This window comes from bacterium, assembly GCA_029210965.1.
Classification (GTDB): domain Bacteria; phylum BMS3Abin14; class BMS3Abin14; order BMS3Abin14; family BMS3Abin14; genus JALHUC01.
On the sequence record JARGFZ010000001.1, the window covers coordinates 230686 to 288356 of the forward strand.

The window sequence follows — 57671 nt, forward strand, 5'->3', positions numbered from 1 at the left end:
GATATGGACCCGGACGGGTTGATGGAAGTTGTGAGCCGCCGCCGCATAACCATGTGCGGTATCATACCGACGGTAGTCATGCTTTACGCTGCCATCGCCCTGGGCGCCACGAAGGCACGGCTTGTCAGGTACGCCACCTCGGGAGAGGTAAGCGGGGACTACGAAAAAGTCGTGGGATACGCCGGGATCATAGTTAACTAGCACACAGGACGCAGGACGCAGCACGCAGCACACAGCGAACCAAACAGATCTCAAGAGTTTGACCTGCTGTATAAAAACTGTTAATCCCTCCAAACGATGTTTATTGATAAAGAAGGTTTACTGCGTACTGCGTTCAGCGTACTGCGTGCTAAATAAAGAGGATTACCCATGCCCACCCCCATTCGCGTTCGTTTCGCTCCCTCCCCCACCGGCTATCTGCATATCGGCGGTGTCCGGACAGCTCTTTACAACTGGATCTTCGCACGCCAGCAAGGGGGCCAGATGATCCTCAGGGTTGAGGATACAGACCTTGAACGTTCCACCGACGAAGCCATCGGATGGATATTGAACGGCCTTACCTGGCTTGGTTTGGACTGGGACGAGGGGCCCTTCAGGCAAACAGAGCGCTTTGATCTTTACAACGAACATATAGACCGACTGATGGTTGAAGGTAAGGCCTACAGGTGCTATTGCAAAGCCGAGGAGCTGGAGGTCAGCCGCAAAGAGGCCATGCTCAAGGGAACAGCAGCAAAATACAACGGCAAGTGCAGAGACCTCAGGGAAGGTGAAAGAAGTGGGGAACACACGATACGCTTCAGGGCCCCCCAGGAGGGACAGATATTCGTAGACGACATGATCCGCGGGATGGTCATGTTCGAAGAGGACCAGATGGATGACCTCATCATCCGCCGGACCGACGGAAGCCCTACCTACAACCTTACCGTTGTCGTGGATGACGCTCTCATGGGCATCACTCATGTCATCCGGGGCGAGGACCACCTTTCCAACACACCACGCCAGATCCAGATGTACCAGGCCCTGGGATATGAGATCCCAAAGTTCGGTCACATGTCCCTTATCCTTGGCCCGGACAGGGAGAAGCTGAGCAAACGCCACGGCGCCGCTGCTGTGGACGAGTTCAAAGCGTTGGGGTACCTGCCAGAGGCCCTTTTAAATTATCTCATCCGTCTCGGCTGGTCCCACGAGGAACAGGAGATCTTCAGTGTGGAGGAGATCCTTAAGCTGTGGTCGCTGGACGACCAGGGCAAATCCCCCTCCGTCTTTGACCACGACAAACTTCAATGGCTCAACGGCCAGTGGATGAAGATCGTGCCTCCGGAAGAGATCGCCCAGCGCCTGGTGCCGTTCCTTGAAAGGGATGGTCTTATCGAGGAGGCCCCCGCCATAGAATGGCTCACTAAAGTCGTTCTCACTCTCAGGGAGAGGGCAGTGACCCTGGTGGAGATGGCTCAGAAAGCTGACTTCTATTTCCGAGAGCTTACCTACGAACCGGAATCCGCAGAAAAATTCCTCACCCCCGAGATCAACCACCTCATGGGAAAGGCAGGCGCCCTCATAAGCACCATCGAGCCCTTCGACCATGAAACCCTCCACACAGAGATCCGTGCGTGGCTGGAGGAGGAGGGGCAGAAATTAAAAACCCTCGCCCAGCCCCTTCGCATCGCGCTGACCTACAGGAAGGACAGCCCGGGGCTGTTTGAAGTCATGGAAGTGCTGGGAAGGGAACAGACCGTTGAAAGGATAAAAAAAGCGCAGGAGTGGATCTCGACAAAGTCGTAAGAGCAGGAGCCAGTATCCAGGAGCCGGGAGCCAGGAGGAAAACTTTAATCAGGGAGAAAGCACAGTTATTATTTAAGCGACAAGAGCTGAACCGCGCCCTACCCCCTTTTCAGGATTTCCTCTGCGCACAGGCCGCCTGCCCTGAGTCCCGCCCACGGCGGGATCGAAGGGCGTACTCTGCGTTAAGCCAGACCTTAAAGTTTACTTCGCAACTATCATCACGATAAAAATAATGACAAAGGACGCGAACAGTATTGTCTGAATGGGCGCGAGGATCTTCTGCATAACAGTGATCCTTTTGATGTATTCGTCTTCAAGAATGGGATGATCGCCGTACTTGACGAAGCCACGGATCATTCTGGTGGTTTTGAAGCCTAAAATGTACCCCGGCTTGCCCAGGCTATCCCACGCGGGTGTATACCTGTGCTTGAGGTGCATAATAAACATGGCATCGGCTACCATCAGCGGGATGGTGAGGGCTATAAAAAGAAGAAAGTTAAAGAAAAGATATTTTTCGTACATGGCTTAGTTCCAATCTCAGATCTCAAATCTCAGATCTCAAAGGGTTACCCTGTATAGGTTAGATTTTCCGTTTTTAGAGGAAACGTGTTTTCCCCAGTCTTTTGATTTCCTCTGGGTCCTTCGCGGAAAGTTAGCTTTAGATCTTCTTCTGCGTTCTACGTTCTGTGTGCTGCGTTCTATTAGCTCTTCGCTACAATCTTCTTCCAGGAATCCCGTAGCGGAACAATTCTATTAAAGACCGGTTTATCCGTCGTGTGGTCCATGGAGTCAGCGATGAAGTAACCGGTGCGCTCGAACTGGAACCGGTCACCGGGCATGGCCTGAACCAGACTGGGTTCCACCCGGGCGCTGACCACATCCATGGAGTGGGGGTTCAGATGCTCGATGAAATCCACATCCTTGTCGGCATCGGGGTTGGCCTCGGTGAAAAGCCTGTCATAGAGCCGGACCTCGGCCGGGAGAGCGTGGTCCGCCGACACCCAGTGGATAGTTCCCTTGACCCTGCGGCCGTCGGGAGCATCCCCGCCCTTCGTTTCAGGATCGTAGGTGCAGTGCACCTCCACTACCTCACCATCTTCATTCTTGACCACGTCCACACAGGTGACGAAGTAGGCCCAACGAAGGCGGACCTCCCTGCCGGGAGCCAGCCGGAAGAACTTCTTCGGCGGGTCCTCCATGAAATCGGCACGCTCGATGTAAAGCTCCCTGCCGAAGGGTACCTTGCGGGCCCCCATTTTCGGTGGATCATCGGGAAAGTAGGGGGCCTCAAAACTCTCAACTTCACCCTCAGGATAGTTGACGATGACCATTTTGACAGGATCGAGGACCCCCATCACCCTGGGGGTTTTGGTATTCAGGTCATCACGGATACTGTGCTCAAAAAGGGCCATATCCACGACGCTGTTGGCCTTGGCTACCCCGATGCGATCACAGAAGTCCTTTATGGCTTCCGGGGTTACCCCCCTGCGGCGAAGGCCGGCGATGGTGGGTAAACGGGGATCGTCCCATCCAGAGACATGACCGCCATCAACAAGTTCCACCAGCTTGCGTTTGCTCATCACCGTATAATTCAGGTTCAGCCTGGCGAATTCTATCTGCCGCGGCCTGGCCGGCGCAGGTACGTTGTCGATGATCCAGTCGTAAAGTTCCCGATTGTTCTCGAACTCTAGCGTACAAAGCGAGTGGGTGATGTTCTCCATGGCGTCAGACAGGCAGTGCGCAAAATCGTACATGGGGTAGATGCACCAGTGGCTGCCCGTTCGATAGTGAGGGGCATGACGAATACGGTACAAGAGAGGATCACGCATTTTCATATTGGAAGCTGCCATGTCGATCTTGGCCCGCAGGACATGCTCACCATCGGCAAATTCACCTGCCCGCATGCGCCCCAATAGATCCAGGTTCTCCTCCACGGGCCGGTCTCTGTAGGGGCTAGCGGTACCAGCCTTGGTAACTGTGCCGCGGTATTTACGGATCTCGTCATCGGAGAGGCTGCACACGTAGGCCTTGCCGTCCTTGATGAGATGCACGGCAAAAGCGTACAACTCCTCAAAGTAGTCCGACGCGTGAAACAGGTAATCGCCCCAGTCGTAACCGAGCCACTTGACGTCCTGCTTGATGGATTCAACGTACTCCGTGTCCTCAGTTTCGGGGTTGCTGTCGTCGAAACGCAGATGGCAGCGCCCCCCTGGAACCTCGCTGGCAACGCCAAAGTTCAGGGTGATACTCTTGGCGTGACCGATGTGAAGATAGCCGTTGGGCTCCGGCGGGAACCGTGTCACCACGGTGCTGTGCTTGCCCGAAGCCAGGTCATCGGCGATGATCTGCCGGATGAAGTCTGTTCCTGTGGTTTTTTCGTCACTGCTCAATGAAAGCTCCTCAATGATTCAAAATTCATCCGGTTTCGCTAACCCCATACGACCAGCTTTTAAATTACTCCGTCAATTCATACATCAGGAGGGCGGAGGGGGCAAGGGTATAAGCAGTGCTAATGGATAGGAGATAAGAGATGAGGGTATAGAAACAGGTGCTGTTTTAACATTCAACGGCGTCAGAGCGCGATCGTATCCCGATATTTGACATCCCGGAGGGATAGCCCGCAGTGTAGGCATTTCGATGAGAAAGTATTCAATAATACTCTTTGAAAAAAGTAATTTCCACACCTTGGGCATTTACTATTAAAGAACTTAAATATTGAAGTAAATCTCCCTTGTAGGAACGAGGTGCCAAAACAAGGATTATTAATCCGAATGGCACCCACAACAGAAATATCCCCCAAAAACGCTTGCGACGTTTACGGATGACTTTGAGTTGAGTCACTATCTTCTGGTCGTATGTTTCCCAAGGTTCGACCATGATTTGGTTTTAACCCTGATCCCAGTTTTTCTTTGCGTCTTCGTGGTTTTGCGGGAGGTTGCCTTTACCGCTTTTACAGAAATTATTCTTCCCCCCAGGTTAACGCAGTTTAACGATTTTCTCAGTGACCTCTGTGAGCTCAGTGGTGAAAAACATCGCCTTTGTAATAACCGTTCACTCCCCAAGCTTAAAGGTTTCCTCCGCCTGTCTCCGTGCCTCCGTGGTGAAAAACACCGCATTTAAGGGAATCTACTCTTCCCCCTGAATTTAGTTTTACCCTGCGTACCCTGCGGTAAATCAGGTTTTATCCCTTTTCACAGGAACCGGGATCTATCCCTTTCATCCCCTTTATCCCTGTTAAAGAGAAAGTGCACAGGTGCACTTGTGCACTAGTGCACTATTATTACTTCGTGCTGTGTGCTTCGTGCTGTGTGCTTCGTGCTGCGTTCTATCCTTCGAGGCCGGCTAATCGGGCGAGAAGGAGAGCCGTCAGCTCTATCCTCTCGAACACCGTCTCCGTCACGGCATATTCCTTGTCCGAGTGGTCCATGTCCCCGGCAGGGCCGAGACCGTCCACAACGGGCACACCCATCTCCGACAGGAAGTTCCCGTCCGAAGCCCCTCCCCGGTGCTCCGTTTCCACCTTCCGGCCCAGCAGTTTTGCCGACTCCTGGAGGGCTGCGACAAGCTCATCGGTACCGGGCACCGGCACCATGCATGGCCTCCTGTGATGGACCTCGAAAGAGGCCCCGCACCCGGGGGTCGTCACGCTGGCAGCAAGTTCCTGGATCTTGCTCACAACCTCAGTTTCCACCTCCGGCTGACGGAATCGGAACTCGAAGGTCGCCTGGGCCAGGTCGGAGACGATGTTGTTGGCGATCCCGCCGCTGATGACCCCCACGTTTATGGAGATCCCCCTGCTCAGGTCGTTGAGCGCCTCCAGGGCGAGAACGAGACGGGCAAGCTCTACAATGGCGCTGGCCTTGGGGCCTTCCTTGACCCCGGCATGTCGGGCCTGACCGGTGGCCGTCAGTTTGTACCTCACGACCCCCCTGCGGCCGACCACGACCTGGTTGTCCTGTCCCCCGGCCTCGAAGAGCAGGGCGCCGCTAGCTCCATCACCAAGCTCCCGTACCAAATTCTGGGAACGTGGCGAACCCACCTCCTCATCTCCGTTGAAAAGGCACCTAAGCGGCACTTTTTCCAGCAGGCCCAGCTTTTCCAGGACACGGAGGGCCTCGATGATCACTACGACCCCGCCCTTCATGTCGATGGTCCCGGGACCGTGGACCCGGTCACCGCGCTCTTCGAAATAATGGAAGGGGGAGTCTACCGGGAACACCGTGTCCAGGTGTCCCACCAGTAGAAGGTGACCGTGGCCGGGGGCGCCGCCTGTAAAAATATGGTGGTTCACACCGGTTTCATCGGTGTGAACACGATATTTTAAAAGGGATGGCATTCGGGAGACAACCAGTTCCCCGACCTTGTTAATGCCTGCCGTGTTGGCGGAATGGCTGTTTATCAGTACCATCTCCCTGAACAGCCCCATTATCTCACCTCGCCGGCCTTCGACGGACTCCCTGATCCTCTCCACTAGAGAGCCTGACATGTCTGTTTCCTTTCGCAGTAAGATTGGTCTGGACGAGCGTTCTTTCAGCCTGGGATCACCAGATCACACCATTTTCAGCCTCTGCCTCGTCGTCGTACTCCAGGACGTGCCCGCCCCAGGTCCTGATCAGCGCCTTGCCGTGGACTCCGGGCTGAAGGAGGTACTGGGGATACATGGGGGTCTTGCCCCTCCCTTCAGGCGCAGTGAGGATGAAGGTCGGTACCGCCATGCCGGAGGTATATCCGCGCATGTGCTCCATGATTTCTATACCTTCCGCAATGGGAGGGCGGAAATGGCGGATTCCCTCAACCTTTTTGCAGTTGAATATGTAATAAGGGACCACCTTTATGCGAAGAAGCTCCTGCATGAGCTTTTTCATAACGTGCTTGTTGTCGTTAACCCCTCTGAGCAGAACGGTCTGATCCCTGACGATGACACCGGACCGGGTAAGCCTGTTTACGGCTTCCCTTGCCTCTGATGTCACCTCTTTGGGGTGGTTGAACTGGGTGCTGAGGTAGATCGGGTCATGTTTTTCGAGCATTTTGCACAACTCAGGCGTGATCCTCTGGGGTACGACACAAGGCATGCGCGTACCAAGCCGCTTGATCTCAACGTGGGGTATTTTGTCCAGTTCGGTGAGGATATAGTCCAGCTTGTCATCCGAAAGAGCCAGGGCATCGCCACCGGTCAGAAGAACATCCCTTATCTCGGGATTCTGACGCACGTAATCCAGAGCCTTATCCAGCATATCCCTGGGATAGGTGACGTCGGAGGACTCTATATCCTTGCGTCTCAGGCAATGACGGCAGAACATGGCGCACGCGTTGGTAACGTTGATGATCAGCCTGTCGGGGTAGAGCCTGGAGATGAGGGGGGCCGGGCTGTTGTACTTGATGATCATGGGGTCACTGACCTCAGACGCGTCCAGATGCTCCTTTATGCTGGGGACCCCCTGAACCCTGACAGGGCACTTCCTGTCCTCGGGGTCCATGAGGCTCGCATAGTAGGGTGAGATGGCCCACCGATACTGTCTGCCTGTCTTGACGATCTCTGCCCTTTCCTCATCCGAAATATCAAGGATCTGCCCCAGGACATCAACATCTGAGATGCGGTTTTGAAGCTGCCATTTGTAACTGTTCCAGTCCTCCCGCGTTCCACCGAGCACCTCCAGAATACGCTCCCTGCGGGCCCGGAAACGGTCCCCAAGAGCCAGGCCCACCGGAATCTTGTCTTTTAATCTAAAGTATTCCTCGTCAAGGGATCTGACCTCCGCGGACCTTTCAAGGGCAATGGATCGGTCTTCGTCAGACACCTGCATAGTGGTGAGAAGCGCTTCATCGCCAGGACACTCCTCCAGTGTCTTCTTTCCCTTCTGCTTCACTTCGGATTCCTCCTTAAGACCTTTTCGGTCGTGGTCCAATTGTGTCCACTAGATGGATATGGAAAAAGTCCACCCAACGGTCGCGTCTGCGGCGTGAGCGCCATTTAGAAACCTCGAAGAGACTTTTTAGGAGGTTTTCTTATTTGATACTTGTGTGCACTCGCTGTGCACCTGCCTTGATTCCTTTTCTGACATCATCAGGGGTCGGCCCTGCCGCCACTACCCGGGCCACGAAACCCCCTGCCGTAATGTGCGTGTGCGGTCCTACATGATCCAGAACAATATGTCCTCCCCTCCCCGCCATGGCTTCTTTGAAAAGGTCTTCCTCATCCATTGAGAGGGGCACGTATTTTCTCACCATGCAATCATCCACGGTTTTGTAGTTGTAGGTTCCCCAGCAAAGGGAGCCGTTGGTCGAATTCATCTCTTCAAGACCATCTGGCAGATGACCCTCCAGAACAGCCATCATCTCCAGTTCAGGCAATGTCGGTCTTCCAGGAAGGTGGTGGATCATGGCAAGTGTCGTCTCCATTGTGGTTCCCTGTTTCCTCGCGTTCACCTCGATGAAATAGATCTCACCCTTTTCATCAACGATGTAATCGCAGCCGAATACGCCCCTGTACCCCTGGCTCCCCATATAGCTCCCCACTATCGAGGTGATCTCCTTAAGCTTTAAGACCTTGTCTTCCTCAAGGATAGTGGGAAAAGTAGAACCCATGAAACGCGTTCCCTGGATGTTCTGATCGGCTACAGAGGCTAAATAGACGTCACCCTCACCGGCAACGACACCCAGAACGGTAGGATCGTACCGGTGTTCGATATATTCGGTTACCAGAAGACTGTCGGAAACACCTTTGAATCGGGATGCTATCTCTTCTCCTGTGGAGGCCACAAGGGAGTTGGAACCGCCCGCGCTGTAAGCTGCGGATACAAACGCCTTTCGTCCGCGGGAAAAGATCCCCTCGGCATATTTCAAAGCCTCACTTAAACCGGAACATGCCGAACCTTCCGGTACAGGCAGATTCAAATGAACGGCCATTTCATACTGACGCAGCTTATTGTTCATGGACACGGCAATTTGAGGATCAGGACCGATCACCTTTATCCGGTCGTCTGCAGCAAGGGTAAGTCCCGGGGAAGATTCAAAAACGTTAAGTATCAATTCACCCTGTATATCCAGGATCTGATCGACCATGGCCTTGACAACCTCATCAGCGCTCACGGTAGCGGCAAACTGTGAGGGAGCCATCCGTGAGTTTGTCCTTCCCGGGGTATCCGGACCGGCATTGTCTGAACCGGGACCGACGACCAGGAAGATGTCTTCCGGGTAATAGGCGAGGACATCCGGTACAATGTGGATACATTCAGCTGGTTTTCCGTAGCGCCTCGAAAGGGGGTCGACCAGAAAACGGCTTAACCCGGCAGCCTTGATCTCTCCTACATAGAGAAACCAGGCCCTCTCAGTATCTACACCGATTTCAAAGTTGCTCGTTTTACTCATACATTACCTGGTTACAGCAGTAAGAGGAGGCACAAGGAGCATGGGAACCCGGGACCTTTTCAGCACCTTCTTTGCAACACTGCCCATGAATGTATACTGGGTCAGCCCCTTGGAATGGGTCCCCATTACGATCATATCCACACCAAGCTCGTCGGCCATGTGAAGGATCTCCAGTTCCGGATCCCCTTCATAAACGTGGATATTCCGGATCCTGTCCACAGATTCGTCAAGGTGTTCCTTGATGATCCTCTCCTTTAGTTCTTCGATATCTTTTTTTATGGCCACAACGGTTTCATCCTTGTGCTCTTTCACAAGCTGGCTGAACTTTTCCTCCCCCATGAAAGAGACAATGGGCATGGCCATTGTGGCATCGTAGGCTGGAATGACGTGCAGGACGTGTACCTTGGCACCATGGACGCCAGCCTCCTGGAGGGCGTGGAGCATCACCCACTCCGCGCTGGGTCCCATGGCGATACAGCACAGGATTATATTTATATCCGGGGACATGAACCTGCCTCCTTTTCTAAATTATCTCACCAATTGTTCTTCCAAAGATTCAAGTTAGTACCATCCGGCTCTCGTGCTTTCTCCGGCGGACCTGATTGAAGAAGATGAGGGCGAAGATGACCAACCCGACGGCATACATGATGTATTTATTCTCGACCCCGATGAACTGGGCTGAATAACCGGGCTGCATCATAATGAAAGCGATGAGGATAAAGAAGGGGACCTCGTACCAGGCGTTCCGGTGCGTGAACCATCCCTGGGTCGCGGACGCAAAGGCAAAGTTACCCACACAGGCCATGGTAAAGATAAGGATGGCCAGACCCCAGCTGTTGATGTTGTGCAGGATCAGATCGTGGTTGAAAATAAACATGACCGCGATCAAAGCCGTCCGGATATCGTAGAGGAAACCCTGGATCCCTGTTGGTATGGGAGGTGATTTGGCAATGGCCGCCGCGGCATAGGCGGCAAGCCCGACAGGCGGTGTGTCATCAGCCAGGATCCCGAAATAGAAACAGAACAGGTGGGCCGCCATGATTGGAACGATGAACCCGTTGGCTCCACCCACCTCCACGATAATAGGTGCGGTGAGTGCCGCCATGACAATGTAGGTGGCTGTAGTGGGCAGGCCCATCCCAAGGATGAGACTGGCCAGAGCGGTAATGAACACAAGGGCGAAGATATTGCCCCCGGACAGGAACTCCACCACCTCGGTGATGATCCCGCCGATCCCCATGGTCACAACACCGACGATGATCCCCGCGGCTGCGGTGGCAATGGCAACGGTCACCATGTTGCGGCCGCCGGCCGCCATGGACTTGACGATGGTTGTCAGACTATGGATAAACCCTGGCGCTATCGGTTCCTTGTTAAGGTACCTCTTGATCGGTTCCTGGAAGAGCATTACAAAGAACATGGCGACAATTGCCCTGAAGGCAGCCAGTTCAGGGGAGTGCCTGGGAACCACCAGTTCGTACACAAGGACCCCAATGGGGATCAGGTAGTGGAGCCCGCCTCGAAGTGTCCTCAAAAAATTGGGTATCTCCTCCTTTGTCAGCCCCCTCAAACCCGCCTTGGACGCCTCCACGTGGACAATAAAAAACAGGGTTGCGTAGGAAACGAAGGCAGGGATGGCCGCAGCTTTGATGACATCCAGGTAAGATACGTTCAGGTATTCGGCGATAATAAAGGCGGCCGCTCCCATGATGGGAGGTGCGATCTGGCCGTCGGTGCTGGCGGCCACCTCGATGGCCGCGGCTTTTATCGGTGAATACCCCACTTTTTTCATAAGGGGGATGGTGAAGGTCCCTGTGGTGACGATGTTGGCAATGGATGACCCTGAAACCATCCCGGTGAGCCCGGAACCTACAACTGCAGCCTTGGCAGGCCCTCCCTTGAACCTTCCCAGCATGCTCAGTGCAATATTGATGAAAAATCGTCCTCCTCCAGCCCTCTCCAGCATGGTCCCGAACAGGACAAAGAGAAAGACGATCGTCGCAGACACATCCAGGGGTATCCCGTAGATCCCCTCTGTCTGCATGGTCATTTTACCGATATATTTCTGCAAGGACGCGCTCTTGAAAGCCATGAATTCAGGCATTTGCTCCGCGTATAAAACGTAGAGGGTAAAAGCTGTGGCGATCACCGTCAGACCGGGACCGACAACCCGTCGCGCCGCCTCCAGGAGGACGAGGACCAGGACGATCCCCACGATCACGTCCCGCATACTGGGCGCTCCCTGACGGCTGGCAATGCCCTCGTAATCGAGAAATATGTACAGTGAGGAGTAACATCCGATTATGGCGAGGATGTAATCAAAAATCGGTATCCTCGTCCTGGTGGACAGGAAGGACCAGAAGCCTGTGCGAGGTTTCTTGAGGGTCGGGTAGCTGGTGAAGGCAATGAGCATGGCGAACCCGAGATGGACGGCCCTGATGATCACTGTATCGAGGAGCCACACGCTTGCAATGGACAGCTGAAACAAGCACCATACGACGGCGATGCCGGGTATTATCCATTTGTCCCACCCGACAAGGTGGCGGTAGCCGGCCTCCTCCTCCTCGGCGATCCTCTTGGCTTCCTCAACACCTGCTTCAAAATCATCGTCCTCGAAGCTTCCGGAATCGGACTGGCCATGATTTTCTTCTTTGGGCCCCCGGCCCTCACGGTGATCATCCATGGACATATGGTCTCTCCCTTGCTCCTCATCTTTTTCCAGGACTGACAACCTCGCATTGACCCGGTTGCATCCTGTTCTCATCCACTGGATATGATTTCTGTCCCGGTCAAGCTCTTGAGCTTGACCGGGACAGAAGCTGAAACTATTTCATCATGCCTGCTTCTTTGTAATACTTCATGGCTCCCGGGTGCAGAGGAGCGGAAAGGCCCTCGAGCATGTTCTCTTTGGTCAGAACTGAGTAGGCCGGGTGCAGACCCTTGAGTTCGTCGAAGTTCTCGAAGATCTCCTTGACCACGCCGTACACGTACTTATCCTTGACCTTTCTGGAGGTCACGAAAGTAGCCTTGACACCAAAGCTGGCTACGTCGGACTTGTTGTCAGCGCCAGGGTAGTTACCCATTACCGGAACCACGCTGGGCGCATAGTATGAGAACTTCTCGTAGAAGGAAGCGGGAAGCTTGATCTCGATGAACTTGACCTTCCTTGTGCCGCTGGTGGCCTCCTTGAAGGCGCCCGATGGGTGACCCACAGTGTAAAAGAAAGCATCGAGGCGGCCGTCCTGCAGCATGCCCGGAGCCTCTGCGGCCTTCAGGCTCTCAGCCTGGATGTCCTTCTCGTAATCGATACCGAGGGCGGCGAGGGCATCGATAGAATTCTGCCTCTGCCCGGAACCGGGGTTACCGATGTTGACCCTCTTGCCCTTCAGGTCCATGAAGGAGTTGATGCCCGCGTCCGCGGCAGCGACCAGGGTGACGCTCTCAGGATGTACCGCGAAAAGGGCCCTGAGGTCCTTCTGGGGGTTTCCGGCCCACTCGGAATCGGGGCTGCCGTTGAACGCCTGGTACTGTCTGTCCGACTGGACAACACCGAACTCAAGGTCCCCTTCCATAATGGCGTTGATGTTGAACACCGATCCGCCGGTAGATTCAACGGTCAGGCGCATGTTATACACATCCCTTTTCTTGTTTACGATCCTGGCAATGGCCCCGCCTGTGGGATAGTAAACACCGGTAACGCCACCCGTGCCGATAGTGAGATACTTGGGAGCAGCTGCAGCTGGAACAGGAGTGATCCCCGTCACCGCCAGGGCTACAGCAGCCAGGGCCACAACAAAAATAGTTGCTTTTCTCATGCCTTCCTCCTTATTTGAAAAGTTTGACCTCCTGATTAATGGACTTTTTCAAATCCATCAACTTTAATTTCTGACAATTAAACCTTGCCTTTCACCCCCTTCCCAGTGGTGGTTTTTGTTTCATATAATTATTAATACTCCCTTCTTGATGAAATTTTTCGGTTTGGTCAATCCCTCCAGTACACCCCTTCCCGTTCCCATACACTCTCCATTTCGCTGAGAATTTGCAGTGTATCGGCCCTGCTCTGAAAAGCCAGGGCAGTCACCAGCGCATTGACAAGGCTGAGGGCGGAGGTAAAGGATTCGATATATGATTCGATTTCGTAGGGAACGTAAAGGCTGAAATGGGCGGACCTGTTGAGAGGAGACAGTTCACCATCTGTAATTGCAAGCACTCTGGCCCCCTGATCTCTGGCGTAGTCCATTACCTGAACAGTTAACCTGGTATATCGTGGAAAAGCCATCCCGATAAAAACATCCTTGGGGCCCAGATCTCTCAACTGATCCCACATCTCTCCGGTACCCGGTACGAGGAGTATAACTTCCCTGCCCAGAAACCTTAAGGCGCTGGCCATGAAATTACCCAGACAGTGGGTGGAGCGCAGGGCAATGATAAAAATCCTCTTTGCCGAAGCCATCTCTTCCACAAACATTCCAAAGATCTCCGGATCGGTCTCCTCCAGGGTAGTCCTGAGGTTGTTCAGATCCTTAGACAGCACGGAAGCAAGAACATCGCCCACCAATTCCGCACGCTCCACCGTCTCCCCCAGGCGGTCCACGGTAGTGATTTTGGGCTGGATATACTCTCTCAACCTTCTTTTCAGATGTGGAAAGCCTGAATAACCCAGGGCCTGGGCAAGGCGTACGATTGATGTATCGCTGATATTGAGCTTCCGGGCCAGATCGGTAGCCGTGAGAAAAACTGCCTTCTCCGGCTGTTTGAGAATAAAATCCAGCACCTTCCGCTGTGTCGGCGTCAGTTCGGGAGGTCTCCCCCTGACGATCTGATCGATTTTCAACATCATCCACCCCGCATTTGCAGAATAACCTGCATAATAGCAAGCTATGGCAAGATTTTCAACAGGGGGATAAAAAAATCAGGGGCTCAGGTGAGCCCCTGATCGGTACCATCTTTTTAGGGGGATTCCTCTTCCAGCATTTTCTTTAACTTTTCGGCCAAACCACGTACATCGGCCTCGATCCTGTTAGTCAGCTCTTCCAGGACATTATCGATCTCGCCGCCCTTTTTCCTGAACTGGATCATGAACTGCTCAACCTCATCCAGATAAGCGGTTAAAGATTCCACCTTCTCCGCCAGGTCACCCACTGCCCATTTGGAATCAGCAAAGTCCTTGCGGAGGGTATCGATCTCTGCCTGAAGGGCCTGGAGCTTATCACTCTTTTCGGACACTGCCTTCTTGTCCTGCTTCACCTGGGCATTTTCCAGCGTAGCGAGCCTGGACGCGTTGTCATCAATGCGGCGATTCACCGAATCCATGTCAACCGATGTAGCACACCCGACTGTGAAAGCCAGCAGAGCAATAAAGCCCAGGTGAGGAAAGAAGTTCCTCATTTCCGGCAGCCTTTACTGGAGGCGGAAATGGGCTCGCCTGTTCTGTTTCCAGGCACCCTCGTTGTGCCCCGAAGCGAAGGGCTTTTCCTCACCGTAACTGATCGTCTTGATTTTGGCAGCTGAGATACCAAGCGAAACGAGGTAGTTCTTGACCGAGTTGGCACGGCGCTCACCCAACCCCAGGTTGTACTCGTTGGTGCCTCTCTCGTCACAATGTCCCTCGACAACGATCCTGACTCCCGATGCCGCCTTGAGGAGCTTGGCGTTATTGGCCAACCTGTCTCTGGACTCGGCAGTCAGGTCCGACTTGTCGTAGTCGAAGAACACATCACCCAGATCCGAAACGTTAAAGGCTGCTGGTGCAGGTGCAGGTGCCGGGGCAGGTGCAGGAGCGGGCGCAGGAGCAGGAGCAGGTTTATACTCCTCTACCGGTGCGGGTGCGGGTGCAGGCTCAGGCATAGGCGCCGGTGCCGGTGCCACTGCCTGATCCATGGGACCCGGCTCTGCCGGCTTCTTGGAGCAGTTTACCAAAACGAAACTAAACAGGAGCACTACTGCCAACGTAACGAGAACACTCTTCCTTCTTAAAATCACTATCCACCTCCTGGAAACTGTTTTCAATTATGAAACCTTAACACCCGTCTCATATAGGACGGTAACTGATTTCACCAAAGTTCTGATTAATACCCCACCACCTTAAGGATATTTCAAATTTATACAGCATTATTACGTTCATTGTAAAGGGAGCAGTTGTCAGTTTTTGATTATTGGTCTTTAATTCTTAATGCTCATTTCCCTGGTCTGGGCCTGCTGAAGGCTCAATTCTCCCTTCACTTATTGGACCAGGCCGGCTGATTTTTGTCCCCTGTCCCAGACGTGATGCGCCATTCCCTGCGTCCGTCCTTATCGACTATATATATCTGATAGGTTCCGGTTCTGTTGGAGGAAAAGCAGACATAACGTCCATCGGAACTCCACGAAGGATCCTCGTTGTTGCCCGCCTCACCTACCAGTTGCCTTGATTCATAGGTCTCCGGGTTGATTATGGCAATACCGAACTCCCCCCCAATCCTGTTGGTATAGGCAATGAAATCCCCGGCAGGCGACCAGGCGGGTGATGTGTTGTAGCTGCCCTCGAGAGTAACCCTGCTCACCCCGGAGCCATCAACGTTCATTATAAAGATCTGGGGTGTGCCGTACCGGTCTGATACGAAGGCTATCCTTTTCCCATCCGGCGACCAGGTCGGTGAGGCTTCAACGCTCTTGAGCCATGTGATCCGGGAGAGGTTTTTACCCTGATCATCTGTAATGTAAATATCGGAATTCCCATCCACGTTCTTCATGAACGCCAACTGTCGACCATCGGGAGAAAATTCGGCACCAACATCAACACCCATGCCGCCCGTGAGTTTGTCTTCACCACCCCGAAGCCTGAGAGAGTAAAGGTTTGGTTCTCCATGCTTATAGGAAGTATAGATCAACCCGTTGCCGTCGGGCCACCACTCCGGCGAAAGGTTGATAGCTCCGTTCCTCGTAAGCCTCTTGACCTGGGCTCCATCATAGTCCATGGAGTAAATCTCTTTGCTTTTACCGTTAGCCTGAACAAAAATCATTCGTGTCAGGAATAGCCCCTCCTCACCGGTAACCTGTCTCATTATTTCGTTGGAGAACATATGGGTCATGTTTCGGAGCTGAGCGGGACTCCCCTTCCACCTCTTGGCTGTGACCTCTTTTCTCTGAAAGACATCGAAAAGGTGAAACTCCAGCTCAACATCTCCGTCCGGACGGAGTAAATAACCGACCTTGACGAGTGCTTCAGCGTTAATGAGTTCCCAATCATCGAAAAGGAAGGTATCGGCGGTAATGCCAGCCGTTCCCAGATCTTCCATGTAGAGCACCGGGTCGAGGACCCTGAAAACCCCGGAGAAATCAAGATCCCCGGCTATAACTTCACGCACCTCTCTTGCAATGAGGGGAATAGGCTCTGACCCCTCCATGGGGACGGGAGATTGCACGGCAACGGGGAGACGACGGGCTTCCGGTGCGTTGATATCAAGATATATTTTTGCCTGAACATACCCCGGCAAAAATATATGTAAAAGTACAGGGAAGAGTAATACCAGGAACATTAACCTGGGAAAAAGCCTTTTCATGAGCTGTGTCATCATCTATCAAGTCCTTGCGGAATGAAGTTAATCCCCACCTCCAGCGGCTTGTCGCTCAGTTCCTCCGGCAGGGGCGGCAGGGGGCTGGCCTTTCTGATAGCACGCAGAGCTGACTGGTCGTAGTAATCGTTGCCAGACCTTTTCTCGATCCAGGACTGTTCTATCACCCCGTTCGGCGCGATCCTTATCCCGACTACCGTAAGCAGGCTGGCCTCGGAAGTTTCACCTTGGGGGACCCATGAGGACCTGATCTGGGCCCATATGCGATTATAGTAAGCCCTGAACTTTATGTTTGAAGGTATGTCGTTCCCTCCTGTGGGAGCGTTTGCCACAGGCGGGCCAACGGCACCTGTTTCATCAGGTTGGGTTCGATCTTCCGTGGTGATATCTTTCTCACTCGAAAACGACTCATAGAGACGCCTGGTCTCCATTTCCAGCTCCTCGATCTTTTTGCGCCGCGCAAGACGGGCTGTTTCGTCGCCGCCTGATGTCTTCATCTCTTCCATGGTTTCCAAAGGCGGAGGAGGGGCAGCAGACTTGGCAGCCTTGTCCTGAACTTCCGGTTCGAGCTGCTCCTTGACCTGTTTGGGGACCGGTTTCACTGCCGGGGCCGGCTTTGCGGCGGGTGCCGGTTTCGGCGAGGGCAGGGAAACCAGATCCACGGAGTAGGAGGGCGCATAGGTCGTACCTGACATACGAAAAAAAGTCATGCTTCCGGCAGCTACCAGAATGACGACATGGATTCCAATGGAAACGAAGAAGGAACGCTTGAAGGCTCTTTCCCTGAAGTGATGATCTTGACCTGATGGGAGTGTGAATGTGGACAATTTTACGGCCGCCCTGCCTGACCAAGATCCGGTTCTGTGACCAGACCGATCCTTTCCACACCTGCACCCTTCAGAACCGACATGACAGCCACAATGGTTCCGTAAGGGATCCGGGAGTCCCCCCTCAGGTAAACAGGTCGGCCTCCGAGCTCCGACAGGACTACGGGGGCCCTTCTGCGAAACTCGGAAAGGGTGAAGCTATGGCGCTCAAGGTGGATTCCCCCACTCCTGTCAATACTGATGGTTACAGCACGCTCACCCTGGTTCAGTGGAGCCATACCCGCAGTGGGGAGTTGTACATCGACACCTGATTTAAGCATGGGCGCAGTCACCATGAAAACGATCAGCAGCACCAGCATCACATCCACGAGGGGCGTGACGTTGATATCAGACATTATCCGCCTGTTAAAACCGCCCGGAAGTGCCATCAGTCATTTCTCCTGAAGTGGCGATCAATAATGTTCAGAAATTCTGCTGTAAAGGTCCTCATGTCGTTATCAAGAATCCGTATTTTCTGAATGAAGAAGTTATAACCCACGACAGCCGGGATCGCTGCGGCAAGGCCCGCAGCTGTGGCCACCAGAGCTTCGGAAATACCTGGAGCTACAGAGATCAGGCTGGCGCTACCGGCCAGGCCGATACTACGGAATGCGTTCATGATGCCCCAAACCGTGCCAAACAACCCTATAAAGGGCGCAGTACTACCCGTGGTGGCAAGAAAGGGCAGGGCCTTTTCCAGACGTGTGAGCTCCGTCTCGGCAGCTTTGGACAGGGCCCGGCTTATGTTTTCGAAGCCGGCAACCTCCTTGATAAGCCCCGCGGGCTCCACCGGGAAGTTCTGGGGCTGCTGCTGCCTGGAGCGGGAAACTCTTACCAGCTCGATATAGCCGGCCCTGAAAATGGACGCTACCGGAGAGAAGGTCATGTTCTCGGTGCCCTCATGGATAAGGCTGAGCCGCTGCTGATTCAGGAAAAGGTTGTGGAATCGGTGATTCTCACGCTCTGCCTGCCTGAACATCCTCCATTTATAGAAAATAATGGCCCAGGTCATTACCGACATGAACAGAAGGGTGATCAGGACCAACTGTACGACAAATCCTGCCCGGGCTATCATGGAGAACACCCCTAGCTCCACTTCGCTGCCTATTTGTCCGGTCGCGATCCGGGCAATGATCATATCTAAAAAAGTCAATTGAACCTCCTGTGCCTATGTACCAGGCTGAAACCTATTCTATTCCCTTTGAGTCCTATTTTCGCACGATAATGGACTAAAAAAAAGTAACAGGGAATAGGGTGTTAGGGGATATTTCTTTTTTCCCCTGTCTCTTAGCACTTATCTCCTATCCCTTGTATTTCCTCCAGCACCACCCGTGCCGGGGCGCCGTCACATCCGCCTATCTTCAGCGGCAGGGCCATCATGTTGTATGACCCGGCGGGTACTTCCCTGAGATCCACACCCTCAATAATGACTATTCCCTCACCAAGGAGAGCCTGGTGAACGGCCTCTCCGCTGCCGTAGGCGGCAATGGAAAGATAATCGATACCTACAAGTCGTACGCCTGAATCTATGATGTGCTTTGCACCTTCAGCGGTAATAAATGAATAGTTTGTTTTGAACTGTTTCAGCCCCTGAAGTTTTCCGTTATCCGTTTTGAGCAAAAGTCGCTGGGTATCCGAAGGGATACCGGCAGCCATAAGTTCATCAGCACCTATCTCCCGGACTCCCGGAAGGTGCACAACAGTTGCCAGGCCGATGAGGATGTCAAGGGGCACCGAATCGATACCGCTCCCCTCCTGGATAAAGTGTACAGGTGCATCGACGTGAGTCCCCGTATGAGCACTCATGTTTAGCCGGGACAGGTTGAGCCGTTCACCGTTCTCCATGGAACGAACTTTTTCGACTCTCACCGGACCGTCACTGGGCCACGAGATCATCCCGTTGCCAATTGTCATGGAAATATCGTAGAACCGTTTTTTCGCCAAAACAAACCTCCCTGATACTCCGCACAGGATACAGAATAAGAGGCCAGCTGTCAGTAGTCAGCACGTAAAGCGCGGGCCGAAGCCCGCGCAATTTTGAGATCTGAGATCTGAGATTTGAGATTGCACTTACCGTTTCACAGCCATGAAAATTGTTCTTCCACCCCTGTTCACCAGGATCGCGACAGGGTCTTTGTCCTTCGCCTTCTCCAGGACATGAGAAAGCACCTCCAACCCTTTTATAACTTTGCGATCCACCTCCAGGATGACGTCCCCTCTTCTCAGGCCGGCCTCCGCGGCCGGACTTCCAGGCTCCACCGAGGTAATGAGAACGCCATCAGTGGCGTCAAGACCCAGCTGCTCGGCAAGGTCGGGAGTCAGGTCCTGAGCGGTGAACCCCAGTTCTTCCTTCATCTCCTTGCTCTCCTCAGACAGACCGGAAGCAACTTCCTCATCGGTCATCTCCTCAAGGGCAACTTCGAAGGTTTTTTCCTTGCCTTCTCTCAGAACAACGACTTTCACTTCAGTACCCACCGTAAGGAAAGCAACCATCGTGGGCAGTTCGTGCTGACTAACAACCTTTCGACCATTAAACCGCACGATCACATCCCCTCGCTGAATACCCGCTTTTTCAGCTGGTCCACCCTTGACCACATCGCCCACAAGAGCCCCTTCACGCGACTTAAGCTCAAGGGATTTCTGGATCTCAGGGGTGATCTCCTGAATAAGAACACCCAGCCAGGCCCTGGTCACCGATCCCTTCTCCTCCAACTGAGACACAATGGATTTGGCCAGGTTAATGGGAATAGCGAACCCGATGCCCTGGTTTCCTCCGCTACGTGAATAAATGGCACTGTTGATTCCAACAACATTGCCTGCTGTATCAAAAAGGGGCCCGCCGCTGTTGCCGGGGTTGATGGCCGCATCGGTCTGGATGAAGTCGTCATAGGCGCCTGCACCCAGTTCCCGGCCCTTGGCGCTTATGATGCCGGCCGTAACGGTGTGGCCCAGGCCATAGGGGTTGCCGATGGCAAGAACCCAGTCGCCCACACGAGCTTTATCGGAATCACCCAACCTGCAGGTAGGCAAACCGTTTTTCGGCTCGATCTTGATGAGGGCAAGATCTGTCTTCTCGTCAGTGCCCAGAACCTTGGCTGGATAATCGTCTCCCTCTTCCAGGGTGACGATCACTTCGTCTGTCTCAGCCACAACGTGGTTATTGGTGATAATGTAACCTTCACTGTTGATGATAAAGCCCGAGCCAAGGCTACGCGTTTTAAAGGGCCGTTGCGGCCTGTCCCCGAAAAAACGCTTGAAGAATTCATCACCGAAAAAATCCCGGAAGGGATTTTCCTCCCCGCCGAAGGGCTGCTGGGCTTCTCCCTCCTTGACAACAGTGGCAGTACTGATGTTGACAACTGCCGGTGAAAACTCCTCAGCCAGATCAGCGAAGGAACCTGGCTGGCCGACTGGTGCTTTGCTGGTACCATCCGTCCAGAGAGCCTCTGTTCTGGCCTCTGTGGAAGGTGTCAGGGAAAGGTTTGATGCCACGATGAGCCCGATCACGAGGAAACTGACCGCAACGACTCCGAATGCTACTGGCCGAAACATGTTCTTCATCTTTCCAACCTCCTGCTCTCCCCATAAATTTCTGTAAGTACTACCTCTTACAGAAATTTATCTGAAACAAGCTTCGCTTGTCCCTTAACTGTTGTAAAAGTAAATATACCTGAAGCTGAAGGCCGACCTGGATCTTATGTCAATACTCCGTTACTCCGATACTCCGACACCCCGTTACTTGAAATTACCCGGTCCTTTTCATCTCCCTCAGGCGCTCGACACGCTTTTCCACCGGTGGATGTGTTGAAAAAAGGTTCAACATGCTTCGGCCAGTGAAGGGCCTTACGATAAACATGTGTGATGTCGCCTGGCTGGCAGCCATGGGAACCCTTTTCGAGGCCAATGCGAGTTTCTCCAGCGCTGACGCAAGGCTGTCGGGGTTTCCCGCTATTCTCGCCCCCGTTTGATCTGCCTGATATTCCCTGGACCGCGACACCGCCATCTGTATGATTATAGCGGCGATGGGGGCGAGGATGGCCATTAGCAGGGCGCCCAGGGGATTGTTGTCATTATCCCTGCCTCCTCCGAAGATAAAGGCCCACTTTGCCATGCTGGCCAGCATCATGATAGCCCCGGCCAATGTGGCGGCGATGGAGGAGATAAGGATATCCCGGTGACCGATGTGGGCCAGCTCGTGGCCGATCACACCGGACAGTTCCTCCGGAGTGAGAAGACTGCGGATACCATCGGTCACCGCCACAACGGCATTCTCGGGGTTTCTGCCCGTAGCGAAAGCGTTGGGGGCAGCCTGTGGTATCCGGCAGACCTTCGGCATGGGAAGACCGGCCCTCGTTGCCAGGTTCCTGACGATGGAGTACAGCTCCGGATCGTCCGACTCATTGATCGGCTTCGCACGGTAAAGAGCCAGGACGATCCTGTCGCTGAACCAGTAGGACCCAAAGTTCATCACAATGGCGAACCCGAAAGCGATGATCATCCCTGTGCGGCCCCCGAAAACCTGTCCGAACAGGAGCAGAATCCCCGTCAAGGCCCCCAGAAGGAATGTAGTCTTCAAAACGTTGTTCATGGTTGATCGATCTCCTTTAAAATTAATCTCAAATCTCAGATCTCAGATCTCAAAAGGTTTAGCTGACAGCTGTTAGTCGGCAAACCAGTTCCGCGTTGGTTATTCAGCTCTTTCCCCGTTTCTCCCCCTTCCCCACTCTCCCCCTCAGCCGGGAAGCAGGAAGAACGGTTCAATCATTTCGGCGCTTCCCTGTCTTTCCTCTCCCAATGGAGAGAAATGCCTCCCCCGCTCCCAGGGCCATGGGGTAATCTTCCTCGCCCAGCATCTCCCGAAGGTCCCTGGAGATCTGAAGGCGTATAAACTCAAGGATGTCATCAACCTCTTTGCGCATCTGGATCATTTTACCGCGCATCTCAAGGATGACATCAATTCCGGCAAGGTTTATGTTCAAATCACGCTGGAGCCGAAGGATCATTTCAACCCGGTCCAGCTGGTCGGAAGGCAGCGCTTTCTCATCTCGCAGTGCCGCCAGGGTGATGAGGCCCTCCTCCTCCATGGCCTCAAGTTCGACGGGCTGAATGCCCAGTCTGCGGCAGATCTGAGCGATATCCATTACATCGTTATCGCCACGCATAATTTACCATAATCCTTCCCGCGGGTCCATATCAAGAGCCTCATCCAGTTCTCTGATAAGATCGCCTGCTTTACCTTTGGGGGCCTTGGGTACCCTGATCTTGATCACGGCGTACAGGTGACCGCGTCCCTTGCCCTTGACCTTTGGGAACCCCTTATCCTTAAGCCTGAGTTTCTGTCCTCCCTGAGTTCCGGGCGGTATGGTGAGGGTCGTTGTTGCGCCCCCTGGAAGCGGTATCTGGACTTTGGCGCCCATGGCTGCTTCCCCATAAGAGAGGGGTAGATCAAAGGAGATATCTGCCCCATCCCTTTTAAAAATGCTGTTTGAACCCACCTCTACCATTATGAACAGGTCCCCCGACGATCCGCCCATCGCCCCGGCGTTTCCCTTTCCCGCCACACGTACTTTAGATCCCGTGTCCACGCCGGCCGGAATCTTGACGGTTAACCGTTCTTTTTTCTGAACACCGCCCTGCCCGCTGCACTGTGAGCAAGGCTTGCTGATGATGTTTCCAGCTCCGTTGCATTGAGGGCAAGCGTGGGCAAAATGGAAGGCACCCTGGGCCACCTTCTCCTGGCCGGTGCCGTGGCATCGGGGACAGGCAGCAGTGCCGCTGCCGGGCTCAGCCCCGTTCCCGCCACAACGGTCACACGCTGCGGTATGACCAAACATGACAGGGATCTCGGCTCCCTTGTAGGCATCTTCGAAAGAGATCTGTAATCGATAACTCAGATCCTCTCCCCGAGATGGCCCCCGTCGCCGGCTCCTGCCGCCGAACAGATCTCCAAACAGGTCTTCGTAAGTAAACCCGCCAATGTCGAACCCGCCTGTTCGGAACCCCCCTAGATCAAAATCAGAGACATCGAAACCGGCCCCTTGCCGTCCACCGTGGCCAAACTGATCATATTCGGACTTCTTTTTCTCATCGGAAAGAACCGAATAGGCCTCACTGATCTCCTTGAAGCGGTTCTCCGCCTCCTTATCCCCCGGGTTGACATCTGGATGATGCTTGCGGGCGAGCTTTCTGTAGGCCTTCTTTATGTCGTCGGCAGAGGCGCCTCGAGGGACGCCAAGCTCTTCGTAGTAATCTTTCTTGTTGGCCACTATTGATAGAAGGATGGAGGATGAAGGATGGAGGATGAAGGGTATTAACCTCTCAGGCTCCATCCTGAATAGTTTTCAACAGTTGCCTTCTTCCTCCTTCTTCCTTCCTCCTTTCTCCTTCGGGAAAATTGAAATATTCCCATTTTAATTATTCCGTAATTTCAATTTTCCTTGCCTTCGATTCCTCGACTTTAGGCAGAACGACCTCAAGAACCCCGCCCATGTAGGCGGCGGTGATCATGTCAGTCCGAATGGAAACACCCAGAACAAAGGACCTCCGGAACCGTCCATACGCTCTTTCTATTCGATGACAGTGTTCCCGGGACACGTCCTTTTCAAAGGGCCGTTCACCTTTGAGAGTCAGGACATCATCCTTGACCTCCACTGTGAACTGGTCCCGGCTCATTCCCGGCGCCTCCACGTTGACCAATATGGCATCGGTGGTCTCGTATATATCCACTGCCGGTGTCCAGCCCGCGGCTTCCATCTCCTCATCAGTTCCCTCACTGTGAGCGCTGCTGTCAAATATGCGGTTCATCCGGTCCTGGAGCGCCATCAACTCCCTGAAGGGCGATCTTGTAGTGGCTGCCATAATCATTTCTCCCAAGCCTTTGTTATTTCTGTAATTATTCGAATTCACTCGAAATTTGAATATAAGTTTAACACAGGGAAATTTAACCTGCGAGGGGTGGATGTCAAGACCCTGCTTACCTATGGTCCGCAGAGTAAGGAAAGGGCAAACGACGCTTTTCCCTTTCCGGGGAGCAAAAAGCCGATTACGGACTTTTTGCGACCCTGTCAAGTTTGGAGTTAACTCCAAACTCTAAACCCAAAGTGTCGAACTCGGGGCGCGCAGCGCTGAGAGGGAAGAGCCGATGCATCTGCCTTTTTCTGTCATTCCGGATTCCGGATTCCGGATCCAGCATTGAATAACGCAGGGTGCCCTATCTTTTCATGTAATTCTGAATCCTCAATCCTTAATCCGGAATTTGTTTTATTTTAAAATATTCCCGACAATTTCAGTTGACATTGTAAAATGAAGTGATTATATTTCGCCTTGAAGTATAAAATACAAAAACTGACAAACCGGAAAAATATGATTAGAAAAACCCTCCACATACTTGTCATCGTAATACTGGCCCTGAACCTTATGGGTGCCTGGGCTTTCGCTTCGGCCTTTGACTGCGGCATGGAGTGCTGTAAGCCGGGCGAATGGGCGGGCACAACCTCCTTCGAGGCCCCATCCTGCTGCGGGTTGGATGACGTCACATGTAGTTTCGAGACCGGCCAGTACCAGGAGTTATTCGAAACAGCTATCTGCTGTCACAATACAACCAGTTCTGTTGATAATACTTCTTATGAGCTTCTGACATCAGATGCTCCCAACGTACACACGCACACACGCACGTACGCATATACGTTACTTAAAGAACCACCTCCCCAAAGCACACCGCTCTACCTTTCCAACACATCATTCCTTTGTTGAGAATCCCATAGGGCGCAGGTCTCAGGGCGCAGGGCGCTGTATGTTTAATTTCGTCCAGATCCTGGGACCACGTCTTCCAGCAACACCCGTTAGCCCCACATTACGCAGGTAAATCCAGTGACCTTGCCAATCGCGAGTCGCTAATTATGGTAAGAATTTTGAGATCTGAGATCTGAGATTCGAATTAAAAGGAGAACTACCATGGCTAAAAAAACTAAAAAGAAGAACACAGACAACCCAACGTCCCGTGAGTTTAAGAAAGCCGCTGTTCTCGGAACGGGTAAAAAAAGCAAGGCACCCCTCATTATCACATTGTTTGCAGCGGCCATACTGGCAGGAGGCGCTTTATATTTCCTGGGCCCGGAGAAGGAGGCCGGTCCGGTGGCCGCCACCGCAGCGGCAGTGAAAAATGACGCCACCGAGTTTGTTTACAACGTCAGCGACTACAGCGATGGCAAGGCCAGATACTATTCCTATAAAACGCCCCAGGGCCTTGCCATCCGCTACTTCCTCCTGAAAAGTTCAGACGGTGTCATCCGGGCTGCCTTCGATGCCTGCGACACCTGCTGGGCAGCCGGTAAAGGCTATCGCCAGGAAGGCGACTTCATGGTGTGTAACAACTGCGGACTGAGGTTCTCCTCGGTGAAGATCAACGAAATCAAGGGTGGATGCAATCCGGCCCCCCTGACTCGCGAAACCCGCGGCGACAAGATCATCGTAAAGGTCAAGGACATCATCGACCAGGGTTCCTTTTACTTTGACTTCAACAGGAGCTAATTCATGACACTTAAAGATATCGCTCTTCTTAACCTCAGAAGGAGGAAGGCCAAGGCGGCCTTTCTCCTGGCCGGCCTCCTCATCGGAGTCACAACTGTGGTGGCCCTTATGAGCCTTGTTGAGACGATGAAAGAGGACATCACCAACAAACTCGACAAGTTCGGCGCAAACATCCTCATTGTTCCCAGGACCGAGAACCTGTCTCTCACTTACGGGGGACTGTCCCTGGGGGGCGTATCTTTTGAGATGGAAGAGATCCACCAATCTCAGCTGGAGAAGATCAGCACCATCCGTAACTCCGCAAATGTTGCCGCTGTGGGACCGGTCGCCCTTGGAGTCGTTCAGATAGGCGATAAAAAGGTCCTCCTGTCCGGTGTTGATTTCGAGGCCACCAAAATTCTTAAACCATGGTGGAAGATCCAGGGCAGTGAACCGGTGGGAAACCAGGTGGTTTTTGGTTCAGAAGCCGCCCTGAACCTCGGCCTCGGTGTGGGAGACAGCTTCACCGCCTCGAACCGGGACCTCACCGTCACTGGCATCATCGCGGCAACCGGCTCCCAGGATGATCAGATCATCTTCACCCCCCTGGCCACAGCCCAGAGCATGCTCGGTATGGAAGGACGTGTGTCCATGGCGGAAGTTGCAGCACTATGCAAGGACTGTCCCATCGAGGAAATGGTCAGCCAGATCTCCGAGGTGGTCCCTGGTGGGAAAGTCATGGGTATCCAGTCGGTGGTCAAGGGCCGCATGGAGACACTGGCCCACTTCCAGAGACTCACCCTCAGCGTTTCGGCTGTGGTGGTGCTGGTAGGAAGTCTCGTGGTCCTGGTCACCATGATGGGCAGTGTCCGTGAGAGGACCCGCGAGATCGGCATATTCAGGGCCATCGGCTTTCGCCGCAGCCACATCATCCGTATCGTCCTGCTTGAAGCGGCTATCGTATCTGCACTTGCCGGCCTGCTTGGCTATTTCGGAGGTATTGGCACCACCATCGCCGCCCTGCCTTTCTTTACGGAAAGTGCGGACATTGCCGTGCATTTCGACCCGATCCTCGCCGGAGGAGCCATCATCATGTCTGTGCTGCTCGGCCTTCTGGCCAGCACCTATCCGGCTCTGCTGGCGGCCAAACTCGATCCCAACGACGCCCTGAGAGCGCTATAAGGAGGCCATCATGAGCTATATAAATGCAGAAAACCTTATAAAGCACTACGGAACCGGAGACGCTCTCGTACAGGCCGTACGCGGAATCAGCTTCAAGATCGAAGAGGGCGAGTTCGTAGCCGTCATGGGTGAGTCGGGATCCGGCAAATCGACCCTTCTGGCTATGATGGGAGCCCTCAACACACCCACAGAAGGCCGTTTTCTCGTGGATGACATCGACATTTACACCCTGAGCCGGGACCAAAGGGCGGACTTCAGAAGGGAGTTTCTGGGTTTTGTTTTCCAGAGCTTTAACCTGATCCCTTACCTCACACTGGCCGAGAACGTCATGCTCCCCCTCGTCACGATCAAGGCCAGGAACAGCGCCAAAAGAGCCATGGCCGAAGAAGCCCTCCACCGGGTCGGCCTCGGGGACAAGGTTGACAGGCTGCCCAGCCAGATCTCGGGAGGCGAGCAGGAGCGAGTTGCGGTAGCCAGAGCCATTGTGAACAATCCGCCAATCCTTCTGGCTGATGAGCCCACAGGAAACCTGGATTCGAAAACCAGTGGTGACATCATGGGCCTTCTGAAACAGCTTAATGCCGAAGGAATGACTATCATCATGGTAACTCACAGTGAAGAATCGGCCAGGAGTGCCCGGCGGATCCTGAAAATAGAGGATGGACTTCTCACCGAGGAGGAAAGGCTCATCGGAAAGGCTGCCTCAGTTCGGTCTGGAAATGAGTGCGTGCCCGTTGACAAGTCAGCCTGAATGGTCTAATTTCTCTTGTCCTGCTTGGGGAGTCGTCTAATGGTAGGACAGCGGATTCTGGTTCCGTATGTGAGGGTTCAACTCCTTCCTCCCCAGCCAGTACCATCGGCCCCATCGTCTAACGGTTAGGACGCTAGCCTCTCACGTTGGTAGTCCGGGTTCGAATCCCGGTGGGGTCACCACCTACAAAAAAATACCCCGGCTTTAACGCCGGGGTATTTTTTTGTAGCTAGAATTTCAGGTGCGGGAGTTCCCTGGACATTTCCAGGAACCTTTTTGCATTTTTTTTGATCAGCTCTAGTAATTCTTGAGCAAAATCCATCTCGCTACCACTCTCAATATCATCCATCGGTAAAGCATCTAGATTTCCTGGAACAGCTGTGCACAAATTTTCTAAGCTGGTTGCCACCTGCCGCTGCGGAAGCTTACACTCGATACAAAACTCGGCTAATTGGTATGGGAGAATTTCCTCAATAACAAACTCATCACCTATGGCCATCGCAAGGTCAAAGTCGAATTCATCGCCGTAAACATCGATATTCAGCAAATCATAACTCGGCGCCACATCGATCCCGGATCTACTGACAAAGAACGAGATGTTCTTGCCGTGGGCATCGCTGTTGCCGATCAATAGCTGGAACAGAGTCCAGTTGAGCAGGTCTCTTTTAGCCATAGCCGGAACGCGGCAGTTTTTACTGGATTCAAACAGCCTCGGGAGGCTGGCACCGGTTCTGATTCGCGCCCCTTCACCAGATTTACCGTAAGGGCGTTCGTATTTATAAGTAGGGGGCATATCAAGCATCTGGCATCCATCTATCAGATGCAATCTTTCGACTTTGCCATTTTTCCAAAGCCGATCGAAACGATCTACCATTAAAACCGGTTCACCCAATCGCTTCAAAGAAACCTTCGCAACCGGGAGTTTTACTGATCGAGCTAACTCCATACAGATGAACTCATTGACCATCATGTGCATATCAGGCCGCTTACCGAATTTCAGAATATGAGTTGAAGCCAATTCACCTTCGCCGAACCCCATAACCCCGTCAGGCCTGATCATGACAGGGAGCTTTTCCTGGACACCCGCTACTGACAGGCGTGTCTTACCGTCCCACCTGGCAATGGAAACCTGCTGGCGCTGTGCGATGCGTTCTGTCAACTCCTCAGTGCTGACCTCTCTGAAATCGGTCTCCCTCGGTCCCTGATTAGCGGTTTCATATTGAAAAGTTAGAGCACCTGTCGTCTCGGTACCGATCAAGGCAATCAAACCAAAGATGTTGTTTTTCGAGATCTGATTGTCCACCGACAGTTCTTCGAGCCACTTGCCCTCCGGAAGGAGGTTTGAAAGGAACCGCTTTACTCGTTCAGACTCACACTCACCTATCCGCAGGTGTGGAGATATCGCGTAGCCCTGGCTTTGAATCCATGATGGTACATACTCCAAACCATACCTGTCTTCCTTGCCTTCAAGGGTAAGTGTCCCAAGTAGTTCGCGATTCAAAAATACAGTAAGTGCCTCTGCCATCAACCCTCCCACGATTCCACTATGAGCTTTATACCGAGCATGCGGCATACGGTTAAAATGCTGGAAAGATTAACGTCCCCCTTTGCGGTTTCAATCCTGGTAAGGGTGTCAACTGCTACTCCGCAAAAGGCAGCTGCTTCATGCATACCCATACCTGATTGAGTCCTGCGAGCGCGGACAAACTTCCCCAGAGTTTCAGCATCGAGCGGGCCGACCTGAACAGGGGTTGGTATTGGTTTGATGTTTTTAGCCATTCCAGTCTCCCCCATAAATACTGCTTAAGCAGTATTTATGCCACAAGAAAGCCGTAGTCAAGTTAAATACTGCCAAGCCAGTATTATTTCTGACAGGTACTAGCCCGCATAATTCATGATGTTTATCGTGCCATTCCCATTTATCCATATTTGCCACACAGTTAGCTCACATCTCATCACCATCATGAATAATGCGGGCTAGTAGTTGTGTCCAGTGGTGAAAAGCATCGCTTTTATGGCAACCGCGCCTTGACCCAGCCTGAAGCCTTCCACAATGAAGATAGACGTTCGCAAGTAAAGGCGAGATACTGCCGCCTTGCGGAGTGCCTTCATCCATACGAGAAACCGACAAAGTCCGTCTCGTAAATACAGTTCAGAATGCCAACCACCGCGCGCTGAACGATCCTGTCTTCCAGCACGGGGATGCCTATTGGCCGCTGACGTCCGTCACCCTTGGGTATATGCACCCGTAAGACGGGCTTTGCGCGATGTGAACCGCAGCCCCTTATCATCGGAGGCCGCCTGCCGTATACGTTCCCGCGCGTTTTGCAGGTTAGAGGTTCGGCTGCAGGTACCTGCCCTTGGCTGTGTTTGCGGTTTCTTGCTGTGTGCCCGTTTAGGACCGTCCATACCATCCCCTTACCCGACTTTGTGTCCGGTACCTGTTCGCGAAAACGTATTCCCTTTGGCCAGCCCCCTTCCCTCCACCCACTCCGCGGATCACGGCGCACCGCAACCCTTGTTCGCAAGCTTCACTGGCGCCCTTACGGACGCCAGCGCATGACTCGGGGAACGATGTGGGTCGCTAGCCCTTCATCGTATGAGACTTACACTCACTACCTTTCGCCGGTCTCCTGGCGCACTGGATTCCGGGTCAAGAGCATTCACCCCCACATCTGTCCTCCCCCTCCTTCGACAGGCTCAGGACCCCGAGCAAAGTCGAGGGGCTCGAGGGGGAGGAAGAATAAGGAACAGTGACTATTTGTCGGCCCGGAATGACGGAGATGGAGGTTTCTTCTGCGTTCTGCGTGCTGAATTTTGGATCCCCCATCATTTGAATCCTTCATCAGAGGCTAGTATTGACAGGAGGCTAGCCTTAACCTAAACTCTGACAACACCAAAACCCATTAAAATAAAGGAATACCAACTAGTGACAGAATACGATCAACCAGAAAAAAACACCCCCTCCCCCACTCTCCCTCTCGCCCCATCCTATGGCTTTGAAAGTCTTGATCTCCCTGAAGAGGTTATGGCCGGTATCAGAGATGCCGGCTTTGTTGAGATGACCCCTGTCCAGAGCAGGTCCCTTCCCCTGGCCCTGGAGGGCAAGGATGTCTGCGCTCAGGCCCAGACCGGTACAGGGAAAACAGCCGCATTCCTCATCAGCGTTTTCACCAGCATATTGAGGGCCGACCATTCGCCGAAACGCAAGAACCCCCTGGCACTGGTTCTGGCCCCAACCAGGGAACTGGCCCTGCAGATATACCGTGAAGGTGAACTGCTCGGAAAACACACCGGGCTTCGCCTGGCCGCTATTTACGGCGGGGAGGGGTTTAACAGACAGGAAGAGGCATTGAAAAAAGGCACCGATGTGATTATCGGGACCCCGGGACGTCTCATCGATTTCATGCGCCGCAACATCCTCAACCTGGGACAGATCCAGTTCCTGGTCATCGACGAAGCTGACCGGATGCTCGACCTGGGCTTCTGGGATGAGCTGAAAGCTATTTTCCGCCGCCTGCCACCTTCTGAAAAAAGACAGTCCCTGCTTTTCTCAGCCACCCTTGATCGCAGGACCCGCTCCATAGCCAGAGAGTTCATGAACAGGCCCAAAGATGTGGAGATCCGCCCGGACAAACTGACCGCCGAGGGGATCGACCAGATGGTCTACCATGTGGACAGAGAGATGAAGTTCCCGCTCCTCCTCGGGATCCTGGATAAAGAAGAGGTACCCAAGGGGCTCATATTCACCAACATGAAGATCACCGCCAGTTGGCTCGTCCACAAACTGAAAGAGCACGGTATCACGGATATCGGCCTGCTGACAGGGGACCTCCGGCAGTCAGCTCGGAACCGCGTCCTGGAGCGTTTTAAACTTGGGAAACTGCCCCTGCTCATCGCTTCTGATGTGGCTTCCAGAGGCCTTCACATTGATGATGTCACTCACATAATCAACTACGACGTCCCCCAGGATCCAGAGGACTATGTTCATCGCATCGGCCGTACCGCGCGGGCGGGCAAGAGGGGCAAGGCGTACACCCTGGCCTGCGACCAGTACGTGTACACTCTCCCCGCCATCGAGGAGCTCTTGTCCGACAAGATCCCTTCCCAGATACCTTACGATGAGGATTTCGGTGAGGACAAGACGCCTGAATTCACCATCCGGAAGATGATGGCCCTCGAGAGGGAGGAAAAACGCCGGCGGGCCCCAAAAAGCCAGCCACCCAGACCCCGCCCAAGCTCAAGCCCCAGGGGCAAACGGCAGACCCAGATCTCCAAAAGCGGGAGGCCAAGGCGATAATATCGATCTCAGATCTCAGATCTCAGATCTCAAAAAAGATCTGCTTCACGCCCCCAAGTCATGTCATAGGCGTGAAACGTTATCACTGATCCATATATTCTGGGTTCTGGGTTCAACATCCTGCGCCCTGCTTTTCCATTTTTAAAATTCATGTACAATAGTCCAATGAAATCACTTTCCCTGAAAACCCTTTTCCTGTCCCTGATAACCGTCTACCTCCTGCTGGCGGCTGGATGTGCTGGAACCTACACCCCTGCCCCTCCCCTGTGGGACTCATCCCTTTACAATACGGTCGCCGTCCTGCCGGTGAGGATGACCATCGCCACAGGGAGACCACCCTTCACCTCCGAAGATACGGAACTTTCCGGAACCATGGGCGGCAAAATGCAGGAGGCCCTGTCCATAGTCGTGCGCTATCGGGGCTATGAAGTCCTGTCACCGGATGACCTTAGCGAAAGGTTGATGAAAGAGGACGACCTTGCCGATGCCTTTGTCAGCCTGGCCGCGTCCCAGGGTCTTATGGGACCGGATCGAACCGCCTCACCTGAGGAAGGGATGGAAGGAGCCGCTCTTATCGCTGAAAAACTGGGAGCGGACCTCCTGGTGATCGCTTACGGGCAGGGTGAATACCACAGCGGCGGGGAGAACCTGGTCCAGACCCTTGTCACCGGTTTTCTATCTAAAGGAAAACAGCAGTACAACGCTCCCCCCTCCTTCCTGGAGGCCAATATCCTCTTCGTAGACCCTGCGATGGGACGCCGTATCGCACGCTTCCCAGGGTCAAGAATGGCCTACGAGAGTGAGATCATTCCATTGTCGAAGGCGTTGGACAGGGTGTTGAGGAGAGTACCTGTAAAGCAGAATCCAGAACGCAGAATGCAGAACGCAGAAGAACTGCCGAAACCGTAGGAAGCGGTTCCAGGTTCCGGGTTCCGGGTCACAGATTCCGAGATTATTAAGAATTACCAACCAAATAAAGAGCCGATCCTGGTTTTTACGGGATCGGCTCTTTGTATAAGATCTTATTCTGCGTCCTGCGTTCTGCGTTCTGTTTCCTACTGGTTCCCGGCTCCTGGCTCCAGGCTCCGCCTTTTCATCTCTATTATCTCTTGCATTTCCTCCAGATTCCTCGACATCTCCCACCAGCCGTTCTTAAACGTGGCGTAGTCAGGAGCGCCCGTCATGGCGGAAGAGTATTTAATGGAGTTGGCGTAAAAAAGCCACTGCAGTGACCACCGCTTTTCGATGGCCTCGTCAAAGGGGTTGCTCTCGTCTGCCACTCCGGCATCCCACGCCGACTGCATCACCTGGGTGGCCGTGAGGATCATTCTGTCCACCTCCTCGATGGTCTGGTCCATTTTGGCGAAGTGACCCGTGAACCAATCGGTGCTGTGGCAGCCGCCGCATACCGCAGTCATGCTTGCCTTGCGTGTTTCCTGGGCAGCCTCATCGATAAGGTATTCGGTCGCCGGATCCCCTGCGAAGGTGGTGGGCAAAGGAAGGCCGTCGGCGTTCCGGATTATTGTCACGTCACCTTTGCGCGGCTGGGGATGGCTGTATATAAGGCTGAACAGACGCACCCAGAGCCGGCTTCCAAAATCGTGGGTCCTTTCGGCAAGGACCTCACCGTCCGGGTTCGTTATGAGGCTGTTGTGGCACACCGAACAGGTGGGCGCCGTAAAATCTTCCCCCAGTACCCAGGGCACATTATCAAAATTCCATTCCTGCTTCTTCGAAAGGTAGATGTTTCCGTGTTTGCTTTCCTTGTATACGTTCCAGGCAGGGGTGTCCGGCTCCACATGGCATTGAGCACAGGTGTAGGGTTTACGAGCGATCTCGATAGAGAAGGAGTGGCGTGGGTGGCAGGCCGTGCAGGAACCGAAGCTGCCGTCAGGGTTGATCCGCCCCACTCCTTCATTGGGCCAACCGGCAAGATCCGGAACCTGGATCTCTCCGAGGAGATCTGTGTCGATGGTCTTCATGCCCCTGACCTCGATCCTCGTACCGTGGCACCCGAGGCAGGTCTCGTGAAGAGCGTTGGTGCTGGCGACGGCCGTCTTGAATTCGCCGTCCACCCACGTCTTGTGTCCGAGAATGGAGTCTGCCAGCGTCATGTAAAGAGGGTTGTCAATAAGGTTCCCGTGGGCCATGGCCTTTTTGGACCCGCTGTACTGCTGGACCTCCACAGTGTGGCATGTGGAACAGTCCACGGGTGATACCACCACGTTGATGGTATAGCCATTATGCTCGAAACTGTCGGCGTGACTGCCGGTGTTCTGCCCGTGGCATTCGAAGCAACCCACCGCCACCTTGGAAAGAGCCTCAGGGATCGAATCGGATGATACGCGTCGGGCCAGTTTATCTTTTTTTAGAGCCTGGGCAGGCACTGTCCGGGAGTGGCGGCTACGCTGCCAGTCCTTGACGATCCCGGGGGTGGCGATGATATGGCAGCCTAAACACTCCTCGGTCTGAAGACTGACGGGGGCCAAATTCCCCTCCACCGCGAGGATCGGCACCGGCAACAGAAGGGTTAGAACCAGGATGAGGATCGTATTTCTCATGAAAGATGTCTCCTAAAAGGTGGATTGTTCTTATCTCAGATCTCAAATCTTATAACTCAGATTCAATCCAAGATCCAAGAGAAAATAGCAGTCCATGAATAGAGATTTTACGTTAGCTTTCGCTTTTCTTCCGCGTCCCTCCGCGTACTCTGCGGTAAATTTGGTTTTATCGCTTATAAAGGAACCGAGCCTTTCTACAGGCTTCTGGATTCTGGCTCCTATTTTTTATTCTTCCCACCTGGACACTCCTGGTGTGCCCTCTTCAAGAGCCTGGTTCATGGCCGCTTCGGCCATCTCGATCAACCGCTCAACCGTAGCTCCATCCTCAGGGTAACAGGATAAGCCAACGTAGATCTCTGGTGCGATGCCATCACCACCAAGGGATGAGATGATCTCTCCCGTTACGCGATCCAATACCCGCACCCCTTCCGCACTCCTGAGATCGGGGAGAATAAAGGCCAGCATCATAGAGCTGTACCGGACCAGGGTGTCAAAGTTTCTCAGGTGGCTCTGGAAAGTCCGAATAACGTCCAAAAGGGCCTCGTCCTTGGAGACAGACTCCCTGGATATCACGGACATGATCCCCATTGCAACTGTACCTCCGCCTCGCCTGGCCCTGGAAAGTTCATTTACCATGGTCTCGTGAAATTCGGAGAAAAGTCCCAGACCGGTCAATTTATCCGTACTACCCGATGGATCAGGCTCTTCTTTGGAGGAGGATGAGCTGGCAAGCAGGCTGATCACCCCGGAAACAGCGGCAAACTTTTCAACCTCCCTGGGGGTAAAAGACCTGTTTTCCCTGCGGAGGGCCGCCGTGACCATGAACACCTTACCAACAGAAACTGTTTTAAAAAGCAGGTAGCGAACCCCTTCCCTGTTCAGGAACGGATCATCGGCAAAGGGACCTTTCACGACCAGGGCAGGCACATGGGGGAAATTGGCAGCACGTTCAGCCAATTGGGGTGTTTTCAGCTTCTCTGGCCGTTTGTCTGCGGCTGTACGAAGCCCCGAGCCGCCCAGGATCCTGGCAGCTCCCCTCCCTGGATGGAGCTGCAATATGGCAAAGGCATCTGCCTCAACCGTCTCCCCCAGGATATTAACCAGAGTATTGTAAAGGTCCTCCCTGGATCTACTGTCTTCACATGGAGGCAGCTCCAGGAGGCGATTGATCAGTTTGGGAAGGGATGTCGTCCGGGAAGCAGTCATTGATCAGTGCATGGGCATGGCTCCCCCGGAGGGGTCGCCGTCGTAGGGTCTGAGAACCAGATCGATCCCCTCCAGGAACTGGCCTTGCTCCACCAGAACGGAATGGTCGGAAGATCCCTCATACCGCGCAAAAGGCTCGTCCGGCTGGGGCATCTTCATAGCGTAAAACCGTCCGGCCAGCCAGTACTGCCCTCCCTTGGGGAGGTAGAGGGTATAGTATCCTTCATCGTCTGTAAGGGTAGAAGCAAAATCAGGAGCTCGCTGCATGTCATCATCGGCATAACCCATAACAAAGGTCCCGGGGATATGTTCCCCGTCCTCGTTCAGAAGCTTTCCCCTGACCCCTGTATCCGTTACTTTCATGGCAGCTGTCAGCCCCTGGAAGAACATGGGCTCTTCAAGTTTTACAAGTTCAAAATCGCACGTCTGATACTTACCCTTCTTGATGACAATGGGCTTTCGGGCAGGCTTGTGGTCGTACCAGTCCCCTTTGAACAGGGGGCCATAGTTCAAACCGCTGGCCCTTTTACGTGCCCCGATGTAGTACTTTCCCGGCGGAAGATCCAGCTTGTAGGTCCCGTCCTCTGCCGATCCGTGGCTTACCCAGTCTGTGATCCCGATGATCCCCAACTGGGCAGCCCTTGTCTCCATTTTCCCCACGTAGCCATAAACGTAAGCCTTGTGGACAGGAGCACCGGTACTTTTCATCACGATCCTGCCCTTGATACCCGATTTTTTTGGGGTCATCTCCCTGGCGGAGCCCAGGGCGGGATAACCGCACACAATGACCACAGCAAGGAACAGGATCGGAGCAGTAAACCATGATCCAGACTTTTGAGACATCATTTTCCCCTATATCTACCCAAACCCGTCCCCAGAGCCAGACCGGACCTCAGTAAGGCGTGTACCCTGCCGGGACCTGGGAGGAGAAGGGCTTGAGGATTATCTGGATTCCCTCCACGAAACTGTTTTCGGTCGCCAGCAGTGAGTGGTCATCGGAACCATCATACCGGCCCACAAGCTCACCAGGCTCGGGAGCCCCACGCGCATGGGACCTGGCACCAATATACCATTTTCCACCGGCAGGAAGATAAAGAGTAAAGCTGCCGTCATCGGCGGTTAAGGTGGAAACGAAATCAGGCAGGCGCCTCATATCGCTGGTTCTGTAAGCCGTTGCGAAGGCCCCGGGCACCGCCTCCCCATCTTCATCAAAGACCCTTCCCCGGACACCTGTCCCGGTTTTTCTCTGGCCTTCAGTGAAAACCTGGAAGAACATGGGTTCACTAAGCGTTTCCAGTTCAAAATCCTTTTCAAGGACCCCGCCTTCTGGAATTTTCAATGCCTGCTGTTCAAACCGGTGATCGTAGAGGTCCCCCGACACGATGGGTCCATAGTTCGCACCTGACAGCCTCTTCCTGGCAACAATATAATACTCCCCGGGGGGTAGTTTCAGAAAATAGGAGCCGTCCTCGGCCGAACCTTTGCTGACATGATCGGCGACACCGATAAGGTTCTTGCTGTAATCGGTGTAGGCGTAAATATGAGTTCCCTGTACCGGCTGTCGGGTCCCCTTCAGGACAACCCGGCCGCTGACCCCGGGGCCGTCCGATGCCATTGGGTCTGCCTCCGGCAGGGATCTGGAAAGGGTCTGACATCCCGCACCCATGAAGAGTAAAATCGCCAGCGGGACCAGCAATGCTCTTTTGGTTTTACTCATCGCACTCCCCCATTTCCCTGTAAACAGCGGATGCCATTTATGCACCATGATCAGCCTTACTGGATGAAGGTGGCCTGGATGGTTTTGTCAGCGAGAATAATATTAACGGGGCTTGAAAGATCAAAAAATGGCTCTAAAAACAGATACCCCTGGTAAACAAACCCTTCCTTGTCACCGTCAGTTTGACAATAGAACTTCTTGACCAGGCACAGGACTGGTCTTAGGCTGATACGCCCCTGGGTGAATTCAAAAGGACGGTAGAAAGCATACTTGTCGGCACACTGGATCTGCCACTTGAGGATGTGCCCTTTCTCCTTGATCTTTGCCAGGATCTGGGCTTCAGCATCGGGGTCGTAAGAGAAGATGATCGATACATCCCTGTCCCCGGAAGGCCTTTTAATAATATAGGCAACATCAGCGATCAGTGGTGCGCAGAGGAAAATCAGCAAGAACAGGGAAAGGATGATGAGCCGGGGGAGCCGTTTCGACTGTGAAGTCATTTTCACCTCCATACGGGATGTTGCTCAAACTTGATGACTTCGCAAAAAGTCATCAATGCGCCCCGCGCGGGGCGCCCAAATCAATGACTTACTCCGTAAGTCATTGATTTGTAAGGAAAGGAAAAACGACGCTTTTCCCTTTCCGTGGAGCGAAAAGTCCCGGATTGGACTTTTTGCGACTCTATCAAACTTGAATCTACCGATGAATAGCAACATCCCGTGTGTTTGCCTGTATTATTTCAGGCAAAACAACCTCTTACTGCAAAATATCCTTCGTATTGCATCTCCACAAAGTTCCAAATCGTTTCAAACCCAAGATGTGGTCTACAAGTTGAATAAAAAAAAGCAGGCTCGTTGGTTTTCTTTTATCTGAATAGCGGGAGGTTCAGGATCCATTCGATCTCGAAGAGCTCCCCTACGGTCCCAAGACCCAGAAGAAAAACGTAAAGTACGAGAAGGCCAAGGAGAAAGTTCTCCTTGTTCTGGCCAAGCCAGGAATCTGCTGCCACGGCAGCCTTGGGCTGACGGCCGGGAGTATTCTTCTTTTGACCAGGTTTCTTTCGGGAAGAAGGCAAAGGTGTTGTCAAGATCTGGCTGTCATCAATAGGTGACTCCGGAGGGTGAAGATCTTCAGGTTCTCCAGGTCCCGAGTCTTGTGCTATCTGGATATCTTCGGCTGATTCGGTCGTCAGAAGGCTCTCGTCCTTTTGAAAATCCCCTGCCAGCTGTTTTCGCTTCTTTATCTCTTTTTTTCTTTTCGACATAGTTGTTATCCAGGGCCTGGAAATGAGTTAATTTTTAAATTGCGATTTGCTTTACCCTTTAACCTTGATAAAATCGCAAAAAGTCCAATCCGGGACTTTTCGCTCCACGGAAAGGGAAAAACGTCGTTTTCCCTTTCCTTACAAATCAATGACTTACAGTGAGAATCATTGATTTGGGCGCCCCGCGTGGGGCGCATTGATGGACTTTTTGCGTGTCCATCAACCCTTAACCTTTGGGTTTCTCTTATTTATATCATCTGCCGGCCTTATCTTCCAGCATCAAGAGGGCTTTGCGCCCCGCGGGGGTTTTTTCCTTGTCAACATAGGTCCTTATGGCCGGTATGGTGGATATCTCCCCGATCTGGCCGATAATGACCGCCACCTTATCCTTGAGATCAATTGACTGCAGGGGAGAAATGAGAACCTCCATGAGAGTGCCTAAAGCCGGAACTCCGATCATGTGTATGGCGTTACGGGCTTCACTTTCCAGGGCCTCAAGGTTCAATTTCCCAACCAGGAAGGGGATGGCGGTCTCGTCACCCAGTTCACCAAAATGTCTGATAGCCTCAACTGGATCGCGGCCGAATTCCAGTTTTTCGGCCCACAGTTCGAACTCATCAATATAGGGAACAAACTCGCCAGCCAGTTTCCCCCCTGGATAGGCGGCCAGGAAATCCTGGTAAGCATAGACCTTCCCGATCTGCCTGGCTTTCAGAAAAGCACGAACTTCAGAAATACCGGTGACCAGAGTGGTTCCTTTGAAACTGCTGAGGAAATCCCGGAAGGCCTCCTCAGTCCCCTCATCCCACGCCTTTTTGAAAAGAAGTTCCTCCTCCTTTTTCCTCGCTTTGGCACCGTATCGGCTGGTTGGATATTTTTTCTGGAACTGGCGGAAAGCATCAACGGTTCCGGTCAGCTCTGCCAGTCTGTACCGGCTCTCGTCCAGTGCCTCAATAACCGCCTTGCGGTTCTCACTGTCGGGGTATTTTTTCAGAAACTCTTCAAATCGTGATTCTCCGCCCAGCTTCATGGCCTGCGTAAACTCGAACTCTTCCATGATCACGATCCCCATCCCCGGTATGACCTGAGTTAACTTCTCCGGAGAAATAGCCACGGAGTAGGAGGAGGTGGAGAAAACCTCACCAACTGAGATCACCGCGATCAAGGATCCGCGGTTATCAATAACAGCGTAATTTTCATTTTCCTTGACACCGTCCCTCCATCCGGCGCCTATTACCACCCGGGAGGTTAAAGGGTGAACCCTTTCCACGACCCAGCTGGCTGCGGCCTGGGCGGGCAGCAGCCATAGCAGCAGAAAAACCATCAAGGTCGTCGAACCGGTCCGGTCCTTGCCGGCAGCTGCAGGGGGGGGAGGTTTAAACCTCGTGAAAATAAGAGGCTGAGCTACAAGTCCGATAAGCAGGCATGCAGCAAAGGTCCACCTGCCCCCCCCTATAGCCCATGTGCAGAGGAAGCTGCCGACAACAGATGTGAGCAGAAGTGCGAAAACTCGCTCAAACAGGAGGAACAGAATACCACCGATGAGTCCAACGAGAATATCCATGGCATCGATTCGACCGAACCGGAATGCGGTATCGGACAAAGCACCCCCTGTCATAAAAACGGAAAATGTTTGGGAGAGCAGAAGCCCGGTTCCCAGTCCACTGAAAAAAACCAGCAGTCTCCGGAACTTTGAGGCGAGGAACACCCCTGTGAGAACCAAAAGTGCGAGTATCAGAAGGCCAGCCGTTCCAGGATGTTCCCTGAGCCCTGGAAGCTGGACCAGGGTGTCTGACACCGCCATCCAGACCGCCAGACCAGCAGTTGCCCCGAGCACGGTATAAAAATATCTGTAGGCAGCGAGCCCGAAAGCCAGAAAAAAAGTGCCCCCAAGGAGCACCGCTAATCTGATTGAATCCACCTGACCCTCCGAAAAAGCGTTCTCGATGAGGACCAAAGATCCTGCCGTTTATACATGGGTTATCCTCTGGGTCCAGAGAGACATCTGGGTGTCATCCCGCGGGAACGCCACCGGATAGTCCCCCGAGAAGCAGGCTTCGCAAAAACCGGTGGAATCCGGTGACAGGTCCGGTCTCACGGCACTTCTTACCCCTTCGAGGCTCAGGTATCCGAGAGAATCGGCTGTAATGTAGCGTCTGGTCTCCTCTACATCGTGGCTGTAAGCGATGAGTTCCTGATGGGTAGGGGTATCGATCCCATAAAAACATGGATTAACGGTGGGGGGAGAGCTTATCCTCATGTGGACCTCGGCGGCTCCGGCGGCCCGGACCATTTTCACGATCTTGCGGCTGGTGGTTCCCCGAACGATGGAATCGTCAATGAGAACCACCCGTTTGCCTTCAATGGTTTCCCTGCAGGGGTTGAGCTTGAGCTTTACACCGAAATGGCGGATAGACTGGCTCGGTTCAATAAAGGTTCTACCGATGTAGTGGTTGCGAATAAGTCCCCATTCAAGGGGGATCCCCATCCCTTCCGCGTAGCCAATGGCGGCGGGAACACCCGAGTCAGGTACAGCGATGACCACATCGGCGGCCACCGGCGCCTCACGGGCAAGTTGGAGCCCGAGTCTTTTCCTGGCGCCATAGACGCTGATACCGTCAAGAACGCTGTCGGGTCGGGCAAAATAAATATACTCAAAGATGCAGGGCGATGCTTTCATTTTGGGGAAGGGAAAAAGGGATGTGACTCCATCCTGGTCTACCATAACGATCTCGCCGGGGCTTACATCCCTCACGTACTCGGCTTCAATAAGATCAAGGGCACAGGTCTCTGAAGTAAAGACCCAGGAATCGCCCAATCGGCCCATGGCCAGGGGGCGAAACCCCCTGGGATCCCTCACCGCAATGAGTCTCTTTTCCGTCAGTATCAACAGGGAATAGGCCCCCCTTATCTGGTTGAGGGTCTCTACAAGCCTGTCCAGGATGTGCCCGCCGCGGGACTTGGCCATGAGATGGACAATGACCTCAGTGTCCGAACTGGACTGGAAGATCGCACCTGATTCTTCCAGATCCTGGCGGATCTCCTGGGCGTTGACCAGGTTCCCGTTGTGGGCAACTGCGAGGCCTCCCCTGGCGTAGGTAACCGATATGGGCTGAATATTCTCTAACAGACTCTCACCGGCGGTAGAGTAGCGGTTGTGGCCGATAGCCGCCCTGCCTGGAAGTTTGTCGATAACGGCAGGTGTAAAGATATCATTCACGAGACCCATCTGCCCATGGCGATAGATCCGGGAACCGTCCGTGGTAGCAATACCGGCGCTCTCCTGACCGCGGTGCTGTAGTGCGTGCAGTCCCAGATAGGTCATATTGGCGGCCTCCGGATGCCCGAAGATACCAAATACGCCACACTCGTCATGAAATTTATCGAAAGGGTCTACTGTCATTATATGCTCACTTGCTCCTGGCGCTGGGCTGAAATCGGCGCTTCGTTTCCAGGGTTCAGTGCACTGGTGCACCGGTGCACAGGTGCACTTTTAAGGCTTCCTGATAGACAATAACAGGTTTGGCTGTCAGAGAGCCTGAATAACATACTCATAGGCGTTCCGAAAAATTGCAACACCTGCACCCTCCTCTGGAAGATCTTCCCGTGTCCACCTTGGGTGGTTCACTCTGTGAAGGTAGGCTTCCGGATGAGGCATTAAACCAAAAAGGAGCCCAGAGGGGGAACAAACACCCGCCACCCCTTCAATGGAACCGTTGGGGTTGCCCGGATAAGTCATTGTGGCTTTTCCCGTTGCCGCATCCATGTAGCGCACTGTCAAAAGCCGTCGGGCCTTGAGTTGTTCCAGTATCTGACCGTCTTTCACCGTGAACTTCCCTTCCCCATGCCTCACTGGAAGAGGAACATGCTGAATACCCTTTGTGAAAATACAGGGAGAGTCCTCATCTACCAGAAGGGTCACCCACCTGTCCTCAAACCGTCCTGAATCGTTGAAGGTAAGGGTTGCGGTGCGATCAAGCCCGCCGTCCAGGCCGGGAAGAAGACCCATTTTCACCATGAGTTGAAAACCGTTGCATACACCCAGGATCGGTTTCCCGGCGGTGATAAACCTTGAGATCTGTTCCAGGACCCTTTCTCCGTCACCGGCAACTACAGCGTACTTGAGACGGTTGGCGTGGACCATGGCCGATCCCAGGTCATCCCCGTCCAGGAAACCTCCAGTAAGGTTCAAAAACTGATAGCTGTCCAGGGTGACCTCACCAGAAAGGATCCAGGAAAAATGGACGATATCAGCGTGGAAACCTCCAAGACGGCAAGCCTGGGCAGCCTCCCTTTCGCAGTTGGTCCCGTTACCGGTAATCACTATGGCGCGTGGTGGGGTGATACTCATTTATGACTCCGTTAAATTCGTTTGACGCGGCGACGCGATGACGCGGGGACGCGGAGAAAAATCAGACGTGGTGCGGTCCTTCCCCGTGTCTCGGTGTCTCCGTGTCTCCGTGTCCTGCAGCGGCCTCCTAGAGGCCGCTTAATGTTTCCTGCCACGCCCTTTTCATATCATCCAGGGAAAGGGAGATCACCTCCCTTTCTCCTTCCCTGATAACCATGCGGCGATCATCAGTACTCTGCCCGATACGGGCCCAGGTGGTGTCTCCCATCAATTCCTCAAATTTCCGGGATGCGGAAGGAGTTACTTCCACCAGCAATCGCGACGCGGTCTCTGAAAAGAGGGTCACGTCTTCTCTGAAATTCCCTGCGGCCGGGATCGCATCGAGATCCACGGTTATACCCACATCACCGGCGAAGGCCATTTCCGCCAGAGCCACAGCCAGCCCGCCGTCAGAACAGTCGTGGCAGGAACGTACAAGCCCTTGCCGCAGAGCTTGATGATACCTGTCGTATCTTTCCTTGGCCTTTGAAAAGTTCACAACCGGAACCTGTCGGCCAATATACCCCAGATGCGCATAATATTCCGAGCCACCAAGTTCGTCAGCCGTTTCACCCAGAATATAGAGGTAGTTGCCTGCTTTTTTCAGGTCCATCGTAACGGCCTGTCGTACATCCTCCATGCGGCCGATAACCGAGGCCAACAAGGTCGGCGGGATGGAGATCTTGATATCACCCATGATGTAATCGTTCTTCATGCTGTCCTTGCCCGATATCAGGGGGATGCCGAAAGTCGTTACGGCATCGTACAGCCCCCGGTTCGCTCGCACCAGCTGAGCCAGCTTGTATGTGCCGTCAGGGGTCTTTTCAGATTGTACAGGGTCGCACCAGCAGAAGTTGTCAAGGGCAGCGGCCCAGGCAGGGTTTCCGCCAACTGCGACATAATTCCTCAGGGCTTCGTCAACAGCGTTGGCAGCCATGTCATAGGTATCTATATCGCTGTACCTCGGTACGATACCGTTGGAAACGACAACCCCTTCGAAGGAATCAAGAATAGGACGGATAACAGCGGCATCTGAAGGCCCATCGTTGCAGACCCCTGTGAACGGTTTGACAACGCTCCCGCCCTGGACCTCGTGATCGTACCTGCGGACAATGGACTCCTTGGAACAGATATTCAGACGGCCGAGAAGATCAAGAAGAGTTGCGCCCGGATCCAGGGGCACCTTGACCTCCGGTTCTTCCAGCTGAGGCGGATCCCACCTGGCATCGAGGACCATCTGGGGCAGACCCTCATGAAGAAACTCCATGGACAGACAGCTTACGACCCGTCCTTCATAGGTGGCCTTGAAGTAGCCCGAATCGTCAAACTCTCCAAGATCGGTGGACTCCACCCCCATTTTTTCTGACAGCTCGATGAAGCGGTCCAGGTTCTGGGGCGGAACCGAAACGGTCATGCGTTCCTGGGCCTCCGAGATCAAGATCTCCCAGGGATCAAGGCCGGGATATTTGAGGGGTGCCAGGTCAAGGTGAAGGACAGCACCGTTTGTGTCCCTTGCTATCTCACCCACCGAGGAAGAAAGTCCACCTGCACCGTTATCGGTGATGCTCGTATATAGTCCTTCATCTCTTGCAATGAGGAGGAAGTCGAACATCCTTTTCTGGGTGATGGGATCACCTATCTGGACAGCAGAGACCGGCGATCCTTCATGAAGTTCCTCCGAGGAGAAAGTTGCCCCGTGGATCCCGTCTTTTCCTATGCGGCCCCCCACCATGACCACCCTGTCCCCCACACAGACCTTCTTCTCGTGGGAGGGTTTACCGGCGACCACAGCGGGCATCATAGCTGCTGTTCCGCAGTATACAAGAGGTTTGCCAAGGAACCTGCTGTCGAAAACAACTGCACCGTTAACAGTGGGGATACCGCTCTTGTTCCCGCCGTGCTCAACCCCCTCCACAACCCCTTCGTAGATCCTCCTGGGGTGGAGGATGCGGGGTGGCAACGGCTCACTGTAGAAGGGAGACGCGAAACAAAAAACATCGGTGTTAAAAAGGAGGTTCGCCCCCAATCCGGTGCCAAAGGGGTCACGGTTAACACCCACGATACCGGTGAGCGCACCGCCGTAAGGGTCAAGGGCTGAAGGAGAGTTGTGGGTCTCTACTTTGAAAACGAGGCTGTAGTCTGAATTAAATCGGATAACTCCGGCGTTATCCTTGAACACGGAAAGGCAGATGTCCTCTTCACCCCGCTCTTTCCGGATACGCTCCGTGGCATTAACAATGTAGGTGGAAAAGAGAGAGTCCACCGTCTCAACATTGCCCTCTTCATCCTCGTACCTGATAATCGCGTTGAATATTTTGTGTTTGCAGTGTTCAGACCAGGTCTGGGCCAGCACCTCGATCTCCACATCGGTAGGTTTCGGCCCAAGCCCCATCCCCTTCCGATTTTTTTGCACATCGGGATCCATGAAATGGGCCTGAATGATCTTCATCTCCTTGAGGGAAAGGGCAAGCAGACCTTCCCTGCTGATCTTCATAAGGTGTTCGTCACCGCCGGCAAGTTCCACCTCCTGAACACGCCCGCCACCGATGATGCTGACCCTGGGTACCTCAGGTTCGAGACCGGTGGAAAGGTCATACTTTTCTGCCGGGATCACCTGCCATCGATGGATCAACCCGTTGGCCAGAACCTCCGAGGCAAGACGGTGGGCATCATCTTCAGAAAGATCGCCATGTATCTGGTACTGGATGGAGGTAAATACCCCTTCGTGAGGTTCAAGGGATCTGCCGAGAAGCTGTGATACAGCCTCACCGGCGCTTCTTCCAGCGTTGTCGGTAACCCCCGGCCGGTAACCAACCTCGATGAGAAGATCAAAAACACCACCAACCGGCCTCCCCACAGCGTATTCCTGGATTATGGGGTCAGTAAAAGGCCCTGATGCTATCTTTTCAAGCTCCTGCTCTGTGAGGGTGATATCAACCGTGTAGACTGAAACCGTGCGAACAGACTGAAGCGTTATTCCCGCAAGTTCCAGCGCCTCCCAAACGACACGCTCTCCCCTGGGGTCCCTGACTCCATCTCTGTAACCCACCTCGATCCTGACTGCCACTGGTGAACCTCCTGTGTAACGTATCTACGTATCCAGGTATCTATGACAGGGTCGCAAAAAGTCCGTTATCGGCTTTTTGCTCCTCGGAAAGTGAAAAGCGTCGTTTTCACTTTCCTTACAGATCAATGACTTATATCGACAGTCATTGATCCGGGCGCCCCCCTCGGGGCGCGTTGATGACTTTTTGCGAAGTCATTATCTATGTACCTATGTAAGAACTGAAACACCTGGACACATAGATACTTAGGCACGCAGGTTCTTGGACACGTAGATACCTGGACACATAGTCACATAGCTACAGCTTTTCCCCGAACACCCTGTCGAAGATGATCCCCGTCCGTTTGAGCATGGCAGCAGGATCGAAAACGGAGTCCACGGCCGCCGGGTCCAGCACCTTCCCCACATCCGGATCCTCTTTGACAAGATCAGAGAAAGCGCGCCCCGAATCCATGGCTTTATGCGCATTACGCTGGACTATGGCATAAGCTTCCTCCCGCGCCATACTCGCATCCACCAGAGCCAGTAGCAAGGTTTGGGAAAAAGTAGTCCCGCCGGAAAGTTCCATGTTCTTACTCATTCGCTCCTCATTTACCAAAAGAGTCTCAACCATGGAGGTGAAACGGTGGAGCATGAAATCCATTACCATGGTGGCATCGGGAAAGATAACCCGCTCCACCGAGGAGTGGCTGATATCCCGCTCGTGCCACAGGGGGATATTTTCCATTGCTGAAAGGCTATACCCTCTTATCAGCCTGGCAAGGCCTGTGAGGTTCTCTGATAGGATGGGGTTTTTCTTGTGGGGCATGGCCGAGGAACCTTTTTGTCCCTTGGTAAAAGCTTCCTGTACCTCTCCCACTTCGGTCCTCATCAAATGACGGATCTCAACTGCGAACTTCTCGATGCCGGAAGCTGTCAGGGCCAACGCTGTCATGTACTCGGCATGGCGGTCTCTCTGGATCACCTGGGTCGCCACTCTGGCAGGAACCAGATCAAGGCTCGCGCAGACGTGGGCTTCCACTTCAGGAGGGATATTGGAGTAGGTTCCCACGGCTCCTGACAGTTTCCCCACTGCCACGGCATCCCTGGCCCTGCGAACCCTGTCCATAGACCGTCCCAACTCCTCATACCAGATAGCCATTTTCAGCCCGAAAGTGGTCGGTTCCGCATGCATTCCGTGGGATCGGCCCATCATAACTGTGTCGCGATGCTTAAGAGCCTTCTCGCGAACCGCGGTCCTGGCCTCCTCAATATCCTGGAAGATCAGATCGGCGGCCTGGACCAGCTGTACTCCAAAGGCTGTGTCCAGAACGTCCGAACTGGTCATCCCCATGTGAATATATCTGGATTCAGGACCTACCTTCTCACTCACCGAGGTGAGGAAGGCGATAACGTCGTGCTTGACCTCCACCTCGATCTCATCGATCCGGTCAATATCAAAATCCGCCCGCTCCTTGATTATTGCAAGAGCATCATCGGGGATGCGTCCCAATTTGTTCCACGCTTCGCAGGCAGCGATCTCCACATCCAGCCAGATCCGGAACCTGTTCTCCGGTTCCCATATGGCTGCCATTTCAGGTCTGGTATAACGCGGGATCATGGCGAGCTCCTCTCTTTAATCTCAGATCTCAAATCTCAAAAGCTCTATAACCTTAAACCAGGAACAACAAACCATTTCTAACAGGGATGAAGGGGATAAAAGGGATGGGATAATCAGTACAGGGTGCAAAGTGCAGGGTACAGAAAAAAACAGTCCACCATCCGGATTCCAATGCCTTTTCACAGCCGACTTATCCCTTCCTTTGTGCTTTTTCCCCGACACACCGACCTGTCACGCCGAAGTCAAACAGATTTATTGACGAAGGCGGATACCCCGATACGCCGTTACAGATTTTTCCTATCCCCTGTATCCCCTTTATCCCTGTTAAACCCGCCTTCAGCGCTTTTGCCTTCTGGTAATGCAGCCTTCGATTTTATTCTGCGTTCTGTTTTCAGCACCTTTAGCCGATCACCGATCATTCTTCAATATAGAATATCGGAGTTGGTTCCGCCATACAGGCAACCTTGAGATCCACACCGTTACCCTGATATCCAGTTGCCCCGGCTGCCTCGTCCAGAGCAACCCTGGGACAGTTATTGACCTCGCTGAGATGGGCAAGGATAACACGCTGCAGACCCGGATGAAGAAGTTCGCTCAGGACCTGTGAGGAATCTTCGTTGGATAGATGCCCCTTCCGACTTCTGATCCTCTGCTTCAGGTACCACGGATAGGGTCCCTCCATGAGCATATTCTCATCGTAATTAGATTCCAGGACAAGCATATCACATCTGGCCAGTCGCCTCTTGATCAGCGCTGTGGCATAGCCGAGATCAGTGGCAATGCCGATCTTCACACCATCCCTGTCCAGTAAAAAACCCACCGGGTCCCGGGCGTCGTGAGGCAGGGAAAAGGGTCTTATTGTAAACCCTGCCACGGTAAACTCTTCCCCGGCCTTCACAACTTTCACACGGGTGTTTTCAGGAAGTTCAGCGGCTTTCAAAGTATCTGCGGTACCGTACACCGTGAGGCCCAGCCTCTTGGCCAGCACCCGTACCCCGCGCAGGTGGTCACTGTGGTCATGGGTTACCAGAATGCCCGAAATACGATCCGGAGAGGCCTCGATGTGGGCAAGGCGGCGCATGAGTTCCCTGGCACTTAAGCCCGCATCGACAAGCAGCGAGCCGTCAGGTCCATCGATAAAGATTGAGTTGCCCTTGCTGCCGCTGGCAAGAGCGCTGATTCCAACATGCTGGCTCAAGTTACACCTCGGTAAACTCGGTGATTAAGATTCAGCTTGAGAAGGAGGAATAGGGAAGCCCTTCGACAAGCTCAGGGTCCCGAGCCTGGTCGAGGGAGAGGGAGGAGGAATATTAAGCATTTCTTCATTCTTCATCCTTCATCCTTCTGCTACGTCCCGCTATGACCAAACCCGCCATCACCCCTGTCCGTGGCAGGCAGTTCCTTGACAACCTTAATGGACGCCCTGACAGCAGGAACGATGACCATCTGGGCGATTCTCATTCCGCGGCTGATCCTGAAGGGGTTGCTGCCCAGGTTGAGAAGGATGACCTTTACTTCCCCCCGGTAATCAGGATCCACTGTTCCAGGAGAGTTGGGAACAATAATGCTGTGTTCAAGCGCCATCCCGCTTCTTGGACGAATCTGGGCCTCATATCCATTGGGAACGGCGATCATTAACCCGGTGGGCACCAGACCTGTCTGCCCAGGCTCGATCACGACATCATTCTGGATGGCGGCGGCCAGATCCATTCCTACCGATCCATCTGTAGCATATGCGGGGAGGGCCAGATCTCTGGCGTGTGGAAGGGTTGTAAGGAGAAGCTCCGGTACCGGCGACCTATCCCACGATCTCATGGACCTCAGCCTCACTCACTGGGCCTATCACCGTTACGGCAAAGGCATTTTCCTGAAAAAGCATCGACGACAGATCACGGATATCATCGGCTGTGACAGCTTCGATGCCCTCTCCGATCTCCTCAGGAGTGACATGACGGCCGGAAAAGATTTCGTTCTTCGCCAGCTGGTTCATCCTGTTGCTGGTACTTTCCAGCCCCAGCAGAAGGTTCCCCTTGAGTTGCCTTTTGCACGTTGCAAGTTCAACATCAAGGACCTTCTCTGCAGCAAGCCGCTGTGTCTCTTCCCTGATGATCTCCATGCTTTTGGGAAACCCCTCAACAGACGTACCACAGTACACTGTGTGAACCCCTGTGTCCTGGTATGCTGAATGGTAACTGTAGACGGAATAGGCCAGACCGTACTCCTCCCTGATCTTCTGGAACAGCCTTGAGCTCATTCCGCCTCCGAGGATCGTGTTGAGGAGATACATCACATACCGGCGTTCGTCATCGGCAGCCAGTCCCTGGACACCGATACAGGTATGGACCTGCTCGATGGGACGGTTCTTGACACATACACCGGGAGTAGCCCTGGTAGGCTCCCACGAAACCGGTGGGTCTCCCTTTTCCAGGTCTCCAAAGGCATCCTCAACCTCACGGAGGAATTTATCAGGTTCAAGGGCCCCCGCCGCCGTAATGATCATCTGTCCAGCGCGATATCTGTTTGCGTGAAAACCCAGCACCTGATCTCGCGTGAGGGACAGGAGAGAGTCTGGTGTTCCGAGTACGGGCCTTCCAAGGCTCTGATCCGCCCAAAACTCCTGGCAGTGCAGATCGTGTATGAGATCGTCAGGCGTGTCTTCCACCATGGAGATCTCCTGGAGGATGACATCTTTTTCCTTGGAAAGCTCCTGGGCGGCAAATTGCGAATTTAAGGTGATGTCTGAAAGGAGGTCCATGGATTGGGAAAGGTTTTCTCCCAGCACCCTTGCGTAGAAGGAGGTAAACTCCTTGCTGGTAAAAGCGTTGAGGGAGCCACCCAGGGAATCTGTTTCGAGGGCGATCTGCTTGGCCGTACGGCGTGATGTTCCCTTGAAGGTGAGATGTTCGATGAGGTGGCTGATGCCGGATTGGCTGGCCTCTTCGTCCCTGGAACCGGCCAGGACCCAGATTCCCATGCTGACAGAGGAAAACTCCCTAAGAGGCTCAATAATTACCCTGAGCCCATTAGGGAGGATTCCCTTGACAACGCCTGTTCCTGATCTAGAGGTCATTCAGGGGATAGAGGTTATTCGGGGTCCGTTTTGCCACCAGAGGCCAGATCCTGTTCAGCCTCTTTCATACTCAGGCGGATCTTGCCGTCGCGGTCAATATCAAGGACCTTGACGTTTACAATATCCCCTTCCTTAACAACATCCTCGACCTTGGCAACCCGGTGATCAGCGAGCTGTGAAATGTGAACAAGTCCGTCGGTACCTGTGACAACCTCTACAAAAGCACCGAAATCCATCACTTTCTTGACGACACCGCGGTAGATCCTGCCGATCTCTGGGTCTTCCACGATGGCGTTGATCATATCGATAGCCTTCTGGGCTGCGACCTCATCGGAAGAGGCTATGAGCACTGTACCGACGTCTTCTACTTCTATTTTGACACCAGTAGCCTCAACGATTCCCCGGATCACCTTGCCGCCAGGGCCGATGATCTCCCGGATCTTGTCGGGCTTGACCTGGATGGTGATGATACGAGGAGCGTAGGGAGACATGGTTTCACGGGGTGCGCTTAACGCCTTGTCCATCTCGTTCAGGATATGGGCACGGCCGGCTTTCGCCTGCTGCAGGGCTACACCCATCACTTCCCGGCTCACGCCAGTGATCTTCAGGTCCATCTGAAATGCGGTGATGCCGTCCCGGGTTCCCGCAACTTTGAAATCCATGTCGCCGAGATGGTCTTCGGCCCCAAGGATGTCAGAGATAACCACCGATTTTTCCGGTGTAAAGATAAGACCCATGGCAATACCTGCCACCGCCTTGGGGACGGGTACACCGGCATCCATCAGGGCCAGGCTTCCACCGCAAATAGTCGCCATGGAGGAAGAACCGTTGGACTCCAGCACGTCAGACACGACCCTTACGGTATATGGAAACTGCTCTTTGGTGGGGAGGACAGGGAGGAAACTCCTCTGGGCCAGGTTGCCGTGGCCGATCTCCCTGCGCGCCGGTCCCCTCAGGAACTTGGCCTCGCCAGTGCAGAAGGGAGGAAAGTTATAGTGAAGCATGAACCTTCGTCTGTAGTCCACCTCAAGAGTGTCCATGATCTGTTCGTCATCTTTGGTTCCGAGGGTGGTGACTACCAGGGCCTGGGTCTCACCCCTGGTAAAGAGGGCACTGCCGTGGGTCCGTGGGAGAACTCCCACCTCACATGTGATATCCCGGATCTCGTCCGGTTTACGTCCGTCCATCCGGCGGCCTTCTTCAAGGACCATAGCCCGCATGAGTTCCTTTTCCATGGACCTGAAAATATCGTCGATCTCACCTGAACGGGATTCACCATCCACGCCAGTGCCGTATTCGAACACAGCCTGTTCCCGGATCTCCTTCAAGCGGACCTTCCTGTCCTTCTTGTCAGAGATCCTGATGGCCTCAGCAACCTCATTCCGGCAGAACTGCTGTACGGTTTCAGCAAGAGCTTTATCTCCGGCAGGTGACTGAAAGTCCCACTTTTCCTTGCCTGCAAGGGGAAGAAGCTGTTCCTGAAGGTCGATGATATTCCGGATCTCGACGTGGGCAAACTCCAGGGCCTCGAGCATCTCTTCCTCTGAGGCTTCCTTGGCTTCACCTTCGACCATGATAACAGCTTCGCGGGTACCGCCTACAATTAGATCGATCTTACTTGTCTCGAGCTGCCCATAGGTCGGGTTAAAAACGAACTTGCCATCGATCAGGCCAACCCTTACAGCTCCCACGGTCGCATCAAAAGGTATATCAGACAGGATGAGGGCAGCCGATGAGGCTATGAGCCCAAGAATATCAGCATCGTTCTCCCTGTCTACGGAGAGGATGTTGATAATGACCTGGACCTCGTGGTTGAACCCTTCGGGGAACAGCGGTCGGATCGTCCGATCGATGAGCCGGCTGGTGAGAGTATCTTTCTCGGTAGGACGACCTTCTCTCTTAAAAAAACCGCCGGGGATCTTGCCGGCGGCGTAAGTCTTCTCCTGATAGTTAACCGTTAGGGGGAGGAAACTGACACCTTCCCTGGGTTCAGGCATGGCAACTGCTGTGGCCAGGACCACCGTATCAGCGTATCTTGCCCACACGGCACCACTGGCCTGCCTGGCCACTGCGCCCGTTTCAAGGGTAATAGTCCTGCCACCCCACTCTAATTGAACTTGATGCTTCATTATGGCACTCCTGAAAATGTCTGGGTATATTGGGTATATTCGGAGACTATCTGCGGAGACCCAGCTTCTTGACGATAGCGCGATATCTCTCGATATCGGTCGTTCTAAGATAGTTGAGCAAACGGCGACGACGGCCAACGAGTCTCAAAAGACCGACACGGGAATGATGGTCCTTGCTGTGGACCTTGAAGTGTTCGGTAAGTTCCTCGATTCGCTTCGACAAAAGAGCTATCTGAACTTCAGATGACCCTGTATCGCTGTCGTGCAGCCTGTTTCCGTCGATGATCTCCCGCTTAGATTCAATGCTGAGCGGCATGGTTCTTCCTCCTTCCTAAAGAGAAAAATATATCACTTATCCATTTGTTTGAAAAGTTCTTTGAGGTCAGGCTCAAGGACTCTGCGTGGGGAGAGCATGACCGTTCCTTCTGTTTTCATGGCTTCGGCCAGGGCGATCAGATGGCCCCTTCTGGTCACCGAAACCAACCCCTCCCGGCTGCAGTCATCGCAGCGGATACGGGTCCCGGACACAAGTCTCATCAGATCCTCATCACCGGGCTCAGTCACAGGAAAACCAAGACCGTCAGCGGCCTGCCTGAGCCATTGCTGCGGTGAGGGATCGTTTACAACCTTATCAAGGTCGATGGCTTCCTCCAGGGGAAACTGCCCGCTTCGCACTCTGATGAGCGACTCCATGCATCCCCCAACACCCAGTTCACGGCCTATGTCGTGGCAAAGGGTCCTCATGTAGGTACCTTTTGAACAAACGACCTTCATGGACACATGAGGCAGGTCCACATCCGATACTTCCACACTGTAGATGGTGACATCCCGGGGATCAGCCTGGACCCGGATACCCTTCCGGGCAAGCTTGTATAGCGGCTGTCCTGCCTGCTTCACCGCTGAAAAAGAGGGAGGAATCTGGGAAAAAGTGCCCCGATAACGATCCACGGCCGCATTCAGGCCTTTTTCAGTGATACCGGACGGATCAGCTTCATTGAGGGTCTGACCGGTGATATCCTGGGTGTCGGTCTCAAGTCCCAGTTTCAGAACCAGATGGTATTCCTTGTCATCCTCCTGTAGATACTGTGCAATGCGAGTCGCTGAACCCACCAGCACGACAAGGACGCCTGAAGCGATGGGATCCAGAGTCCCCGCATGTCCCACCTGGCGGAGGCCATATGCCCGTCTGACCTTCTGAACCACATCGTGGGAGGTGAGTCCTTCGGGTTTGTCAACGATCAGGATGCCCTGAGCCCCTGATCCCTGATCTTCCTTTTTTACCCTCATCCGAGCCAGATCAGCCACCCTCTTCATTGATCTCACTGAGGATCTTCGAGATCTTGAAACTATAATCGAGGTTTCGGTCAAAAACGAAAGTTAGCTTGGGAATATGTCTGAGCCGCAAACGTTTACCCAGCAGGCGCTGCATGTAACTGCTGGCCCGCTGCAAACCTTCCTCCACCTGCTGGACCTCGGTGGTCCTGTCCAGGACCCCGAAATACACCATGGCCGACCTGATATCATCGCTTACCTTGATCCTCGTGATCGTTACTTCCCCGATACCCGGATCCTTGGCCTCTTTGCGGATGATCTCCGACAGTTCGTGCTTTAAAAGTTCACTGACTCTATCGGCTCTTTTGTAATCGAAGGTTCGGGTCATGGTTTTTCAGTGAACGGTGAAGAGTGAATCGTGAAGGGTTTTTCATTGACCCTTCTGTTCACAGTTCACTTTTCACTATTCTCTCCTATATAATTTCCACCTGCACATCAATAACTTCCGCCAGTCGCCAGGATTCCACTTTGCCCAATATCGTCTGGAGCACCTTGTCAGCGTACACCCTGTCCGTTGCCGCAAGGGCGATGGCCAATTCTGCCTTCTGCCAGAGATCCTGGTAGTCCACCTCGGCCACAGAAACATTGAACTGGGAGCGAAGGCGATCCTTGATACTTCTCAGGATCCTTCGTTTCTCCTTCAGCGAACCGCTCTCTGATAGAAAGAGGGTAATCCGGAGAACTCCGATGACCACTGGCAGAACCTTCCCTATGTCCAACAGCGTGTCAGACTTTCTCGACTCGCTGCTGGATTTCATAAAAAGTCATCAACGCGCCCCGCGTGGGGCGCCCGGTTTATTAATCAGCCGCGCCTGGGAATGGCGCCCGGATCAGTGACCGAAAAACATGTCATTGATCCGTGAGGAAACCCAAAACCACGCTTTTGGGTTTCCGTAGAGCGAAAGTCCCGCAAGGACTTTCGCGACCCTCCTACAGCTCAGCCTCATGTTCGATCATCATATAGTTCTCAATGATGTCGCCCGGTTTGACATCATTATAATTCTCGAGACCGATACCGCATTCATAGCCAGAGGCGACCTCCCGAGCGTCATCTTTAAACCGTCTCAGAGAGTCAATCTTCCCATCATGGATGACTACCCCGTCCCTGATCACCCTCACCTGGGCGCTTCTTTTGATAAAGCCGTCAACAACATAACAACCGGCTATGGTGCCCACTTTGGGAACCTGAAAGGTTTCACGGATCTCGGCTCGTCCCAGTACCTCTTCTGTAAATACCGGTGAAAGAAGACCCTTGAGAGCATCACGGATATCCCTGACCACATCGTAAATGACGTTGTAAAAACGCACATCGACCTGTTCCCGACGCACGATTTCCAGAGCCTTGTTGCCCGGGCGCACGTTAAAACCGATGATGATCGCGTTGGATGCGGAAGCAAGCATGACATCGCCCTCGTTGATGCCTCCTGTTCCTTCGTGGAGAACCTTGACCCTGACCTCATCGGTGGCCTGTTTGATCAAAGCGTCCCGTATTGCTTCCACCGATCCCTGGACGTCCGCCTTGAGAACAACACCCAGGTCCTTGACCTCGCCTTCCTGTATCTGGTGGAAAAGATCCTCCAGGGTGATCTTCTTATGGCTTGTCTTTATCTCCCTGACAGCTCTTTCTCTCATCTGGGCCACTCTTTTGGCCTTGAGTTCATCCGTAAAGACCACAAAAGGATCACCTGCAATAGGTACACTGCTTAGCCCCAGAACCTCCACCGGGGTCGACGGGCCAGCATCTGCAAGCTTCTTGCCTCTGTCATCAACCAATGCGCGGACACGCCCTATGACTGAACCCGCGACCATGAGGTCACCGGGCCTCAGTGTACCCTTTTGAACAAGCATGGTGGCAACCGGTCCCCGGCCTTTGTCCAGTTTGGACTCTATGACCGTACCTCTCGCTTCACGGGCAGGATCGGCCCTAAGCTCCAGCATCTCCGCCTGAAGAAGGATAAGGTCCAGGAGTTCATCGATCCCGGTGCGCTGTTTTGCCGAAACGTTGGCGAACAGGCAATCACCCCCCCACGCTTCCGACACGACACCATTGTCGGACAACTCGCGCATAACACGCTCGGGATCAGCCTCCGGCTTGTCAATTTTGTTGATAGCCACCAGGATCGGGACTCCAGCCGCCCTGGCGTGGTCAATAGCCTCTTTGGTCTGGGGTTTGACCCCATCGTCCGCAGCGACAACCAGGACAACGATATCGGTCACGCCGGCTCCCCTGGATCGCATGGCAGTGAACGCCTCGTGACCAGGTGTGTCGAGAAATACCAGGCTGCCCTTGCTGTGATGAACAAGGTGGGCACCAATGTGCTGGGTAATACCTCCAGCCTCACTGGATACGACATCCGTCTCCCTCACAGCATCCAGGAGGGAGGTCTTGCCATGGTCAACGTGTCCCATAACAGTGACAACAGGGGGGCGCGGCAGCAAGTTCTCAAGGGTGTCAGGCTCATCCTTCAACAGGTCATCGATGGAGTGGGCCTGGACATCAACCTCGAAACCAAGTTCGCTCACCACAAGACCCGCAGTTTGGGGTTCCAGTGTCTGATTGATCGTGGCCATAATGCCCAGCTGGAAAAGAATCTTGATGATCTCAGAAGCCTTGGTGCCTGTCAGCCCAGCAAGGTCACTGACCGTAAGTCCTGCGGTAATACGAATGCTCCTGGGAATTAAATTTGGCGCTTCCAAAGCCGTTTCCTCCTCAGGAGTATCATCCCTTTTCTTGGATTTTCTCGGTCTCCGTCTGGGCTGCTCCTTGCGCCTTGCAGGCTTGGGTGAAGTGGAATGTTTTATCTCTACCACTTTCAGGGTCGGTTCCTCCATCGCCGTTTTCTCATCACCAGCCAGATCATCAGTCAGATCATCAATCAGATCATCAAATTCATCTTCCTCAACGATGATATCCTTGATGGTCGACTTGCGGCCTTTCTTTGCGGCGCCCTTTTTGGGTATTTCCTCTTCAGCGACAAGGATTTTTTTGACCTTTACCTTCTTGTCGGTGACATCAGTCACTGCCGGA

The 57671-nt window shown here is 53.5% G+C and carries 51 protein-coding genes, 2 tRNA genes and 1 pseudogene (2 of these 54 only partly in view); 10 read left to right on the forward strand and 44 right to left on the reverse strand.

The window, feature by feature from the left end; genetic code table 11:
- Both amrB and gltX read left to right on the forward strand, forming a co-directional pair.
- Positions 1–201, forward strand: the final stretch of a protein-coding gene (gene amrB, locus P1S59_01095; protein ID MDF1524854.1) for an AmmeMemoRadiSam system protein B. The gene continues 618 nt to the left of window position 1, outside the view; 201 of the gene's 819 nt are visible here — the last part of the coding sequence; the start codon falls outside the window, past its left edge; the stop codon is at positions 199–201.
- Positions 202–369: 168 nt separating this feature from the next.
- The gene (gene gltX / locus P1S59_01100) at positions 370–1782 is read left to right on the forward strand and encodes a glutamate--tRNA ligase (GenBank protein MDF1524855.1); all 1413 of its coding nucleotides are present in this window, start codon (positions 370–372) and stop codon (positions 1780–1782) included.
- Positions 1783–1983: 201 nt separating this feature from the next.
- On the opposite strand, the gene P1S59_01105 is transcribed toward gltX, so the two are convergent.
- The 21 genes from P1S59_01105 to P1S59_01205 form a co-directional block, all read right to left on the reverse strand.
- A complete protein-coding gene (locus P1S59_01105) occupies positions 1984–2304 on the reverse strand; it encodes a hypothetical protein (GenBank protein MDF1524856.1) in 321 nt (106 codons plus the stop codon).
- A gap of 179 nt (positions 2305–2483) precedes the next feature.
- Positions 2484–4172: a glutamine--tRNA ligase/YqeY domain fusion protein gene (locus tag P1S59_01110; GenBank protein MDF1524857.1), complete on the reverse strand. Its 1689-nt coding sequence runs from the start codon at positions 4170–4172 to the stop codon at positions 2484–2486.
- 935 nt (positions 4173–5107) lie between these two features.
- A complete protein-coding gene (locus tag P1S59_01115; GenBank protein ID MDF1524858.1) occupies positions 5108–6268 on the reverse strand; it encodes a M20/M25/M40 family metallo-hydrolase in 1161 nt (386 codons plus the stop codon).
- 55 nt (positions 6269–6323) lie between these two features.
- Positions 6324–7586: a KamA family radical SAM protein gene (locus tag P1S59_01120; GenBank protein ID MDF1524859.1), complete on the reverse strand. Its 1263-nt coding sequence runs from the start codon at positions 7584–7586 to the stop codon at positions 6324–6326.
- Positions 7587–7788: 202 nt separating this feature from the next.
- Positions 7789–9150: an ATP-grasp domain-containing protein gene (locus tag P1S59_01125; protein MDF1524860.1), complete on the reverse strand. Its 1362-nt coding sequence runs from the start codon at positions 9148–9150 to the stop codon at positions 7789–7791.
- A gap of 3 nt (positions 9151–9153) precedes the next feature.
- Positions 9154–9657: a universal stress protein gene (locus P1S59_01130; protein ID MDF1524861.1), complete on the reverse strand. Its 504-nt coding sequence runs from the start codon at positions 9655–9657 to the stop codon at positions 9154–9156.
- A 49-nt stretch (positions 9658–9706) separates the two neighbouring features.
- Positions 9707–11914, reverse strand: a complete 2208-nt coding sequence (locus P1S59_01135) for a TRAP transporter permease (protein ID MDF1524862.1) — start codon at positions 11912–11914, stop codon at positions 9707–9709.
- Positions 11915–11975: 61 nt separating this feature from the next.
- Complete coding sequence (locus tag P1S59_01140; protein ID MDF1524863.1) at positions 11976–12965, reverse strand: TAXI family TRAP transporter solute-binding subunit; 990 nt, start codon at positions 12963–12965, stop codon at positions 11976–11978.
- Positions 12966–13132: 167 nt separating this feature from the next.
- Positions 13133–13990: a MurR/RpiR family transcriptional regulator gene (locus P1S59_01145; protein ID MDF1524864.1), complete on the reverse strand. Its 858-nt coding sequence runs from the start codon at positions 13988–13990 to the stop codon at positions 13133–13135.
- A 110-nt stretch (positions 13991–14100) separates the two neighbouring features.
- A complete protein-coding gene (locus P1S59_01150) occupies positions 14101–14538 on the reverse strand; it encodes a hypothetical protein (GenBank protein ID MDF1524865.1) in 438 nt (145 codons plus the stop codon).
- Positions 14539–14550: 12 nt separating this feature from the next.
- Entirely contained in the window at positions 14551–15132 is a 582-nt protein-coding gene (gene pal, locus P1S59_01155) for a peptidoglycan-associated lipoprotein Pal (protein ID MDF1524866.1), read from the reverse strand.
- 236 nt (positions 15133–15368) lie between these two features.
- Positions 15369–16706 carry a Tol-Pal system beta propeller repeat protein TolB gene (tolB, locus tag P1S59_01160; protein MDF1524867.1) on the reverse strand — a complete coding sequence of 446 codons (1338 nt, stop codon included), beginning with the start codon at positions 16704–16706 and terminating at the stop codon, positions 15369–15371.
- A complete protein-coding gene (locus P1S59_01165) occupies positions 16703–17530 on the reverse strand; it encodes an energy transducer TonB (protein MDF1524868.1) in 828 nt (275 codons plus the stop codon). The genes tolB and P1S59_01165 overlap by 4 nt, the downstream gene beginning before the upstream one ends.
- 2 nt (positions 17531–17532) lie before the next feature.
- The gene (locus P1S59_01170; protein ID MDF1524869.1) at positions 17533–17958 is read right to left on the reverse strand and encodes an ExbD/TolR family protein; all 426 of its coding nucleotides are present in this window, start codon (positions 17956–17958) and stop codon (positions 17533–17535) included.
- Entirely contained in the window at positions 17958–18722 is a 765-nt protein-coding gene (gene tolQ / locus P1S59_01175) for a protein TolQ (protein MDF1524870.1), read from the reverse strand. Before tolQ ends, P1S59_01170 begins: the two co-directional genes overlap by 1 nt.
- Before the next feature lie 134 nt (positions 18723–18856).
- Entirely contained in the window at positions 18857–19513 is a 657-nt protein-coding gene (locus P1S59_01180) for a cyclase family protein (protein ID MDF1524871.1), read from the reverse strand.
- Between the two features lie 126 nt (positions 19514–19639).
- Positions 19640–21130, reverse strand: a complete 1491-nt coding sequence (locus P1S59_01185; GenBank protein ID MDF1524872.1) for a DegQ family serine endoprotease — start codon at positions 21128–21130, stop codon at positions 19640–19642.
- 184 nt (positions 21131–21314) lie between these two features.
- The gene (htpX, locus tag P1S59_01190) at positions 21315–22157 is read right to left on the reverse strand and encodes a zinc metalloprotease HtpX (GenBank protein MDF1524873.1); all 843 of its coding nucleotides are present in this window, start codon (positions 22155–22157) and stop codon (positions 21315–21317) included.
- A gap of 169 nt (positions 22158–22326) precedes the next feature.
- Positions 22327–22731: a chaperone modulator CbpM gene (locus P1S59_01195; protein ID MDF1524874.1), complete on the reverse strand. Its 405-nt coding sequence runs from the start codon at positions 22729–22731 to the stop codon at positions 22327–22329.
- Positions 22732–22734: 3 nt separating this feature from the next.
- Complete coding sequence (gene dnaJ, locus P1S59_01200) at positions 22735–23898, reverse strand: molecular chaperone DnaJ (protein ID MDF1524875.1); 1164 nt, start codon at positions 23896–23898, stop codon at positions 22735–22737.
- Between the two features lie 85 nt (positions 23899–23983).
- Positions 23984–24427, reverse strand: coding sequence for an Hsp20/alpha crystallin family protein (locus P1S59_01205; GenBank protein MDF1524876.1), 444 nt, complete (start codon positions 24425–24427; stop codon positions 23984–23986).
- Between the two features lie 504 nt (positions 24428–24931).
- Here P1S59_01205 and P1S59_01210 point away from each other — a divergent pair.
- The 6 genes from P1S59_01210 to P1S59_01235 all read left to right on the forward strand — a co-directional run bounded on the left by P1S59_01210 (position 24932) and on the right by P1S59_01235 (position 28192).
- Positions 24932–25321 (forward strand): hypothetical protein, encoded by a 390-nt coding sequence (locus P1S59_01210; GenBank protein ID MDF1524877.1) that lies wholly within the window; start codon positions 24932–24934, stop codon positions 25319–25321.
- Positions 25322–25522: 201 nt separating this feature from the next.
- Positions 25523–26098, forward strand: coding sequence for a DUF2318 domain-containing protein (locus tag P1S59_01215; protein MDF1524878.1), 576 nt, complete (start codon positions 25523–25525; stop codon positions 26096–26098).
- 3 nt (positions 26099–26101) lie between these two features.
- On the forward strand, positions 26102–27259 hold the full coding sequence (locus P1S59_01220; protein MDF1524879.1) for an ABC transporter permease: 1158 nt from the start codon (positions 26102–26104) through the stop codon (positions 27257–27259).
- 10 nt (positions 27260–27269) lie between these two features.
- The gene (locus P1S59_01225; GenBank protein MDF1524880.1) at positions 27270–28010 is read left to right on the forward strand and encodes an ABC transporter ATP-binding protein; all 741 of its coding nucleotides are present in this window, start codon (positions 27270–27272) and stop codon (positions 28008–28010) included.
- Between the two features lie 25 nt (positions 28011–28035).
- A tRNA-Gln gene (locus tag P1S59_01230) sits at positions 28036–28109 on the forward strand.
- Between the two features lie 8 nt (positions 28110–28117).
- A tRNA-Glu gene (locus P1S59_01235) sits at positions 28118–28192 on the forward strand.
- A 47-nt stretch (positions 28193–28239) separates the two neighbouring features.
- Here P1S59_01235 and P1S59_01240 read toward each other — a convergent pair.
- The 3 genes and pseudogenes from P1S59_01240 to P1S59_01250 form a co-directional block, all read right to left on the reverse strand.
- A complete protein-coding gene (locus P1S59_01240; protein MDF1524881.1) occupies positions 28240–29535 on the reverse strand; it encodes a HipA domain-containing protein in 1296 nt (431 codons plus the stop codon).
- Positions 29535–29789 carry a helix-turn-helix transcriptional regulator gene (locus P1S59_01245; protein MDF1524882.1) on the reverse strand — a complete coding sequence of 85 codons (255 nt, stop codon included), beginning with the start codon at positions 29787–29789 and terminating at the stop codon, positions 29535–29537. Before P1S59_01245 ends, P1S59_01240 begins: the two co-directional genes overlap by 1 nt.
- A 332-nt stretch (positions 29790–30121) precedes the next feature.
- A pseudogene (locus tag P1S59_01250) lies at positions 30122–30301 on the reverse strand (hypothetical protein).
- A 737-nt stretch (positions 30302–31038) separates the two neighbouring features.
- On the opposite strand from P1S59_01250, the gene P1S59_01255 reads away from it, so the two are divergent.
- Positions 31039–32310 (forward strand): DEAD/DEAH box helicase, encoded by a 1272-nt coding sequence (locus P1S59_01255; protein MDF1524883.1) that lies wholly within the window; start codon positions 31039–31041, stop codon positions 32308–32310.
- Positions 32311–32475: 165 nt separating this feature from the next.
- Positions 32476–33219, forward strand: coding sequence for a hypothetical protein (locus tag P1S59_01260; GenBank protein ID MDF1524884.1), 744 nt, complete (start codon positions 32476–32478; stop codon positions 33217–33219).
- A 146-nt stretch (positions 33220–33365) separates the two neighbouring features.
- Here P1S59_01260 and P1S59_01265 read toward each other — a convergent pair whose 3' ends face one another.
- The 20 genes from P1S59_01265 to infB form a co-directional block, all read right to left on the reverse strand.
- A complete protein-coding gene (locus tag P1S59_01265; GenBank protein MDF1524885.1) occupies positions 33366–34871 on the reverse strand; it encodes a multiheme c-type cytochrome in 1506 nt (501 codons plus the stop codon).
- A 225-nt stretch (positions 34872–35096) separates the two neighbouring features.
- Entirely contained in the window at positions 35097–36077 is a 981-nt protein-coding gene (locus tag P1S59_01270; GenBank protein ID MDF1524886.1) for a diguanylate cyclase, read from the reverse strand.
- 3 nt (positions 36078–36080) lie between these two features.
- Positions 36081–36920 carry a hypothetical protein gene (locus P1S59_01275; GenBank protein MDF1524887.1) on the reverse strand — a complete coding sequence of 280 codons (840 nt, stop codon included), beginning with the start codon at positions 36918–36920 and terminating at the stop codon, positions 36081–36083.
- A gap of 49 nt (positions 36921–36969) precedes the next feature.
- Positions 36970–37794, reverse strand: a complete 825-nt coding sequence (locus tag P1S59_01280) for a carboxypeptidase-like regulatory domain-containing protein (GenBank protein MDF1524888.1) — start codon at positions 37792–37794, stop codon at positions 36970–36972.
- 56 nt (positions 37795–37850) lie between these two features.
- Complete coding sequence (locus tag P1S59_01285; GenBank protein ID MDF1524889.1) at positions 37851–38294, reverse strand: hypothetical protein; 444 nt, start codon at positions 38292–38294, stop codon at positions 37851–37853.
- A 365-nt stretch (positions 38295–38659) separates the two neighbouring features.
- Positions 38660–39058 carry a hypothetical protein gene (locus P1S59_01290; protein MDF1524890.1) on the reverse strand — a complete coding sequence of 133 codons (399 nt, stop codon included), beginning with the start codon at positions 39056–39058 and terminating at the stop codon, positions 38660–38662.
- A gap of 253 nt (positions 39059–39311) precedes the next feature.
- Positions 39312–40979 (reverse strand): hypothetical protein, encoded by a 1668-nt coding sequence (locus P1S59_01295; protein ID MDF1524891.1) that lies wholly within the window; start codon positions 40977–40979, stop codon positions 39312–39314.
- Between the two features lie 48 nt (positions 40980–41027).
- Positions 41028–42461: an amidophosphoribosyltransferase gene (gene purF / locus P1S59_01300; GenBank protein MDF1524892.1), complete on the reverse strand. Its 1434-nt coding sequence runs from the start codon at positions 42459–42461 to the stop codon at positions 41028–41030.
- A gap of 126 nt (positions 42462–42587) precedes the next feature.
- The gene (locus P1S59_01305; protein MDF1524893.1) at positions 42588–43403 is read right to left on the reverse strand and encodes a phosphoribosylformylglycinamidine synthase subunit PurQ; all 816 of its coding nucleotides are present in this window, start codon (positions 43401–43403) and stop codon (positions 42588–42590) included.
- Positions 43404–43536: 133 nt separating this feature from the next.
- Positions 43537–46515, reverse strand: coding sequence for a phosphoribosylformylglycinamidine synthase subunit PurS (locus tag P1S59_01310; protein MDF1524894.1), 2979 nt, complete (start codon positions 46513–46515; stop codon positions 43537–43539).
- A gap of 295 nt (positions 46516–46810) precedes the next feature.
- Positions 46811–48112, reverse strand: a complete 1302-nt coding sequence (gene purB / locus P1S59_01315) for an adenylosuccinate lyase (protein MDF1524895.1) — start codon at positions 48110–48112, stop codon at positions 46811–46813.
- A 415-nt stretch (positions 48113–48527) separates the two neighbouring features.
- Entirely contained in the window at positions 48528–49310 is a 783-nt protein-coding gene (locus tag P1S59_01320; GenBank protein ID MDF1524896.1) for an MBL fold metallo-hydrolase, read from the reverse strand.
- Between the two features lie 149 nt (positions 49311–49459).
- Complete coding sequence (gene dut, locus P1S59_01325) at positions 49460–49927, reverse strand: dUTP diphosphatase (protein MDF1524897.1); 468 nt, start codon at positions 49925–49927, stop codon at positions 49460–49462.
- Positions 49911–51182, reverse strand: a complete 1272-nt coding sequence (locus P1S59_01330) for a pitrilysin family protein (GenBank protein ID MDF1524898.1) — start codon at positions 51180–51182, stop codon at positions 49911–49913. Before P1S59_01330 ends, dut begins: the two co-directional genes overlap by 17 nt.
- A gap of 14 nt (positions 51183–51196) precedes the next feature.
- The gene (gene pnp / locus P1S59_01335) at positions 51197–53311 is read right to left on the reverse strand and encodes a polyribonucleotide nucleotidyltransferase (GenBank protein MDF1524899.1); all 2115 of its coding nucleotides are present in this window, start codon (positions 53309–53311) and stop codon (positions 51197–51199) included.
- 46 nt (positions 53312–53357) lie between these two features.
- Positions 53358–53627 (reverse strand): 30S ribosomal protein S15, encoded by a 270-nt coding sequence (rpsO, locus tag P1S59_01340; GenBank protein ID MDF1524900.1) that lies wholly within the window; start codon positions 53625–53627, stop codon positions 53358–53360.
- A gap of 32 nt (positions 53628–53659) precedes the next feature.
- Positions 53660–54625, reverse strand: a complete 966-nt coding sequence (gene truB / locus P1S59_01345) for a tRNA pseudouridine(55) synthase TruB (protein ID MDF1524901.1) — start codon at positions 54623–54625, stop codon at positions 53660–53662.
- The gene (gene rbfA / locus P1S59_01350) at positions 54609–54971 is read right to left on the reverse strand and encodes a 30S ribosome-binding factor RbfA (protein MDF1524902.1); all 363 of its coding nucleotides are present in this window, start codon (positions 54969–54971) and stop codon (positions 54609–54611) included. The genes truB and rbfA overlap by 17 nt, the downstream gene beginning before the upstream one ends.
- 85 nt (positions 54972–55056) lie before the next feature.
- Entirely contained in the window at positions 55057–55401 is a 345-nt protein-coding gene (locus P1S59_01355; GenBank protein ID MDF1524903.1) for a DUF503 domain-containing protein, read from the reverse strand.
- A gap of 172 nt (positions 55402–55573) precedes the next feature.
- Positions 55574–57671, reverse strand: partial view of a translation initiation factor IF-2 gene (infB, locus tag P1S59_01360; protein MDF1524904.1) — the 3' portion only. It continues 635 nt past the right edge of the window; 2098 of the gene's 2733 nt are visible here — the last part of the coding sequence; the start codon falls outside the window, past its right edge; the stop codon is at positions 55574–55576.

What these genes read in the sequence shown, in the direction of transcription:
- gltX (MDF1524855.1), top strand. Translation starts at nt 370, where the DNA reads ATGCCCACCCCCATTCGCGTTCGTTTCGCTCCCTCCCCCACCGGCTAT.
- P1S59_01105 (MDF1524856.1), bottom strand. Translation starts at nt 2,304, where the DNA reads ATGTACGAAAAATATCTTTTCTTTAACTTTCTTCTTTTTATAGCCCTC.
- P1S59_01115 (MDF1524858.1), bottom strand. Translation starts at nt 6,268, where the DNA reads ATGTCAGGCTCTCTAGTGGAGAGGATCAGGGAGTCCGTCGAAGGCCGG.
- P1S59_01120 (MDF1524859.1), bottom strand. Translation starts at nt 7,586, where the DNA reads ATGCAGGTGTCTGACGAAGACCGATCCATTGCCCTTGAAAGGTCCGCG.
- P1S59_01125 (MDF1524860.1), bottom strand. Translation starts at nt 9,150, where the DNA reads ATGAGTAAAACGAGCAACTTTGAAATCGGTGTAGATACTGAGAGGGCC.
- P1S59_01130 (MDF1524861.1), bottom strand. Translation starts at nt 9,657, where the DNA reads ATGTCCCCGGATATAAATATAATCCTGTGCTGTATCGCCATGGGACCC.
- P1S59_01135 (MDF1524862.1), bottom strand. Translation starts at nt 11,914, where the DNA reads ATGAGAACAGGATGCAACCGGGTCAATGCGAGGTTGTCAGTCCTGGAA.
- P1S59_01140 (MDF1524863.1), bottom strand. Translation starts at nt 12,965, where the DNA reads ATGAGAAAAGCAACTATTTTTGTTGTGGCCCTGGCTGCTGTAGCCCTG.
- P1S59_01145 (MDF1524864.1), bottom strand. Translation starts at nt 13,990, where the DNA reads ATGATGTTGAAAATCGATCAGATCGTCAGGGGGAGACCTCCCGAACTG.
- P1S59_01150 (MDF1524865.1), bottom strand. Translation starts at nt 14,538, where the DNA reads ATGAGGAACTTCTTTCCTCACCTGGGCTTTATTGCTCTGCTGGCTTTC.
- tolB (MDF1524867.1), bottom strand. Translation starts at nt 16,706, where the DNA reads ATGATGACACAGCTCATGAAAAGGCTTTTTCCCAGGTTAATGTTCCTG.
- P1S59_01170 (MDF1524869.1), bottom strand. Translation starts at nt 17,958, where the DNA reads ATGGCACTTCCGGGCGGTTTTAACAGGCGGATAATGTCTGATATCAAC.
- P1S59_01185 (MDF1524872.1), bottom strand. Translation starts at nt 21,130, where the DNA reads ATGAAGAACATGTTTCGGCCAGTAGCATTCGGAGTCGTTGCGGTCAGT.
- htpX (MDF1524873.1), bottom strand. Translation starts at nt 22,157, where the DNA reads ATGAACAACGTTTTGAAGACTACATTCCTTCTGGGGGCCTTGACGGGG.
- P1S59_01195 (MDF1524874.1), bottom strand. Translation starts at nt 22,731, where the DNA reads ATGCGTGGCGATAACGATGTAATGGATATCGCTCAGATCTGCCGCAGA.
- dnaJ (MDF1524875.1), bottom strand. Translation starts at nt 23,898, where the DNA reads ATGGAGCCTGAGAGGTTAATACCCTTCATCCTCCATCCTTCATCCTCC.
- P1S59_01205 (MDF1524876.1), bottom strand. Translation starts at nt 24,427, where the DNA reads ATGGCAGCCACTACAAGATCGCCCTTCAGGGAGTTGATGGCGCTCCAG.
- P1S59_01210 (MDF1524877.1), top strand. Translation starts at nt 24,932, where the DNA reads ATGATTAGAAAAACCCTCCACATACTTGTCATCGTAATACTGGCCCTG.
- P1S59_01215 (MDF1524878.1), top strand. Translation starts at nt 25,523, where the DNA reads ATGGCTAAAAAAACTAAAAAGAAGAACACAGACAACCCAACGTCCCGT.
- P1S59_01220 (MDF1524879.1), top strand. Translation starts at nt 26,102, where the DNA reads ATGACACTTAAAGATATCGCTCTTCTTAACCTCAGAAGGAGGAAGGCC.
- P1S59_01225 (MDF1524880.1), top strand. Translation starts at nt 27,270, where the DNA reads ATGAGCTATATAAATGCAGAAAACCTTATAAAGCACTACGGAACCGGA.
- P1S59_01240 (MDF1524881.1), bottom strand. Translation starts at nt 29,535, where the DNA reads ATGGCAGAGGCACTTACTGTATTTTTGAATCGCGAACTACTTGGGACA.
- P1S59_01245 (MDF1524882.1), bottom strand. Translation starts at nt 29,789, where the DNA reads ATGGCTAAAAACATCAAACCAATACCAACCCCTGTTCAGGTCGGCCCG.
- P1S59_01255 (MDF1524883.1), top strand. Translation starts at nt 31,039, where the DNA reads ATGGCCGGTATCAGAGATGCCGGCTTTGTTGAGATGACCCCTGTCCAG.
- P1S59_01260 (MDF1524884.1), top strand. Translation starts at nt 32,476, where the DNA reads ATGAAATCACTTTCCCTGAAAACCCTTTTCCTGTCCCTGATAACCGTC.
- P1S59_01265 (MDF1524885.1), bottom strand. Translation starts at nt 34,871, where the DNA reads ATGAGAAATACGATCCTCATCCTGGTTCTAACCCTTCTGTTGCCGGTG.
- P1S59_01270 (MDF1524886.1), bottom strand. Translation starts at nt 36,077, where the DNA reads ATGACTGCTTCCCGGACGACATCCCTTCCCAAACTGATCAATCGCCTC.
- P1S59_01275 (MDF1524887.1), bottom strand. Translation starts at nt 36,920, where the DNA reads ATGTCTCAAAAGTCTGGATCATGGTTTACTGCTCCGATCCTGTTCCTT.
- P1S59_01280 (MDF1524888.1), bottom strand. Translation starts at nt 37,794, where the DNA reads ATGAGTAAAACCAAAAGAGCATTGCTGGTCCCGCTGGCGATTTTACTC.
- P1S59_01285 (MDF1524889.1), bottom strand. Translation starts at nt 38,294, where the DNA reads ATGACTTCACAGTCGAAACGGCTCCCCCGGCTCATCATCCTTTCCCTG.
- P1S59_01290 (MDF1524890.1), bottom strand. Translation starts at nt 39,058, where the DNA reads ATGTCGAAAAGAAAAAAAGAGATAAAGAAGCGAAAACAGCTGGCAGGG.
- purF (MDF1524892.1), bottom strand. Translation starts at nt 42,461, where the DNA reads ATGACAGTAGACCCTTTCGATAAATTTCATGACGAGTGTGGCGTATTT.
- purB (MDF1524895.1), bottom strand. Translation starts at nt 48,112, where the DNA reads ATGATCCCGCGTTATACCAGACCTGAAATGGCAGCCATATGGGAACCG.
- dut (MDF1524897.1), bottom strand. Translation starts at nt 49,927, where the DNA reads ATGAGATCGTGGGATAGGTCGCCGGTACCGGAGCTTCTCCTTACAACC.
- P1S59_01330 (MDF1524898.1), bottom strand. Translation starts at nt 51,182, where the DNA reads ATGACCTCTAGATCAGGAACAGGCGTTGTCAAGGGAATCCTCCCTAAT.
- pnp (MDF1524899.1), bottom strand. Translation starts at nt 53,311, where the DNA reads ATGAAGCATCAAGTTCAATTAGAGTGGGGTGGCAGGACTATTACCCTT.
- rpsO (MDF1524900.1), bottom strand. Translation starts at nt 53,627, where the DNA reads ATGCCGCTCAGCATTGAATCTAAGCGGGAGATCATCGACGGAAACAGG.
- truB (MDF1524901.1), bottom strand. Translation starts at nt 54,625, where the DNA reads ATGAAGAGGGTGGCTGATCTGGCTCGGATGAGGGTAAAAAAGGAAGAT.
- rbfA (MDF1524902.1), bottom strand. Translation starts at nt 54,971, where the DNA reads ATGACCCGAACCTTCGATTACAAAAGAGCCGATAGAGTCAGTGAACTT.
- P1S59_01355 (MDF1524903.1), bottom strand. Translation starts at nt 55,401, where the DNA reads ATGAAATCCAGCAGCGAGTCGAGAAAGTCTGACACGCTGTTGGACATA.